We start from the raw sequence: 57,671 nt of genomic DNA on the forward strand, positions 1-57,671 counted from the left end.
TGGAGCTACTACTTCTGGTGTTGCTTCGTCAGCTTTCTTAACTGTCTTATCTGGTGTTAATTTGCCGAGTTCTTTGCCATCTTTGTCTGTTACAGTTACTGTTCCGTCATTGCCTACTGTTACTTTTGAACCTTCTGGTAAGTCTGGGTTTGCTTTTTTAACTGCGTCTTCTACTTTACCTTTTTCTTCATCGGTTAAGTTTGATGGGTCAGCTACTTCTGTTACTGTTGGATTGTTTAATTTTACATCTTGTGCTGCAGCCACTTTTACTTTAGCATTTACATTATCTGTTGAACCATCTGTATAAGTTACTACTACTGGAATATCTACTTCTTGTCCTGATTTATCTGCCGCTGGTGTATATGTGATTTCTCCTGTATCTGGATTAATTGTTGCACCTGCTGGAGCACCTTCGCCTAGTGCAAATTTTGCACCTTCTGGTTTTGTTGTTTCTTTACCATCTTTATCTGTAAAGTTTGGAGCTGTTATTGTTGTTTGTTTTCCAGCTTCTGCATCAGCTTCTGTGTAGGCAGGTTGTACTTTTTCTGCAGTTTTTTCTGTTTCTGCATCTTTCCAAACAGCATAAACAGTCTTATTATCTTCTACATTTTGTAGTATTCCATCTTCTGGTGCTGTTGCATCTTTTGTGCTTGCCCAACCTAAAAATTCTTTTCCTTCTTGTGTTGGAGCTTTTGGTTCAGTTACAGTTTTATCTTCGTTAGTTTTTTGTGCTTTACTTGCAGTATCATCATCAAATTTACCACCATTTGCATCAAATGTTACTAATTTTTCTTCTGACCAGATTGCATAAACTACTTGGTGAGTAGTTATTGGAGTTGTTTCTGTGAATTTTTGATCAGCTGATAATTTATTGAAAGCTTCTGCAGTTGTTATTGTTTTTCCAAGTGCAGTTTTTCCTGCTTCTGTTACCCAACCTAGGAATGTTTTTCCTTCTGCTGTTGGATTTTCAGCAAATTTATCTCCTGTGCCTTCAGCTACATTTGCACCTGTAAATCCGTTTGCTGTATATCCTGTATCTTCAAGATATTTCACGTTATCTGGAGCAATTCTTACTGATTTTGTGCTAGCATCAGCAAACTTTCCATCTGTTGTATCGAATAAGACTCTTGTTCTTACTCTTGATTCAACTAATTCAGTTGGTAGGGATGATCCGTCTGATGCGTTGAAATAGAGCTTCATGTCTTTTTTAAGAACTAGCTTATTATTTCCTTCAGCACTAACATCTCTAGCTGATGTTCCAGCTTTTGAAATTTCTCCTAGTTTATTAAGATCGATATCATATCTATAAACCCTATATTCTTTTTCTCCATCAGCTCCTTTTAATGTAAGTTTAGAACTGTTATCTGTTTTTATTTCACCTTTATCTGTGTATTCATCAGCTAGGGCGTGAGTTTTTCCTAAAAGTGCTATATCATTTAAAAGTTCTGTACGCATTCTGATTGATCCGCCGTCATATTTTGTATAACCTTGAATTTTATCAGTATTTTTCATAAATGCTGTATTATCAGATGGTAAAACCTTAGGGTCTTTGTAGAAATCATCAGTTCCTTCTGCATAGTCATTTGTAAAGATAACTTGGTATGGTTTATATAATGATTTATTTACTGATAGGATTGATGAAGTATCAGAATGGTCAACCCAGGTCATATTAGTATAATTTTCACCTTTTTCTAATGCCCCATATCTGAAAGATGATGTTTGATCTTCTATTTTTTGACCATTTTCATCATATGACTCAACTATGATGTCAGCACCTGGTTTCAATTTTTTAGTGTTTAAATAGAAATTTCCACCTGTATCAAGAGTTGCTGTATTAGGTATTCCTGTTAGAATTCTATCTTTATCTGAATAACTCCAAAATCCTTTAGGTGTAAATTCCATAGAGCTTTCTGTTCCATCAGCTAGAGTATATTTTAATACGAAGTGACCTTTTTTACCTTCTTTGAACATGTGCAATGTAATATTTCTATCGTTGTTTAAAGTTAAGGTCGCTGCACCTTTATTACGTTTGGTTGCATTATTAATCTCTAAGAAGTTGACTGGGTCTTTGTGCTCTTTTGTATAAGGCATATATATCTTTAACTTATCACCAGGTTTAATTGTAGCCCCTTCTCTAAGTTTAAATTGAAATACACCCTTTGAAAACTCTTCTATTTTTTCGATGGCAACTTTACCAGTTACATGATATGTGTAATATCCTTGGCCTTTTCTGATTATTGCTTGATCACCATCACCAATCTTAATCATAATTTGTCCACCAGTAGGGACACTTGTGGTATCTACTAGGTAAGAATCACCCTCTTGAGCAACAAATCCATTTTCATAAGTTTTTTCATAGACAGCCCATCCATCTTTGTTTGGATTTACCCAACCTGATATCATTGAATAATCAAGTTTTCTTGTTTTTGACGAATCAAATGTGTCTTCAAACTTGGTTTTATCTACAATATAATCGATAGATGTGAAGTAGAATCCACTAAGCATTGTATATTGGTCGTGTTTTTCAACTTCAACTTTGTTTACACCATCTTTTTGGAATGCATTTGGACCTATTACGAAATAAGCAAGCTTTCCATCAGCAGAATAATTCAAATCTTTTTTCTTAATTCCAAAATTGTGAGTATATTTAGACAATTTTCTATCATTAGTCAAAACATTTACATAGGCAATGTTTCCAGCATCATCTTCTTTTAGGTATTGTACAAGATTGGCATCGAAGGCTTGAGTAAAGGCTATAGGCTCTCCACCTACAGTAGGACTAGCGGCATTTCCTTTTCTTTGACCATAGTATTGGGTTCTTATAATACCAATTTGCTTGGAGTCACTGTATTGTTTTGGGTTTGCAATAAACTCAGACATGAATGACTCTTGATTTGTAGCATTTTCACTATCTTTTTGGAAACCACCTTTTAAGAATAGGGAATTAACCTTGTCATCTAATGATACTGATGTAGTCTTGGTGTAAGAAGAATAGTCCATGCTTGATTTACCTGGAGCGTAGGCATATATTCTTTTCCCTTTATTATCAGTAAGCCTCATTTGGACAGTATAATTTTTTCCGGCCAAATCTTTTAAGGTTACACCTTCATTAAGGACTAGGTTTATTGGCAGGTTTTTCCTCGCATTAGTAAGGTCTCCTCTTGAACGACCTAGGTCAAACATCCACTCTTTTCTATCATTAAATGGAGTTAAAATTGTTCTGTCAGATTTTTCGTTTCCTAATGTGTCTACACCTACTACATAGGATGAGTCGTGATCAATAAATTGATCAAGTTCACCAAAGTTAAATAAGGCCCTGTACCATACTCCTGTAGCTACTGCACCTTTTTCTTTATATAGTAGTCTAATAACTGTTCTGCCATTAGCATCAACAAAGGTTCCGTCATAGTCAACATCGTTCATTTCGACAGGATCAGATGTTGATACTCTTACTAGCCTTTGATTTTCACCAACAGCCCAACGGCTCTTGTCTTGTGGTTTTTTATCCCAGTTTTCCTTAGCTTTCTCTTCTACAAATTCCTCAGAAACTGCTGCATCATCTGCTGCTCTATTTTGAGCTTTAGCTTTTTTACTTTCTTCAGCTTCCCTTTTTTCATTAGCTTCTTTAGTTTTTATAACATCAGCTATATGAGCGTCAACATCAAAGTCTTTATTTTCTTTTACATATGCTTTGATATTTTCTTCTACTACACTTATTTCTGCATCTGTGAAGTTAGCTGCTTTTAGTCTTTGAATTTGAGCATCTGTTAATTTGAATTCTTCTTTAACTTCTGCTACTTCTTCAGCTTTTGTGTTTGCAACTGTTTCTTTTTCTGTAGTTTCTGCCGCTTGAGCTTTTTCTTCGCTTTCAACAGGTTTTACTTCTTCTGCTGGTGCTTCAGCTGGTTTTGTTTCGTCTACAGCAGGGCGTTCTTGAATGTTTTCTTCAGAAACTGTTTTTGGAGTTTCTGTTCCCTCTGCTGCTTTTGAAGAGCCTGGTGCGATTATTAGTGAAAACCCTAACATACATGATACTAAACCAATTGATAATTTTCTTGTACCATATTTTGGAGTTTTCTCCTCGCTTAATGCTCTTTTCTTTTCGATGACTTCTGCCATCTTCTTCGAATTTTTCATAACTTTCCTTTCATCATATACTCTAATAAAATATTGTTATAAATTTAGTAACATACAACAAGATAGTGCTTACATAAAAATTCTGTATTTTTTATTTTCATAAAAATATAGAAATAATTTATTGCGCACTTATAAATTTTAAATTAAATTTAAAATTTTTACATTAATATTATATCATATATATCTTAAAAATCTATAGGTTTATAGGAAATAGTGTGGCATTAATATTCACAAAATATTCATTACTATAAGATTTTTTTTATCTTTATTTGTAAATAAAATTAATTTTTTTAAAAAACGACTATCTTTGCTATAGTTTTGTATTATTTTTGTATAATTTTACATTTTTCCTAAAAAAGTATTTTCATACTTTTTTTATTTTTTACAAAAAAATTACATATTTCAACAAAAAAAGACCAGTTTTTTTGGTCTTAGAGCCTTGATAAAGATAGTTTAATAATTTAAAAATAAAATTACTATAAAACCCATATCGACTAAACATAAGGAAGTGGAGTGGATGGAGAGATTTCTTTTTTATTTTAGCCAAAGGTTAGGTTTTATTTTTATATCAATTTAATACAGAGATCTCTCGACAAGCTCGAGATGGGTGATAGTTTATTTGATTTATTACTGAAGGACTAATTTTTCTGATATTTGAGTTTGATTAATTTTTGTCTAATCATTTTAATAACAAAACTTTAGCCAGTAAATGAATACCATCTTACTCATCTCGACTAAATGTAACGAAGTGGAGTGCATGGAAAGATCTCATGTATTTGGTAAATTTATAGATAAAGTTAATGAAAGAGATCTCTCGGCTGGGCTCGAGATAGGTTTTGCTTTGTTTACTTTACTTTTAGGCTAAGTTTTTATTTTTTTGGCTATATTTTAATTAAGCTCAGACTTTATCTATAATCTGTGCCCTTTTTATGGTCTTTTTTTCTATATATTTTATATTAATAGGTTTATATATTATAGTAATAAATTTTATAGGATTTTTTTAAGAAATTGTCCTGTGTAGGATTTTTTGCATTTTGCTATTTTCTCTGGAATCCCTGTTACTAAAAGTTCTCCGCCACCATCTCCTCCTTCTGGGCCTAGGTCTATTATATGGTCTGCGACTTTTATTACGTCAAGGTTGTGTTCTATTACTACAACTGTGTTGTTTTGGTCGACTAGTCTGTTTAAAACTTCTATTAGTTTGTGAACGTCTGCCATGTGTAGGCCTGTTGTTGGTTCGTCCAAAATGTATAGGGTTTGGCCTGTGGATCTTTTTGCAAGTTCGCTTGCAAGTTTTACTCTTTGGGCTTCTCCTCCGGAAAGTTCTGTTGATGGTTGGCCGATTTTTATATAGCCAAGTCCTACATCATAAAGGGTTTGTAATTTTCTTACTATGGATGGGTGGTTTTCAAAAAATTTGAGGGCTTCTTCTACTGTCATGTCCAAAACTTCTGAGATGTTTTTTCCCTTGTATTTTACTTCCAGGGTTTCTCTGTTATATCTTTGTCCGTGGCAAACTTCGCAAGGAACGTAGACATCTGGCAAGAACATCATGTCAACTTTTATTGTTCCATCCCCTTTGCAAGCCTCACACCTTCCTCCTTTTACATTGAAGGAAAATCTTCCCTTATCAAAGCCTTTCATTTTTGCTTCTGTTGTCATAGCAAAAACGTCTCTGATATTGTCAAATAATTTGGTGTAGGTTGCAGGATTTGACCTTGGTGTTCTTCCTATCGGGGATTGGTCTATAGAAATTATTTTATCAATTTGTTCTACTCCTTCGATTGAGTCGTGTTTTCCTGGGTGGGTTTTGGATTTGTTTAATTTTTTTGTGATTGATTTATATAAAATTTCATTTACTAAGGAAGATTTTCCTGAACCTGATACTCCCGTTACAGCTGTAAAGGTTGAGAGAGGAAATTTTACATCTATTCCTTTTAAATTATTTTGTCTGGCGTTTTTTACTTCTATATATTTGTCCCATTTTCTTCTTTCTTTTGGTACTGGAATTTTTTCTTTTCCTGAAAGATAGGCACCTGTGATTGATTTTTTACAATTTTTTATATCGGAAAGTGACCCTTTTGCAACAATTTCTCCTCCATGAACTCCTGCTTTTGGTCCAATGTCTACAAGAAAATCTGCAGCTTTCATGGTATCTTCGTCATGTTCTACTATTATTAGGGTATTTCCAATATCGGTTAAATTTCTTAAGGATTTTATTAATTTATCATTATCTCTTTGGTGAAGTCCTATTGATGGCTCATCTAGTACATAGCAAACTCCAACAAGTCCAGATCCGATTTGGGTTGCAAGTCTTATCCTTTGGCTTTCTCCTCCTGAAAGGGTTGAGGCTGACCTTGAAAGGGAAAGATAGCCAAGTCCTACATCTTGTAAAAATTTCACTCTTGCTTTTATTTCTTTTATTATTAATTCTGCAATTTTTTCTTTCATTGGTGAAAGTTTTAAATTATCAAAAAATTCTATGGTTTTGTCTACTGACATATTTGCAATTTCTGAAATTGATTTGCCGTCAACTTTTATGGCAAGAATTTCATCTTTTAATCTGTGACCATGACAAGTTTTACATTCTTCCTCGCTCATAAAGCCTCTCATCCTTTTCTTTTGAGCATCAGAATTTGTTCTTTCATACCTGTCTGATAAATTTTTGATTGCTCCTTCAAAATGACCAGTGTATTTTTTTCTTCCAGAAAAATGACTGTCAAAGGTGAAGGAAACTTCTTTTTTTGTTCCGTACAAAATTTCATCAATCATTTTTTTTGGAGCATTTTTTATAGGCTCATCAAGAGAAAATTTGTGGTTTTTGGCAATGGCCTTAATCATTTCATTATAATAGGTTCCTTTTCCACTTGTGGCATATGGGTCGATGGCTCCCTCATTTATGGAAAGATTTTTGTCGGGAATTACAAGGTCTGGATCAATTTGCAAATGAAATCCAAGCCCGTTACATTCAGGACACATGCCTTGGGGAGCGTTAAAGGAGAACATATTTGGTGTAATTTCTGGAAGGGAAACGTGGCCGTCAGGACAGGCAAGTTTGGATGATAATATAAAGTCCTCTCCATCTATTACATTTATTTGAACAAGTCCATCTGTAAGCTCGAGGGCAGTTTCTAAGGAATCTGCTAGCCTTGAATTTATTCCTTCTTTTATGACAATCCTGTCGACAATTATTGATATGTCGTGTTTTTTTGTCTTTGAAAGTTCAATTTCTTCTTCTATATCGTATCTTTCACCGTCAATCATCACTCTGACGTAGCCCATTTTTTGAATATTTTGTAGTTTCTTTTTGTGTTGACCCTTTTGAGCCCTTACTACTGGGGAAAGTATTTGGATTCTTGTTTTATTTTCAAGTTTTAAAATCCTATCAACCATTTGGTCAATTGATTGGGCCTCGATTTTTTTGCCACAAACGGGACAGTAGGCATCTCCAATTCTTGCAAACAAAAGCCTATAATAATCGTAAATTTCTGTTACTGTTGCAACAGTTGATCTTGGGTTTCTATTGGTTGTTTTTTGGTCGATTGAAATTGATGGGGAAAGTCCTTCTATTGCATCTACATCCGCCTTGTCCAAATTTCCCAAAAATTGTCTGGCATAGGATGATAAACTTTCTACATACCTTCTTTGACCTTCGGCATAAATTGTGTCAAAGGCCAAGGTGGACTTTCCTGATCCGGAAAGTCCAGTAAATACAATCATTTTATCTCGAGGAAGGGTCAGATCAACATTTTTTAAATTATTGGTCCTCGCCCCCTTTATTACTATTTTATTTTCACTCATTTATACCTCCGCAATTGTCTCTGCATTTTTTATTATTATATTAATTTATAGTTAGGATGAAATTTTAAAAAAAGTAAATTAAATGATAAGTTTAATTCTTGAGATCTCTCGACTTCGCTCGAGATGGGTAGGGCTTAGTTTTTCTCTGTGCTTGAGATGCGTTTTAGCTTAATTTTTCCTTTACATGAGATAATTTGTAGCCTATTCTCACTATAAATATATTACTTTATTCTACTTTTTTTAATCTATTTAACTTTTTATACCCCAGCAAATTCTCTTTTCATTTTTGCTATTTGATCTCTCAGTGAGGCTGCTTTTTCAAAGTCTAGTTCTTCTGCAGCAGCATACATTTCTGTTTCTAAGTTTATAAGGATATTGTCAATTTCTTTTGGTGAGAATTCTTCTTTTTCTTCGCCTATATTTTCTGCTTTTTCTGTTACTTGGATAATTTCTGAAATATTTTTCTTGATTGTGGTTGGAGTTATGCCGTGTTTTTTGTTAAATTCTGTTTGGATTTTTCTTCTTCTTTCGGTCTCGTCTATTGCTTTTTTCATTGACCTTGTAATTTTATCAGCATACATTATTACATGACCTTCTGAGTTTCTAGCTGCCCTTCCTATGGTTTGGATAAGGGAAGTTTCACTTCTTAAAAATCCTTCCTTGTCTGCATCCAAAATTGCAATCAAGGAAACTTCTGGCAAGTCGAGTCCCTCACGAAGAAGGTTGATTCCTACCAAAACATCAAATTTTCCAAGTCTTAAATCTCTAATTATTTCACTTCGCTCTATTGTTTTTATATCTGAATGGAGATATTTTACCTTGATTCCATTTTCTGATAAGTAATCGGTCAAGTCTTCTGCCATTCTTTTGGTAAGGGTTGTGACGAGGACCCTTTCTTTTTTCTCAATTGTTTGGTGAATATTTTCTATAAGATCATCAATTTGATTTTCTACTGGTTTCACATCTATTAATGGATCTAATAAACCTGTAGGTCTTATGATTTGTTCTACAACTTCTCCACCAGTTTTTTCCATCTCATATGGGCCTGGAGTTGCTGAAACATACACTGTTTGGTTTATTAATTTTTCAAATTCTTTAAATTTTAAAGGCCTATTGTCAAGGGCTGATGGAAGTCTAAATCCATAGTCAACTAGGTTTTGCTTTCTTGACCTATCCCCCTCATACATTCCTCCTACTTGAGGAATTGAAACGTGGGATTCGTCAACAAAAAGAACAAAGTCATCTGGAAAATAATCTATCAAGGTTGCAGGTCTTGAGCCAGGCTCTCTTTGGGACATGTGCCTTGAATAATTTTCTATTCCTGAACAAAATCCAATTTCTTCTAACATTTCTATATCGTAATTTGTTCTTTGCTCAAGTCTTTGGGCCTCTACTAATTTATTTTCACTTTCTAGCTCAGCCAATCTTTCTTTTAATTCTTCCTTTATTGTTACAATAGCAGCTTCTGCTTTTTCGGCAGTTGTTGCATAGTGGCTGGCAGGATAAATGTAGCCGTGGGAGATGTGACTTATAACTTTTCCTGTTAAGGAATCAAATTCAGAAATCCTATCAATTTCATCTCCAAAAAATTCTATCCTTATGGCCTTCTCGTCATTTCCTGCTGGGAAAATATCTAGGACATCTCCTCTTTTTCTAAATGTTCCACGAGAAAAATCAAAATCATTTCTTACAAATTGCCTTTCAATTAATTCTTTCATAACTTCTTCAGGAGAAATTTCTTGGCCTGGTCTTAATGATAAAACTAATTTTTTGTATTCTTCTGGATCTCCCAAGCCGTAAATACAAGAAACGCTGGCCACAATTATTACATCTCGCCTTTCAAAAAGACTCATTGTTGCTGAGTGTCTTAGTTTATCTATTTCATCATTTATTGATGAATCTTTTGCAATATAGGTATCAGTTGCAGCAACATAGGCTTCTGGTTGGTAATAATCGTAGTAGGAAACAAAATATTCAACAGCATTGTCTGGGAAAAATTCTTTAAATTCTGTAAATAATTGGTAGGCAAGTGTTTTGTTGTGGGCAAGGACAAGGGTTGGCCTTTGAACTTCTTGAATTATATTTGCCATGGTAAAAGTTTTACCAGAACCTGTAACTCCTTGAAGGATTTGGTGGTGTTTTCCTTCTTTTATTCCGTCAGCAAGTTTTTTTATTGCCTGAGGTTGGTCTCCTTTTGGAGTGTAGTCTGATTTTATAACAAATTTATTTTCTTTCATTTTACACTTCCTTTATGTAAGTAATTTTTTAATAATTTATATCTGTTTTCGTCTTTTCCAATATACACTTTCACTTTTTAAATTCAACTTATTTACTCGGGATTCAAAGCCTTAAATCTTGCCACAAATCCCCCTTTCTGCTATAATTTTTTGTGAATATAATTTTGGGAGGGAGTATGGAAAAATCATTTGAAAATGTTTCTAATAATGATTTATTTGATTTGGCAGATTTGTTTAAGGTTTTTTCTGATTCGACTAGAATTAGGATTTTATTTTCCTTGTTTGATCATGAAAAAAATGTAAATACAATTTCAAAAGAATTAAATTTAAGTCAATCTGCAATAAGTCATCAGCTTAGGTATTTGAAAGATTCAAATTTAGTTAAGAGTAAAAGAGACGGCCAGGCAATGATTTATGCTCTTTCTGATAGGCATGTAAAATTTATTATTAAACTTGGTTTGGAACATTTGTATGAGGATAGGTAGGTTTTTATAACTTTAAAAATCTAATGAGAGGATATATTATGGAAATATTTAAAGATATGAAAAAGGATAGGAAAAGAGAACTTTTTAGGCTCGCTTATTTTGCTATATTAATTGGCCTTATGACCTATATTAGAAAAGTTTTTGGCAATAAGTCTTATGTTGTGACTGGCTTTCTTTTTATCTATCTTTTTTTGGGAATGGATGTTTTTTTGGAGGCTATTGAGTCTTTTTCTAAAAGAAATATGATGGATGAAAATTTTCTTTTGACTATAGCAAGTTTTGCAGCCTTTTTTATGGGAAATTTTACAGAGTCTTGTGTGATTATGCTCTTGTTTTCTTTGGGAGAAGTTTTTGAAAATCTTGCTAATGATAGGACAGATAAAAATATTAAGTCCTTTATTGATATTGTTCCAAAAAAACTTGATAGACAAAATCCTGATGGGTCTTTTTCTAAGGTAAGTATAAATGAAATCAATGTTGGCGATATAATCCTTGCTAAGGATGGTGATAGGATTGGACTTGATGGGATAGTTGTTGATGGAGAGGGACTTTTGGATACTTCTTCTTTGACAGGTGAGTCCATGCCAGTTGATGTTAGAGAAAATAGCAAGGTTTTGTCTTCTTCTATTTTAAAAACTGGAATTATAAAATACAGGGTCCAAAAAGTTTTTGATCAGTCTATTGCCTATAAAATTATTAGCTTGATTAAAAATTCTCCTAAGGAAAAATCTGACAGTGAAAAACTTATCAGAAGATTTGCCAAGGTATATACACCTTTTGTTGTTGCCATAGCAGTTTTTCTAGCTGTAGTTCCTCCAATTTTATTTGGAAATTTCACCTCTTATTTAAAAATGGCAGGAAGTTTTTTGATTCTTTCTTGTCCATGTGCCCTAGTGATTGGCCTTCCTTTAACCTATGTTTCAGGTCTTGGTCTTTGTAGCAAAAATAAAATCCTTGTTAAGGGGGCTAGATATTTTGAAAAATTGATAGATGCTGATTATTTTTATACCGACAAGACAGGGACTCTCACTTATGGGGATTTTGATGTAAAAGATATTATTTATTATTCTGAGTATAATAAAAATCTAATTTTGGATTACTTATATAATTTGGAGAAATTATCCAACCATCCAATTGCAAAGGCCATAGTTAAAGATTTAAGAAGAAGGGACAATCCTTCATATTTTATAGCCAGCGAAAGTATAAATGGTCTTGGTATTTGGGCAAAAACATATGAAAATGAAGAAATAAAAATAGGATCAAAAGATTTTGTAAATATTAATGATGACTCAAAAGACAAGGCAATTTATATGACTATAAATGATATTTTAGTTTGTAAAGTTCTTTTGGAAGATAGGATTAAGGATGATGCCAAGGAAACTATAGATTATTTAAGAAGTAAATTTTCTGATATTGCAGTTTTATCTGGCGATAGCGAAATGGCAGTAAAAGATTTGGCAGAGGAACTTTCTATTTCTTATGCAGGCGGGCTTTTGCCAAATGAAAAATTAGATCTTGTAAAAAATGAGCAAAAAAATGGCCACAAAATTGTTTTTGTGGGTGATGGGATTAATGATGGGCCTGTTTTAAAGTATGCTGATGTTGGAATTAGCATGGGCCAAGGAGCATCTGACCTTGCTATTGATGCATCTGATATAATTATTTCCGATAAATCTTATAGTAAATTAAAAGATTTGATGGAAATTGCAAGAATTGTAGATAAGACTGCCAAGAAAAATCTTGTTTTTATTATGCTTACAAAAATAATTATTTTGATTTTAACCCTACTTGGCTATGGCCCAATGTGGCTTGCCATTGTTGGAGATGTAGGCGTTTTGATTCTTTCAATTTTTATTTCAACAAGTATTTTAAATAAAAAAATATAGGAGAATCCTCCTATATTTTTTTTATACATTTCTACTTATAGTAAAGTCATTATTGTTTTCAATTTCTTCATAATTGTTTTCTATATCTCCTGTTAAATCTAAATAATTATCAGCAATCCTTGCCAAAACTATAGGAGATATTACTAAAAAGTATACAGCAAATACTAACATTGCTATAAAAGTAAGGCCCATTATAGCTTCAAATGAATCTGCGTGCATTATAGTTGCTGCAGAAATTCCAATCATAACTATAATTGGTAGGGCAAAATATTTTAAATATGTTAGAATTGTTTTTGCTAATAATTTTTTACCAACTGAAAATACACTTTTGAAGGCCTCTCCTACTGATTGGTCTTTGTTTCTTGGATCTGCAACAATGTGGTTTGCATAGGTTGTAAAAAGTGCAAGTAAAGTTGAAAGAAGAGCTCCCACAATTCCCATTGACATAAAACTTGTTGGATTATCCTTTATTGCTAAAAAGGCTGCCCCTCCACCAAAAACTGCTGTGATTAAAATTGTAATACCAATTAGTATCAAATTAACTAGAATTGCTTTTTTATCTAGTCTGTGGATTTGGTTAAAATAATCTCCAACATTGCCTTTTCTATTATTAATTAAGCCAGAGGCTATCAAAAATGATCCAATCCATGTAATAATTGAGGTTATTAGGTTGTAAATAATACTATCACTGGCTTTTTCTCCAAATGCGAAAAATAATCCAAGTGAGATAATTCCCAAAATTATTTCAAGTAAAATAATTGAACCATAACTAAATTCTCTTTTCATAAAATTCCTTTCTATTTTTATAAATTTTCACCTTCTATAGATATTTATACCCAAATATTTTCCTATAAATAATTAATTATGGGTATAGAAAAAAAGAGGTGATATTATGGAATATAAAATTGATGAAAAAGAAAATCAAATCCAAGTTTTTGATGGTGATAGAAAAATTGGCTTTATAAGTTTGGTAAATAAGGGATATTTGATAGATGCTCCCCACACAGAAGTTGATAAGGAATATGGAGGTCAAGGAATAGCAGGAAAATTGGTGGATAAATTAGTAGAATATGCTAGAGAAAATAATAAAAAAATAATTCCAACCTGCCCTTATATAAGAAATAAATTTGAAAAAGATGATAAATATAAGGATGTTTATTTTAAGTAAGTAAAAATCTCTCGATTATATCGAGAGATTATTTTTTTATTCTCCTATAAAATATTCCTATAAAAATCAAATAAATTATTACAAATCCTATAAAGCCTTTTGAAAGTGAACTTGTCTTTAGGATCTTATCTATATTTTTCATAAATATTGGAGCCATAAATACTCCTATATTACAGCCTACAAAAATTAGATTTGTTGCAATTCTTGAGCTATGCCCCTTAACAAATCTTGGAACTTCTGCAAAAATATAGGGCATACACATGGATTGACCAAAGGTTAAAAGTAAGATACAAAATAAAAATCCTATTAGGTTTTTTTCAAAATTAATTATCAATAAATTTGCCAAAAGATAAAAGCTAAGACCAAAAAATATGGTCTTATTTTTTAATTTAAGATTTATTGGTGTAAATAAAAAGGCTGAAACCATCCCAACTATTGGAACAAAATTTAAATAAAAACTTGTATTTACATCCATTCCTCGGCTTAGACTTGCCACAAAGGGAAATCTCATCGTCATAGAAGTTGCATTTAATAAAACTACCATGGCAAAAATTATAAATAAAAATACATTAGGGTTAAAATTAATTTTTGCCCTTTCTCTTTTTATCTTTACATCGCTAACATTTATTTTAAAAAATATCATTATTAAAAAAGCTGATGTATAAAGTAAAAATGTATAGATATAATTAATTTTTACAAGAATTCCTGCAAGGGTAAAAAGGATTATTTGCCCTGTAAATTCTGCTGCATTTCTAAGTCCATGAAGTTTGGTCCTTTCTTTATTGTCATGGTAAAGTAAATTTATATAGTTTGCCGAATGACCATTAAACATTCCAAGACCTGCTCCAAGGATAATTCTTGACATAATTATTGCAGGATAAGTTTTAAAAATTACAGGAAAAATCCCACTAAGTCCAACAAGAAAAAGTCCTAATAGAACAGTTTTTTTAAGGCCTAGCCAAAGGGCAATGTATTCTGCCAAAAATATAAAAATCATTACAGTAAAACTTGAAAGAGTTATTATAAATTCAGCCTGATTTCTTGTAAGATTAAAGGCTTGTTGGATATAGACTAGGCTTCCTGAAATTATACTGTTGCTAGTTAAAATTAAAGAAATTGATAAAATGGATAATTTTTCTTTTATAGAGTTTTCTTTCATTGTCTTTCCATATATTTTTCAAATAATCTTTCAGAAAAATCTACCAAGTCATGAGAAAAATCATTTCTCAAATATTTTTGGTCTAAATCCCCAAGTCTTACCCTATCGAGGGCATCTGCATCCTTAAAAAGTTTTGACAAGTACCTTGCCCTATCCATATCTTTTACAAAAAATTCTTCTATGGTTTTATCCATATCTTTGTCAGGTCTTGAGTGAGTTGCAAGAACTGCTTGAAGAATATTTTTATCATTTTCATCTATTTTTGCATAATCAATGGAATAAAGGGCAGCCCTATACCCGTGTTCGGTATCATAAGAATCATCCACTCTTTTTGTATCATGAAGAGATGCTGCATATCTTAAAATATCTGTATCATTTTTATTTAATTTATAATAAAAGGACAAAAGAAGAGAAATCAAAATCACCCTTTCGATATGGCCTTGGCCATGAATACGACTTTTATAAAGAATATCCGTATTTAAATTTTGGTATGTGTCAAGCAAAGTTTCATAATAAGATGAATTTTTAAAATCTTTAAAAAATTTATAATCATCAAGCCACTTATCTTCATTTAAAATTTCTAAAATAAGCATAAAAAACTCCTTTTTATTTTCTTAATTATAATTATATCAAAAAGGGTAAGTATTTTATAGAATTTTATAAGTAGGTGATTAAGTATGTTTATGAAAAGAGAAGATATAGAAGTAAAAATTGAAGAGTGTATAGATAAGGCAAAAAGATACAAGGGAGTTGGAGAAGTTGCCTCCTACATTCCAGAGCTAAAAAATGTAGACGAGGATTCCTTTGCCCTATCCATTGTGACAACTAGTGGAGATGTTTATAATTTTGGAGAAAGTGAAAAAATATTTTCAGTTCAATCAATTTCAAAAGTTTTTACCCTAATGATGGCCCTAAAGGATAATACTATTGAAGAAGTTTTTTCAAAAGTTGGAACAGAGCCAACTAGGTATGAGTTTAATTCTTTAATTCCAATAGATCAAAGAGCTGCAAATCCATTTATAAATGCAGGAGCAATCACAACAACTTCAATGATTTTTGGGGAAAATAAGGAAGAAAAATTTAATAGGGTTATGGAGCTTATAAGGCAAATGAGCCAAAATTCTGAATTTACTTTTATGAAAGACATTTATGAGTCAGAAATTTCTACAACAGATAGAAACAGGGCCATTGCCTATTATTTAAAAAGTAAAAATATATTTGACCAAAACGCTGATGAAGTTTTGGATTTATATGTAAGAATTTGCTCAATAGGTGCAAATGTAGAATCCCTTGCAAAATTTGGGGCAATCCTTGCAAATGAAGGATTTGATATTTACTCCTCAAATTTAATTGTCCCACAAAATATAGTCCAAATGACAATAGCCCAAATGGCATCATGTGGGATGTATGAAACAAGTGGTGAGTATTTGATGAAAGTAGGAATCCCATCAAAATCCGGAGTAGGCGGAGGAATTTTGGGAATTGTCCCAAACAAATGTGGAATTTGTGTCTATTCACCAAGACTAGACAAGTCAGGAAACTCAGTTGTTGGAAAAAATTTATTAAAAATATTATCAGCAGACTTAGGGCTTAATATATTTCTGTAGAAATTAATAAAAGACTTTTTAAATTATATATTAAAAAATTTTTTATAATATACTAAATTACAATTTGTTCTTAATACTTCGTAATGTTAGGGGGAGAAAATGGGGGAGTTTCGATTCTCCCCCTTTTTTCTCGCCCCTAACGACCCCCACTTTTTTGCCCCCCTACAAACGACCATTGCATGGAGCTTTTCTTGTAAGAAGCTTCGCTTCTTTCAATTTTTAAAAGTTTGACTGCTATTTAAAAATAACTATAAATTCAAGTGAATTATTAGAGAAAAAATTGTTTGAACGTTAGTGAGTTTATTTTTTCTCTTTTAATGAACTTTGAATTTATTTATTTTGGGTATTTATCTTTGTTAAATTTGGATAAGCAATTTAAAAATCGAAAGAAACTTTAGTTTCTTTCTAAATTTGCTCCCTGCAAGGGCCGGTTAAGGGGTTATAAAGATGGGGGTTCTTAGGGGGAAGGAAAAAGGGGACAATCGGAAGTCCCCTGTTCCTTCCGCCCTAAGGATACGAAGGATTAATTTAATATATTAATTTATTCTAAAATTAAAAACTAAAAATTTAATTTTAAAAATTAAGTTAACATGTAAATCGAAACTCCCCCATTTCCTCCGCCCTAACATTACGAAGAATTGATTTTATATAGAAGTTCATCTTTATGAATAAAGAAAAAGAAGCTTTTTCAAGCTTCTAATTTTTTTAAAAAATTTATAAAGATTTCAACATATCAACATACCTAGGCATAGAGTAGTTTTCTCTTGATATTTCGTTTTCTAGTTTGTCTGCTATTTCTCTTATTTGATCTGTTATTTTCCTTGTTTTTTCTTGGATGAATATTGCTTTTTCTTCTTGACTTTTTATTTCATCTAAGTCTTTTAAAATTTCTTTGATTTTATCCCCATATGCTAATAGTATTTCTACATTTTTATTTATTCTTTCTGCTTTTTCTTTTAATTTTTCATTGTCTAAGAATGAAAGGTAGGATTTTATTTCTTTTATTTCTTTCATTGCTGAAGGAAGAATTTCTTGATAGATCATATTGGATAAAACTTCTAGTTCTTGCTGGCAAAACTTTGTTATCTCTTCAAATTCTACATTTATTATTGAATCTATTTCTTTTTGGCTAAATATTTTTTCGTCTTTGTATAGGTCATATGATGAATTTTTCTTGGCAAAAACTAGGGCATCAAGGAAGGTTTTGTGGTTATCAAGGCCTCTTTTTTCTGCTTCTTTTATCCATTCTTTAGAATAACCATCACCTTGGAAAAGTATTCTTGAATTTTCTTTGTAAGTTTCTTTTACAATTTTATATACTTCATCTTTTAAATCATTATCATTTTTACCTTCAAGTCTTTGGTAAAATTCTTTTAAGACTCTTGCCATTGAAAGATTTATTACTGTATTTAAATCTGCTGCTGATTTTGAAGATCCTAACATCCTAAATTCAAATTTATTTCCTGTAAAGGCAATTGGTGAAGTCCTATTTCTATCTGATGAATCTGTTACTATTTCACCAAGGTGAGGGATTTTTACCTTATTATTTATATCTTTAATTTCTTCATCGTTGGCTATAGATTTTAGGATATTTTCCAAATCCTTACCAATAAATACAGAAATTATTGATGGTGGAGCTTCATTTCCACCAAGTCTGTAGTCATTTGAAACTGAAGATGAGGAAAGTCTTATTAGATTTTGATATTTGTTGCAAACTTTTATCATAGCTGATAAAAATAGCAAAAATAGGTAGTTGTTTTTCGGGTCTTTTCCTGGTGAAAAACAGTTTTTTCCATAGTTTGTTGCAAGTGAATAATTGTTGTGTTTCCCACTTCCTGCCATATTCTTGAAAGGTTTTTCCTTTAATAGGCAATATAAATTATGTTTAATGGCAGTTTTTTCCAAAATATGCATCAACAATTGGTTGTTATCAACTGAAATGTTTGCATTTTCAAACATTATTGCTATTTCAAATTGATTTGGCCCAACTTCATTATGCTCAGCCTCCATATAAATTCCCAAATCATATAGTTGTTCATTTACATCTTCAAAAAAATCATTGACCCTTTGAGGAATTGCCCCAAGGTAGTGGGAAATAATTTCTTTTTCAACCATTGGATCACGACCGACAAGGCTCATTCCACAATATTCAAGGTCAATTCTCTTATCAAAAAATTCCTTATCAATCAAATAAAATTCTTGTTCAAGGCCAACCTTAGATTTTACCCTGTAAGTTTTCTCATCTTTCAAAAATAAGTTACAAATTGGACTTGCGTACTTGCTTACCCTATTCATTGACTCAATTAAGGGTAATTTTTTGTCGAGTTTTTCCCCATAAAAAGAAACAAAAACTGATGGAATATATAAGACCTTATCCTCTATAAAAGAATTTGCTGTCAAATCCCAATATGTATAGCCGCGAGCTTCAAAAGTTGATCTCATTCCTCCTGATGGAAATGAAGATGCATCTGGCTCTCCCTTTATTAATTCTTTTCCAGAAAATCTATTTATTGGATTGTGCTTATCATCCCTATTTAAAAAAGCTGTTTTTTTATTGGCAGTTTTTCCATTTAGGGGTTGAAACCAGTGAGTATAAGAAGTTGCTCCTTTTGATAGAGCCCAAGATTTCATAGCATGAGCAATAGAATCTGCTGTTTCTCTATCAAGAATATCATTATTTCTTGCAGCTTCTTTCCATTTTAAATAAACAGGAAAGGGTACATTTTCCTTCATTGTTTTTTTGTCAAAAGCTAAGTTTCCAAATTCTTTTAAATTCATCCTTCTACCTTTCTTAAACTTTAAAAAATTGTTCAGTTTATTATATCACAATTTAATTAAATTTTTAATAAATGATTTTATATAAAATATTTATATAAATATCTTACAAGTTAAATTTAAATAATTGACACCTTATCAATATAATGATAAATTAATAATAGTTGAAATTTAAATAATTTAAGGATGGGATAATGAGAAAAAACAAAAAAATTATTATATTATTATCGGGAATCTTAGCATTTCAATTTTTTGCTCCAAAAACTACAGCACATGCTAAGGGTCTTATAATAAATTATGACATTACAGAAGGGGTAAATATCAGAGAAAGTGGATCCAGTTCTAATAATTCTAAAATAATAGGAGGGATTGATTATCCTGATGTTTATGAAATAAAAGAAGAAGATAATGATTGGTATAAGATAGACTTTAAAGATAAGGAAGGTTATGTAGGAAAGAGTTGGTTTTATGTTTTAGATGATGTAAAAACCCTAGATAAGGGAAAAATTTACGAAAAAGCTGACGAGAAATCAAAAGAAGTTTCTGATTTTAAAAAAGATGAAAAATTAATTTTAGTAAACTTTGCCGATAAGGATTTTATTAAGGTAAAAAAAGGAGATAAAACAGGATTTATAAAAATTGACAAATCTGATCTTTCCAAAAAAGATTCAAAAAACTTGGATAAGATAAAGGATAAGTACAAAAAAATATATGATTCTATAAAAAGATATATGGATTATCTTGATAGAAACAATCTAAGCTTATATCCTGTTGATGAAAAAAATAAAGAAGTTCAAGGTGAAATAAATAGAATTTATCAAGAAAATGACAGTAATAATCAAGCTTATGATGATTCTGGTGATGAAGTTGAATATGTTTATTATACAGTTGATGGCGATGATATAGGATCTAAGGCCTATAATTTTGCAACAAATTTTATCGGCAATCCTTATGTTTGGGGTGGAACAAGTCTTACAAATGGAGTTGACTGTTCTGGTTTTACCCAACAAGTTTATGGAAAATTTGGAATTGGTCTTCCTCATTTCGCCCAAAGCCAAGCAGATTATGGAAAAACTGTAAATCTTGGAGAGGAAAAAGCAGGAGACTTGGTATTTTTTGGAACAAGCATGTCAAATATTACCCACGTTGCCATAGCTGACGGTCAAGGTGGAATAGTCCATGCTGCAAACCCAAGAGATGGAATAATAACATCAGGAATTGGAAATCCAATAATTATAAAAAGATTAATAGAAGATTAATAAAAATTAAAAACGTCCCTGGGGCGTTTTTTTGTTGTCTGATAAAAAAAATAGTGCTATAATAAATTAAAATATTAAAATTTATGCAAATTAATTTGTAATTATAAGGAGTTAAAAATGACAGACACATTAAATCCGTTACAAGCAGCACAACTACAAATCAAAAAAGCTTGTGAAAAACTAAAGCTAGAACCAGCTGTTTATGAAATTTTAAAAGATCCACAAAGATTTATAGAAATTTCCATTCCAATAAAAATGGATGATGGGTCTTTGAAAGTATTTAAAGGATACAGATCAGCTCACAACCATGCCCTAGGTCCTTCAAAAGGTGGAGTAAGATTTCATCAAAATGTAAATGCTGAAGAAGTTAAGGCTCTTTCAACTTGGATGAGTTTAAAAGCAGGACTTTTGGCTATTCCTTATGGTGGAGGAAAAGGTGGAATTACAGTTGATCCAAAAAAACTATCTGAAAGAGAGCTTGAAAGTTTATCTCGTGGATATATAAGAGGTCTTTATAAATATTTAGGAGAAAGAATTGATATTCCTGCACCAGATGTAAATACAAATGGGAATATAATGTCATATTTTACAGATGAATATATAAAATTAAATGGTGATAAAGAAGACCTTGGAACTTTCACTGGAAAACCATTAATTCTTGGAGGAAGCCTTGGAAGAAGTGAAGCTACAGGTTTCGGGGTAGTAATTACAACAAAATATGTAGCAAAAAAAATGGGACTTGATTTAAAAAATGCTCAAATTGGTCTTCAAGGATTTGGAAATGTTGGTAGCTACACATTAAAATATTTGATAGAAGAAGGAGCAAAGGTTAAATACCTTTCTATAAGAGATGAAAGCGAAGAATGTGGACGTTCTGCTCTTTATTCAGAAGATGGATTTGATTATGAATCTTTGCAAAAATATAGGGAAGAAAATAAAACTCTTGCAGGATATCCTGATGCTGAAAAAATATCTGATGAAACATTCTGGAGTACAAAATTTGATATATTAATTCCAGCAGCTCTTGAAAATATTATTACTGAAGAAATCGCTAAAAATTTAGATGTAAAATTAATAGCAGAAGGTGCTAATGGACCTACAACCCCAGAGGCTGACAAGATTCTTAAAGAAAAAAATGTAGAAGTTATAGCCGATATCTTGGCAAATTCTGGTGGTGTTTTAGTTTCATACTATGAATGGATTCAAAATCAATATGGAAATTATTGGTCAAAAGATGAGGTTCAAGAAAAACAAGTTAAGGATATGAAAAAAGCCCTCGATGGAATTTATCAAATAAAAGAAGAATACAAGACTGACTTAAGAGAAGCCTCATATATGTTTGCAATAAAAAGAATCGCTCAAGCAATGAAACTTAGAGGATGGTATTAAAAAAATCGGGGATTTTTCCCGATTCACCACCCATTGGGGACGCTCAATTTTGGAGCTTTTATTCAAAGCTTTATTTTGTTATTACTTTTACAATTTTCTTCTAGATACTTTTAATTTTTCCCCTACAAATCTTTTGCTAAAGCCTAGATTTACTAATTTTTTTCCATATTCAAGTAATTCTTCTCTTTTTAAATTTTTTGCATTTATGTATTTCATTATATAATTTTGAGCATAAATTATATCCTCTTTTGTATCCATCTCTATAGAAAAAAACCTTTCTTTGTGAAAATCATAAAAGTTTTCTTGATTTTCAAAATTATCTCTAACTTTATCTACAAATTCCTTATCTATTGGATAATTAATATTTCTTATAAAAAAATTTTTATATGAAGTAAATTCATACCTACCAAGTTCATTTTCAATCCCTGCAAAAACTGGATTATTATGAATGTATCTTAAAACTTCAAATAATTGCTTATCAGATTTTATCTCTACGGATTTATATCTATTTTGAAATAAGTGACCATTTCTATCATTTACATAATTATAAAATCTTGAATATTTAACATTTATGCTCTTCATTATTTCTGATAAATCATTTACTCCCTTTACATATACCAAAAAATGGGTGTGATTATCCATTATTGTATAAGCATATATTTTCCAATCATATTTTTCGTCAAAATATAAATCTAAAATCATTTCTTTATAAGATTTTCTTGAAAAAATTTTTTCACGATTTATCCCTTTTGTTATTATATGAAAAATATTTCCGTTTTGGATTTTTCTAGCCAAACGAGCCATCGCCTTCTCCTAAAATTTTAAATATGAATTTTATAATACTATTATTTATATACCCAAAGCTTTTAATTGTTATATTATATTTAAAATAATTTAATAAATAAGTGTTCCAATAATGAACGTCCCTAATGGAGTGGGGATAAAAAAATCGGGAAATATTTCCCGATTTCTTAATTGTTTGAATTGTTATTATCTGAACTTGTAAATGATGAAAATAAATCTTTGAAAAATTGTAGAATCTTATCCCAAAGGCCAGATTCTTTTATATCATTTCCAACCTTATCTATATCTTCTTTATTGTCTTGGTAGAATTGTTTTCCTTTTTCTGTAAGATTTCCTGCGAATTTTTTTAGGTTTTCTTCTACATTTTTGCTATCAATTGCTGGACTTTCTTGATATTTTTCAAAATAGTTTACAAGAATTTGTATATTATTATTTGAAAGTATATCCCCCATATTTACATTTTTTAGGGCATCTTGGATAAAAATTTGAATTTGTTTGCTATCTGCTGGTGAGCCATTTTGATCTTTATATTCTTTTAAGTTTTGTTTTACCTCGGCAACTGCTTGGTCAAGTTTATCCTTATCAAAAGATCCATTATCTTGATTTTCATCACTTATTTTTTTAAGTGTTCCAAGTTCTTCTTGGGCTGTTTGGGTACTTTGTGTGTCAACTTTTTCCCCTGATAATTCTATTGCCTTATAAACCCCAACAAGGGCAGATTCTCCTGTTACAACTTTTGGACTTGCAACTTTTATTTGGGCATCTGTAATTCCTGATGTTATTGCTGCATTTGTGTATTGGCTTTGTGTAATTGATGAAATATTTTCTGGTGTTATAATATCTACTTTGATTCCACTTCCTTTTGGAAGTTTTTTTACTGAAACTGATGAAATCATATCGTAGTCATTTGCCCTATAGCCCAAATATTTTTCACAATCAGCCCCGTTTACACTTGCCATATTTATATCGTCTGTTAGTCCTAATTTATCTTTAACTTGGTCGATTTGATTTTGGTTTAAGCCAGTTCCATACATATAAGATTCTTTTGTTGAATCAAAATTTTCATTGGCTTTTGAAGTTTGTGGAATAGTTAGGATTATTGCAAATAATAAGCCTAAAATCCCCTTATTTTTTAATATTTTTTTCATAAATTCTCCCTACAAATTTATAGATTTTCAATTTTTTCTATTAAATTATCAAGGTCTTTTTCATCTAAATCTTCTATTTTCCCTTGGTCAATTAGGCTTGTTATTTCTGGATTTATTGCAAGTTTTGAAACTGTATCAATTCCAAATTTCTCTGCTGTTTTTTCTGTTGATCCTTCTCCAAAAATTTTGTAGATATTTCCAGTATCTGGGGCTTTGAAATATGACATATTTTCAACAAGACCCAAAGTTGTTTTTCCCATCATTTTTGCCATGTTTAATGATTTTTCTACAACCATTCCTACAAGATCTTGTGGGGTTGTAACTGCAACTACCCCATCTATATTTAGGGATTGGAAAACTGTAAGTGGAATATCACTTGTTCCTGGAGGCATATCTATTAATAAGTAATCAATTTCTCCCCAAGCTACATCTGTATAAAATTGTTTTAAAACATTATTTACAATTGATGATCTCCATACAACTGGTGCTGATTTGTCTTGTAAAACTAAGTTTATAGACATGATTTTGATTCCACCCTTACTTTCTGGTGCAATCAAAGTTCCATCTTCAAGGCTTCTTACACTATCTTCTATGCCAAATGCTTGTGGAATTGATGGGCCTGTAATATCTGCATCTAAGATTGCAACCTTGTTTCCATTTTTTGAAAGTTTAGCTGCAAGCATACTTGTTACAGAAGATTTTCCAACTCCTCCCTTACCTGACATAACTGCTATAGTTTTTTTAATTTTTGAACCTTCTTTTGGTTTTATTATAAATTTATCTAAATTCATTTTATTTTCTGTCATTTCTAACTCCTTTCAAGATTTCTAACAAGTATATTATATTATATTTTCAATATTTTTCTATTTGTTAAATCTTTAATTTTCCTAACCTATCTTATAATTAAATTGTGTGGTAAAAAAGTTTATAAATAAATAGGCAATCCTTATATTTTTTCATATAAAAATATAAATATTTATTTGACAAATGTAATTTAAGGATGTATTATTAGCTTAAGATTAAATATAAAAACTTTGAAAAGAAGAGTAGCTAATAAATTATATGCACAGAGAATCTTTACTTGCTGAAAAAAGATCTTATAATCTTAGTGAATAAAGACTTAGAGTTGTATCGAGGATATTTTTGATTCGATATCGTATTTTGCACGTTATAGCAAAGGGGTATAATTTTGTACTTTCTTAATGGATCCTTTGAAAGTATATTTTGTACTTAATAAGGATATTTTTGTGAAAAAATATTAAATTTGGGTGGTAACACGGTCTTCGTCCCTTAGGGATGAGGACCGTTTTTATATTTATTCTTAAAATATGAAAAGAAAATTTTTGGAGGAGAAAATGAAAAAATTACTAAAGTTTCTTATGGCTTTTGTTCTTGCCTTTGTTTTTACAATGGAAATTTCACATGCTGATGAAGATACATTTAAGGTTGGGATGGAAGTAAATTATGCACCTTTTAACTTTTCTCAAGTTGATGATTCTAATGGTGCTGTTGAGATAAAAAATTCTAAGGGTGAGTATGCAAATGGATACGATGTTCAAATTGCAAAAAAAATTGCCAATAAACTTGGAAAAAAACTAGAAATTTATAAGACTGAATGGGATGGACTTCCACCTGCCCTTACTAGTGGAAAAATTGATGCAATTATTGCAGGTATGAGTCCTACTGCTGAAAGAAAAAAAGAAATTGACTTTACTAATTCTTATTATGTTTCAGATTTGGTTGTTGTTTTGAAAAAGGATTCTCCTTTTGCAAAGGCAAAATCTTTAAAAGATTTTAAGGATGCAAAACTTACTGGTCAATTAAATACTTTCCATTACACAGTTCTAGATCAAATTGACGGACTTAATAAGCAATCTGCTATGGAATCATTCCCTTCAATGATTTCTGCTACAAAATCAGGAAATATTGACGGCTATGTTTCAGAAAAGCCTGGTGCAATGTCAGCAGTTTCTGCAAATAATGACTTAAGATATGTAGAATTTGAAAAGGGCAAGGGCTTTGAAACTTCATCAGAAGATACTTCAATTGCTGTAGGTCTTAGAAAAAATTCTCCTATGAAAGATGAAATTAATAAAATCTTATCTGAAATGAATAGCAAAGATCAAGATAAAATCATGGAAGAGATGGTAAAGCTTTCTGAAAATGATGGAGAAAAACTTTCATTTTTTGGACAAATGAAAGAAATTTGGAATGAATATTCTTCCCTCTTTATAAACGGAATCTTTTCAACACTCTTTATTTCAATTATTTCAACAATAATAGGATTTTTTATAGGCCTTGTAGTTGCAGTTATTAGAAAAACAAATGTTGATAAAAATAAAAATATTGTTGGATATATCTTACAAAAAATAATAAACTTTATTCTTGCTGCCTACATTGAAATATTTAGGGGAACTCCTATGATGGTTCAAGCTATCCTAATTTTTTATGGGGCAAAACAATTTTTGGCAATTGATATGTCAACTATGCTTGCAGCCTTTATAATTGTTTCAATTAATACTGGAGCATATTTAGCAGAAGTTGTAAGAGGTGGAATTAATTCTGTTGATGAGGGACAATTTGAAGCTTGTAAGGCTCTAGGAATGACTCACTCACAAACCATGTTTAATGTGGTAATTCCTCAAACTATAAAATCAATTTTACCTGCTATTGCAAATGAATTTGTAGTAAATATAAAAGATACATCAGTATTAAACGTAATCAGTGTAACAGAATTATTCTTTGTTTCAAAATCTATAGCAGGTTCAACTTATCAAATTTTCCAAACATATTTGATAACAGCTATAATTTATTTTATCCTAACCTTTGTAACAACAAGAATTATCTTGTTACTTGAAAGAAGACTAAATAACAAAGAATTTGTACTTGAATCTGCAACAGGAGGACTCAATGCCTAGTATAATTAAAGTAAATAATTTAGAGAAAAAATTTGGACAAAATTTAGTTTTAAAAGATATAAATATTGAAGTTCAAAAAGGAGAAGTAGTTACAATAATAGGATCATCAGGATCAGGAAAATCTACCCTTTTAAGATGTTTAAACCTATTAGAAGAGCCAACAAGTGGAAAAATTTTATACAAAGATGAAAATATTTTAGAAAAAAAATTCGACCTTAGGGCTTATAGGACAAAAGTTGGTATGGTTTTTCAAAATTTTAATTTATTTGAAAACAAAACAGTTTTGGAAAATTGTACCCTAAGCCAAGAAAAAGTTTTGAAAATTTCAAAGGACAAGGCCCAAGAAAAGGCCAAAAAATTTCTTAAACTTGTTGGAATGGACCAATATGTAAACGCAAAACCATCACAAATTTCTGGTGGACAAAAACAAAGAGTTGCCATAGCAAGAGCCCTTTGCATGGATCCAGAAGTTTTATTATTCGATGAGCCAACAAGTGCCCTTGATCCAGAAATGGTTGGAGAAGTTTTGGAAGTTATGACAAAACTTGCCAAAGAGGGAATTACAATGATTGTTGTAACTCACGAGATGGACTTTGCAAGGGAAGTTTCAACTAGGGTTTTGTTTATGAATGAAGGAATAATTTTAGAAGATGGATCTCCAGAAGAGATTTTTACAAATCCAAAAAATCAAAGGACCAAAGATTTCTTAAAAAGATATATGGGATAAAAGCAGGATTTTTCTGCTTTTTATTTTGCCTAAATTTAGTATAATAAAATAAAAAAAGGGGAAATTATGGAAAATAAATTAGTAGAATTATTAGATAAAGAATCATCCTTTGCCTATGGATTTTTATTATATGAAGATTATGAAAAAATTTTGATAAATAACCTAGATGACCAAGGAAGGTTTGATGGTTATACTTTGATTTCAAAAGACTTGGTCCAAATAAATGAAAAATCAGATTTTTTAAAAAAATTAAAGATTTACAATGAATACTGGAAGTCAATAAGTATAGGAAAATCTGATAGCGAGGTTTTTAAAAATGAGCCTGATTTCTATAATATTATAAAATACGCTAAAGATAATAAAAAAATAATAAATATAGGAAAAAATTTAGATTACTATGAATTAATTTGTGGATATGTAAGAGAATCAGATGAAAATTATGCCATAATTGATGCAGTTGATCAAAATTCGGGAGAAATTTACGATGAATTTGAAATTGATATTAAGAAAATAAAATATATAGAAGTTGAATCGATAGATAACATTTTGCTTAATTTTGTTAATAAACAATAAGCTTGGAAATATTATTTTGTAAATATTTATTCGAATAATTTTAGATTTTTGACTTAATAAATAAAGAGATCTCTCCACTCTCTATGGTCAATCGAGATGGGTTATTTATAGATATTTTTTATTGCTAAAGTTTAAATTTAATTATGCTTTTTTATTTATTTTTAGATTTACACTTATTTCGCCTAGTTGAGATGGTTATTAGCAGATATTTTTAATTTTATAAAGTTTTTTTATTATTTTCATAAAAAATTCACCCATCTAGAGCTATGTCGAGAGATCTCTTTGGTTCAACTTATCTTTAAATTTAACTCTTTTTTTGAGATTTATTCGCAAGTTCAAGATGGGAAATTTTTTATATCCTATAATTCTTGAATTTTTTCTTTTAAATCAAGGCTTGTTTGGTAAACATCATTTGCATCCATTATTGCCCTGACCACACAAATTCCATCAGTATTTGAACCTTTTAAAATTTCAACATTTTCAATATTTAATCCACCTATTGCATATACATCAATATCAACTGCCTCTTTTATTTTCTTGAAAGTTTCAACTGAGGTTCTTTTAGTTTTTACGTGAGTTTTTGTTTCAAAAATCGCCCCAACACCCAAATAATTAGCCCCATCTTCTTGGGCTTTTTTTGCAGCTTCTACTGATTTTGCAGTAGCTCCAATTAGGGCTTTTTCTCCCAAAAGTTTTCTACAAAGTGAAATTGGCATATCATCTGCCCCCACATGGAGACCACATCCAAGAGTCCAGGCAAGGTGGGGCTTGTCATCAATTAGCATAGGAATATTATATTCATCGCAGATTTTTTTAACTTTTTTTCCCAAATTTAAAATCTCAAGGTCTGTTTTTTCTTTCTCCCTTAATTGAAGGATATCAACTCCACCTTTTATAGCATCTTCTATTCTTTTTAAAAATTCTTCTTCAGTATATTTATCTGAATTTGTTACCAAATATAATTTTTTCAAAATTTTCCCTCTCTTATTTTTGCTCTTTTACAAATTTCATCATCACTAATAATAGAAATATTATCCATCAAATTTACAAAAAAGCTATAAAGCTCTTTCCTATCAGAAATTTCCCCAGAAATTTCCAAAATCAAAAGTCCCAAAATCGAAGCTTCTATAGGGTTTGTAACTGATAAAAAAGTTGAAATTAAACTTGTTAGCATACAACCTGTAGCTGTGATTTTTGATAGATTTTCACAACCATTTTCTATCAAGAAATATTCTTTTTCACCTACTAAAATATCAGTTTTTCCAGTAATTAAAACACTAGTTTGATATTTTTGACAAAGATCTTTTGAAATTTCAATAAATTTTTCAATATTTTCTCCATTTGTTTTGTCTTTTTCTCCAACATCAATTCCTTTGGCATTTGAATCATTTCCACTAATAGCTAAAATTTCTGACCCATTTCCCTTTATTAGGGAAAATTTATAATTTTCTAAAAGTTTTTTAGCAAAGTCATACCTTAGCTTGCTAGCTCCAACTCCAACCAAATCAATAATTACAGGAATATTTTTTTTATTTGCAAATTTTACAGCAAGCTCAATTGATTTTATCCTTGAATCTGTAATATTTCCAAGATTTACCGATAGAGAGTCAGAAATTTTTACTATATCTTCCATTTCATCAGGATGTTCGGCACAAATTGCCTTGGCTCCTTGAAATAAAATAGCATTTGCTACCATATTTATGGCTATTGGATTTGTAATGGCATGGATTAAGGGAGATTTTTCCCTTACTAAATCTCTATTTGATAGAATTTTTCTTAGATTTATCATATACATTTACTCCTAGTTTTTTTTGTATGGTATACAAAACTTTTGATTTTTGTAAAGTTTTTAAAAAAATTAGGGCAACAGATCCTCCCAAAATTGTTGCAATTATAAATGATGGAAGGTAAAAATACCAAGTTATATCCCCTGTTCCATAAAATAATTTCATTACAGGATAAGAAACAAGAGCACCTATTACTCCAGTTCCAATAATTTCTCCAATAACAGCTGCTAGCAAGGATCCCTTGGATTTTCTGTAAAAAATTCCAGATAAGACTGCCCCAAAGACTTGCCCTGTTATGGCAAGAGGAGGAATCCCAAGAAAACTCATTCTCAAAAAGGCAGTTATTAATCCATTTAAAAGTGAATACCAAGGGCCCAAGAAAACTGAACAAACAATATTTACAAAATGAGCTGTAGGTGCAAAGCCTTCGAATCTTAAAATTGGTGAAATAACAACTCCAATTGTAACAAACATTGAAAGAGTAAGCATAATAAGAAGTGAATTGTTTTTTTTCATAAATCCTCCTAAACATTTATATAATCAGTAAAAACTGGGCTCATACCTATTGATTTTAAATCTTTTATAGCATCCTCACAAGACCTATTATCTGCAATTTCAAATTGTTCGTCCCCTTCGTCTTGGGATTTTTTGGACCTGTGACCTATTGATGTATCTACTGATGCAGAAATTTTTGTTGCTGCATATTTTACTGCCAAATTTCTAAAATCACGGTCTTCTCTTGTTGAAAGAGTTATTGAGGCAAATGGTAAAAATATTCTTAGGGCAAGCATAATTTGGAAAAATTTCTTATCATTTACTTCAAAAAATTTAAGTTCATCTGCCCCGTGAGTTGGTCTAATCCTTGGAAGAGAAATAGCTATTTCTGCGTGAGGATATTTTTTTTGAATTTTTTGGGCGTGAAGACCTAGTTTGAAGGCTTCTTCTATTGGATCATTTAATCCAAATAAAGTTCCAAATCCAACTCCCCTAAATCCTGCCATCATTGCTCTTTCTTGAGTGTCAATCCTATAAACCCAAGATCTTTTGTAGCCGTATGGATGATAAAAATCATATGTTTTTGGATTGTAAGATTCTTGAAAAACTGTAACAAAATCTGCCCCTGCCTCTTTTAATTTTTTATAATCAGAAACATTTGCAGGATAAACTTCAATTCCTATTGTTTTAAAATATTTTTTGGCAATTTGGCAAGCTTTAGCAATATAGTCTACTGATGAAAATTTTTGACTTTCTCCTGTTAAAATCAAAACATCTTCAATTCCAGTATCTGAAAGAGCCTTCATTTCTTCTTCAATTTCTTCAAAATTTAATTTTGCCCTTTTTATATCGGATTTTGCCCTAAATCCACAATACCTACAAGAATTTTCGCAATAATTTGCTATATAAATCGGTGAGAAAAGACAAACATTATTTCCAAAATATCTGACCCTCTTATCTTTTGCAAGCTCTCCCATTTTTTCTAAATGATTTAAGGCCTTATCAGATAAAAGATTATAAAAATCTTCTTCATCAAGTCTTTCTTTTTCTAAACTTGAAAGGATATCAGCGTCGCTTACATTTTTATTTTTAATTTTTTCGTAATTATCTAAAACTTCGGTTTTTATATTTGAATCGATTATATCCATTTCTGGAAAATAATCTGTAACTTTTTTTATATTCATCTTAATCAAAAAAATCCCTTAATGGTGATGATGGATCAGCACCAGATTCTAAAACCCTGCCTGGTTTTGAAAGTCTTGCAAGACGTCCTGCTTCAATTCCAAGTTTAAAAGCTCTTGCCATCATTGTAATATCAGATGCGCTAGCAATTCCTGTATTTGCCATAATTGCAGCAGCTCCCATTTCCATTGCCTCTGCAGCTTGACTTGGAAGGCCAATTCCTGCATCAACAATTACTGGAAGGTCAACTTCATCAATAATTATTTTTATAAATTCTTTTGTAACAAGTCCCTTGTTAGATCCAATTGGAGCTGCAAGTGGCATTATAGCAGCAGCTCCAGCCTCTTTTAAATCTCTTGCATAATTTAAATCTGGATACATATAAGGAAGAACAATAAATCCTTCATCAGCCAAAACTTTTGTAGCCTTCAAAGTCTGATCATTATCTGGCAAAAGATATTTGCTGTCTCTCATAATTTCAATTTTTACAAAATTTCCGCAGCCCATTTCTCTTGCAAGTCTTGCAATTCTAATTGCCTCATCAGCATTTCTTGCCCCAGAAGTATTTGGAATAATTGTAACGTGTTTTGGTATATAATTTAAAATATTTGCCACATCTTTTGTGTTTGCTCGTCTTAGAGCAACTGTAATCATTTCACATTCTGCGTTTTTTACAGCAGCATCAATTAAATCCACAGAATATTTTCCACTACCAAGAATAAATCTTGATTTAAATTCTTTTCCACCTAGTATAAATTTATCTTCCATAATAATCCTTCCTTATTTTTTTCAAACACTCAAGAGCCTCAAGACTTGCCATGATTGATACATAGGCAAGATAAAGCCCATCATTTTTTGCGTCCGATTTGAAATCACCAACCATAGTGATATTATTTATTTTTTTTACCTTAATATCTGAAATATCCCCAAGTCCTGCCATGCCCGATGCAGTAAAAAGAAATTTATTTTCTTTTTTTGAAAAATAATCAAAGGCCATGACCTTGGACTCTTTCTTATCAAAAGCTTCTATAAAATAATCTGTTTTTCCAACAATTTCATCCATATTTTTTTCGTCCAAATACATATTTTTTGCATGAACTTTTGTATATGGAATAGTTTCTTCGATTATTTTTTTTGTTGCTAAGACTTTTTCTTTGCCTATATCAGAAATTTTATAATTTTGCCTGTTTAAATTTGAATATTCAACCTTGTCAAAATCATACAAATAAATTTCTCCAATGCCTGCCCTTGCCAAAATCATGGCAACATTTGAGCCAAGTCCCCCACAACCTAAAATTGAAACTTTAGAATTTTTAAATATTTGGTTATCATCATTTTTTTGTCTTTTTAAAATTTTATCCCTTAAATCCAAATCAACCTCCTCCAACAAAGGAAAAAACTTCCACCTTGTAGCCATCTTTTACAAGAAAATTTTTAAAATTTTCTCTTTTTACAAGCTCTTGGTTGACTTCAACAGCCACAAAATGAGGATCAAATTTATTTTCTTTTAAAAATTCATACAAGGAAATTTCATTTTTTATTTTTACTTCCTTGCCATTTATTAAAACCATATTCACCTCCTAAAAAAAAGAACACAAATAGAAACCATACCCGAGGTGGTATGCCCCATTTGTGTTCGACACATAGATAAATAGACATTTGTAAGGATCAAAAAAAAGACCCTTCACTAGGGTCTTTAAACTTCTTTTAATAATCATCGCTTTCTTACGCAGGTTTTAACCTAATCAAGTTTAAAGGGTTAATGGAAATTCCATCTCTCAGCTAAAAGCACCCCTAGCTATTTTTATTATAGGACAAATTTATTTAATTTGCAAAATTTTTTAATTCTCCTTGTTTTTTTGAAGGACCTTACAGTATTTGAACAAATAAATAGGCGAAATTAAAGTTGCAAGACTATTATAAAATCCAAAATTTGGAATCCATGAACTTAGCTTATTTTCATCTTCTCTCATTTGAATAGTTTTACAAGGTAGGGTTGTAAAAAATGCAAGACTTGCATAAATTAAGATTAGGTATTTTACAAAAATATTAAGATTGTACCTATCTAATAAATAATAAAGTCCCCAAGTAAAAAATCCTGCAATTAAAAAAGATAATATTCTAACAAGGATAAAAGCCTTGGAAGAATTCTTAGAATCTACATCTTGTTTTAATATAAATTTAAAATAATTTTTTAAAATATTCATCTTCCCTCCCCTTTTAGAATATCATCTTTCAAGATTTGGGACAAATTACCTTTCATCCATTGATAAATATTTTTTTGCTTGACTTAAAGACTTGTAGGCAGGTCTTATTATTTTTGAATCTTCAATTTGTTCAAGTCTGTGGGCTGACCAACCAACTGTTCTTGCTATGGCAAAAATTGGAATATATAAATCTTTTGGAATATCTAGCATTTCATAGCAAAATCCTGAATATAAATCTACATTTGCACAAATTGGATAGGATTTATTTAATCTTTCCATCAAAATTTCTCCCCCATTTTTTTCAATTTTTTCTATAAATTCATAATCTTTTTGCCTATTTTTAATTTTTGAAAGCTCTCTTGCCTTCTCTTTTAATAAAACTGCCCTTGGATCTGAAAGGGTATAGACTGCATGGCCCAAACCATAAATCAACCCCTTTTGGTCAAAGGCCTTTTTGTCCAAAATTTTCTCCAAATAATTTCTTATTTCTTTTTCATCTTCTAAATTTTTTAAATTTCCCCTAATATTATCAAGCATTTGACTTACTTTTAAATTTGCTCCCCCATGTCTTGGTCCTTTGAGAGAACCAAGACCTGTGGAAATTGCAGAATATGTATCAGTTCCTGATGATGAAACAACGTGGGTTGCAAAGGCAGAATTATTTCCTCCTCCGTGTTCTGCATGGATTATTAATAATAAATCCAAAATTTCTGCCTCTTCTTTTTTATATTTTTGGTCTGCCCTTAACATAGAAAGAATATTTTCAGCAATAGACTTATTTTTATCCTCCTTATGAATTATTAGGGATTTTCCTTCAAATTTATGAATTTTTGCTTGGTAGGAATAAATTGCTATAAGAGGCATTTTTGAAATTAAAGAAAGTGATTGAGACAAAACATTTAAAGTATTTGTATCATCAGGATTTTCATCGTATGAATAAAGAGAAAGGACTGACCTCATCATTATATTTACAATATTATTTCCTGGAAGATTTAGGATTGTATCTTCAAAAAATTTATCTGGAAGCTTTCTTTCTTCAACAAGGATATTTTTAAAATCCTCGAGTTCTTTTTTATTTGCAAGTTTATTAAATAATAAAAGGTAGATCACTTCTTCAAAGCCAAGTCTTTTTTTCTTATTAAAATCAGCCACCATAGAAGTTAAAGGATAGCCCCTATAATAAAGCTCACCATGACATGGAATTTTTTCTTTATTTTTAATTTTATAGCCTGATACATCACCAACCTTGGTCACTCCAACCAAGACTCCAGTACCATTTTTATTTCTAAGCCCTCTTTTTATAGAATATTTATCGTAAATCTCCTTTTCAATTGTATTTTCTTTTTTAATTTGCCAAGAAAGTTCTATTAATTTTTCCTTATTCATAATCATCTCCCAAGTTTTTAATTATAGCTTGTGTTATCTCATCTAAGCTAGCCTCTCCTTTCAAATCTCTTGTGTGGTTTTTCTTATTCTCCATGGTTTTTTCAATGGATAATCTTAATTTTTTAGATAAATTTTCCTCTCCTATGTCATCAAGCATAAGGGATGCTGTAAGTAAAATTGCTATAGGATTTGCCATATTTTTCCCAGCAATATCAGGAGCAGATCCATGTACAGACTCATAAATTGATATATCCTCTCCTTTATTTACTCCAGGAACTAAACCGAGTCCACCGACAAGGCCAGCTGCTAAATCTGACAAAATATCCCCATACAAATTTTCAGTAACAATGACGTCAAATTTATTTGGATTTTGTACCATTTGCATGGCAGTATTATCAACCAAAAGCTCTTCAAATTCTATATTTGGGAAAGATTTTGCAATTTCTCGTCCCACATTTAAAAACAAACCATCAGTAAATTTCATTATATTTGCCTTGGTAACTATGGTAACTTTTTTCCTATTAAATTTTCGGGCATATTCAAATGCTGCCCTTATAATTCTTTCAGATTTTTTCCTTGTAATTACCTTTATTGAATGAAATTCGTCATCAGATATTTTTTCTTCAAGTCCCATATATAAGTCTTCAGTATTTTCCCTGAAAATCACCATATCGACATTTTCATATTTTGTATTTATATTTTTTATTGATTTAATTGGCCTAATATTTGCAAAAAGATCATATTTTTTCCTAAGTTCAACATTAATTGACCTAAAACCATGACCAATTGGAGTTGTAATTGGACCTTTGATGGCAATTTTATTTTTTTCAATTGATTTAAAAACTTCATCTGGTATAAAGGTCTTCTCTTTTTCAAAAACGCTGGCTCCAGCATTTACTTCTTCAAATTCAACCTTTGAGCCCAAGGCCTTTAAAATTTTTTTCATAGAATCGCAAATTTCAGGACCGATTCCATCTCCCTTTATCAAAGTTACTTTCATAATCACTCCAATTCTAAATTTTTGGCATAATTTAAATAGCCACCCATTTTTAATATTTCAATTTCCCTTTTAGAAAATTCTCCCTTAAGGTTAATTTTTATGCCCTTGTCCAAATCTTCTAAAATAAATTTTCCACTTTCTAAAGACTTATCTATATTTTTTATTTGAATATTATCAAATTCAGATAATTTATCATAATCTTTTTCATTTTCAAATTCTAATGATAAAATTGCATTATTTATCAAATTTGACCTGTGGATTCTTGCAAAAGATTTGGCAATAACTGCTTTTATATTTAAATAAAGAGGAATGAGGGCTGCGTGCTCTCTTGATGAGCCTTGGCCATAATTTATGCCTGCAACAATTACTCCTCCAGAATTTTCCTCTGCTCTTTTTTTGAAATCATCGATTTTTGTTGTAAAGGCAAATTCTGATAAATATTCTATATTTGACCTAAATGGTAAAAGTCTAGCATTTGATGGGCAAATATCATCAGTCGTAATTCCGTCGCCCGCCTTATAAATTATTTTTGTATTTATTTCAGAAACAGGCCTTGCCTTTGGAAATGGCTTGATATTTTTTCCCTTTACAGTTTCTTTAACTCTTTTTGATAAATCTTCTTCTCTTTTTATATAATAGGCGTCAGTATGATCAAAAATAATATTATCGTCAAAATCTTTTTTAAAATGAGCGTCTTTTGGATTTGATATGTAGCCATTTATGGCAGAAATCGCACAAGTTTCTGGACTTGCAAGATAAATTTTGGCATCTCTTGTGCCAGATCTTCCCTTAAAATTTCTATTAAAAGATCTTAGAGAAACTCCACCAGCTTTTGGAGCTTGGCCCATGCCTATACATGGCCCACAACCTGATTCCAAAATCCTCGCTCCTGCCTTAATCATTTTTGCAAGGGCCCCGTTTTCTGATAATTTTTCCAAAATTGTGGCAGAGCCAGGAGAAATTACAAGGGAAACATCAGGATGAACTTTTTTTCCATCAAGAATTGATGCAACCTTCATCATGTCCATGTAGGATGAATTTGTACAAGATCCGATTGCAACTTGGTCGATTTTTATTTTCTCCATTTCAGAAATTTTTTGATACCTGTCTGGAAAATGAGGCTTTGCCACAGCAGGTTCGATTTTTTCCAAGTCAATTTCCATGACTTCATCATAAAAAGCATCCTCATCTGCCTCTAATTTTTTATAATGATCTTTTCTGTTTTGGCTTGTTAAATATTTTAAAGTATTTTCATCTGACGGGAAAATTGAAGTCGTTGCCCCAAGTTCTGCTCCCATATTACAAATTGTCGCCCTATCAGTTACAGACAAAGATTTTACACCTTCCCCTGAATATTCCATTATGTATCCTGTTCCACCTTTGACAGATAATTTTCCCAAAATATATAAAATCAAATCCTTGGCGTTTACATAATCTTTCAAAGAATTTTTAAGTTTTATATTATAAATTTTTGGAACCTTTACAAAATAAAATCCCTTTGCCATAGCAACAGCAACATCAAGACCCCCTGCCCCAATTGCAATTTGACCAAGGGCTCCGCCCATTGGGGTGTGAGAATCTGAACCCAATAAAGTTTTTCCAGGCTTTCCAAATTGTTCCAGATGAACTTGGTGGCAAATTCCACAACCTGCTTTTGAAAAAGTTATACCAAATTTATTGGCAGCTGATTTTATAAATTCATGGTCATCAGCATTTTCAAATCCTTCTTGCAAAATATTGTGGTCTATGTAGGCAAGAGATTTTTCAGTATTTACATCTTCAATATCCATAGCTTCAAGTTGCAAATAAGCCATGGTTCCCGTAGAATCTTGGGTTAAAGTTTGATCAATTTTAAGAGCAATTTCATTTCCACTTTTAAGCTCACCTTGTAGGAGGTGATCTTGTAAAATTTTCATAGCTAACGATTTTTTCATTAATAACTCCTTCACTTTAATATATTATTGTAATAATTATACACTGAAGTAAAATAATTTCCAAAAAAAATATCCCACAAATTGTGAGATAAAATTAGAATTTCAAATAGTAAAAGTTAAAAATCAAAATATCTATTAATGATGATTCGAAGAAAAAATAAACAAAAATTAAAGTCAATAAAAGAGATCTCTCCACAAGGTCGAGATGGTAATGGTTTTATATTCTTCATTACTAAAGAAAATTTTAAATTCAAGATTTTTAAATCATTAAAATTTATTTATTCGTAAAATCAAACAAAAAACAATCCATCTCGAGCAGATAAATGTACCTTGATTTGGTACATTTATCCCTGAAATTAGTGCAGATTTATAACCGTTGATTTCGGTCATAAATCCTGAAAACTAGTGCGAAAGCACGGAGGAATTTGCGAAGCAAATGAGTTTTCATAAGCACGGTAAAGTTTGCAAAACAAACGAATTTCAGTAGTCGAGAGATCTCTTAATTAATTTTGCTAATAAAAAAATTCATGGGAAATTTCATTCTAAAAAATCCCATGAATTTAACCTACATATTCTTCGTCTTATTAAATGAAGCCTCAACAGCCTTTATTAATCCTGCCCTAAAATTATTTTCTTCCAAGGCCTTGACTCCTTCTATTGTTGTTCCTTTTGGACTTGTTACCTTATCTTTTAAAAGTCCTGGATGGTCTTTTGATTCTTGCATTAATTTTGCAGAGCCTATTATAGTTTGGGCAATTAATTTATAAGAAATATCCCTTTTTAAGCCACAAAAAACAGCCCCATCAGATATGGCTTCCATAAATAAATCTACAAAAGCAGGAAGACAACCATTTATAATACTTGCCGCATCAAATTGATTTTCGTCAATTTTTATGGCCTTACCAAAGGATGAAAAAATTGCTAAAACATTTGAAAATTCTTCTTCACTTACTTTTGAATTTGGGCAAAGAATTGACATACCTTCACCAACAGATGCAGGAGTATTTGGCATGGTCATAACAATTTTTTTATCAGATCCCAATAAATTTTCAAGTTTTTCAAGAGTAAAACCTGCTGCAATTGAAATAAATACTTTATTATCCAATAAATCTTTAATCTCATCTATTACATCCTCATAATAATTTGGTTTAACTGCCAAGATTATATAGTCAGAATTTTCTATAACTTCCCTATTTTCCATAATAGAGACATCTTTGTCCTTAAAAAATTCTAAATTAGATCCCCTATTAGACAAAAAAAGTTCATTTTTACCCAAAAGACCTTTAGCAATAGCAAAACCCATATTGCCAATGCCGATAACACCAATTTTCATATTTCCTCCTTATAGAAAAATATATTATTTATCTTAAAATTTATTAATGTATTAAAATTATTCTTCGTTATGTTAGGGCGGAGGAAATGGGGGAGTTTCGATTCTCCCCCTTTTTCCTCCCCCTAACGACCCCCACTTTTTGCCCCCCCTGCAAACGACCATTGCATGGAGCTAGTTAGGTAAGAAGCTGACGCTTCTTTCAAGTTTTTATATGCTGATAGCTATTTAAAAATAATTATAAATTCTAGTGAATTATTAGAGAAAAAATTGTTTGAACTTTAGTGAGTTATTTTTTCTCTTTTAATGAACTTTGAATTTATTTATTTTGGGTATTTATTTTCATTATATTTGAATTATCAATTTAAAAACTGAAAGAAACTTTAGTTTCTTTCTAATTTTTGCTCCCTGCAAGGGCCGGTTAAGGGGTTATAAAGATGGGGGTTCTTAGGGGGAAGGAAAAAGGGGACAATCGGAAGTCCCCTGTTCCTTCCGCCCTAAGAAATCGAAGTATTAACTAAATATAACAATTTATTACAAGAAAAAACCTAAATTTCTAAAATAATCTTTAAAAAGATTATTCCCTAATTTGCCCTTCTCCCAAAATTACATATTTATAAGTTGTAAGTTCATTTAATCCAACTGGTCCTCTTGCATGAAGTCTTTGAGTTGAAATTCCTATTTCTGCTCCAAAGCCAAATTCTGAACCGTCTGTAAATCTTGTTGAGGCATTTACATAAACGCAAGCTGAGTCAACTTGGTTTACAAATTTATTTGCCTTATCTATTTTTTCTGTGATTATTGCATCAGAATGTCCTGTGGAATATTTATAAATGTGGTCTATTGCTTCATCTATATTTTGAACTTCTTTTACTGAAAATTCGTAGTCTAAATATTCTTTTCCATAATCTTCATCGCTTGCAGGCATTGCTCCTTTTATTTTTTCTATCGAATTTTTGCAAGCATGGACTTTTAATTTGTATTTTTCTACTATTTTATTTAGTCCATCATAAAAACTTTGGTCTATATCCTTATGAACGACCAAGCTTTCAAGGGCATTGCACACTCCTATTCTTTGGGTTTTGCCGTTTTCAAATATTTTTAAGGCTTTTTCAATGTCAGCATATTTATCAACATATAAGTGGCAATTTCCCACTCCTGTTTCAAGAGTTGGTACACTTGCATTTTTTACAACTGCATTTATCAAAGATGCAGACCCTCTTGGAATTAATAAATCTACATAGCCATTTAATTGCATAAGTCCTGTTGATGAGTCCCTACTTGTATCATCAATTATTTGGACAATATTTTCATCAAAGCCTGTATTTTTTATTCCTTCTCTGATAGCTTTTGCTATTGCAAGAGAAGAATTTATAGCTTCTTTTCCACTTCTTAAAATTATGGTATTTGATGATTTTATAGCAAGAATTGATGCATCCAAGGTTACATTTGGTCTAGCCTCATAAATCATTGCCAAAGATCCTATTGCAACTGATTTTTTTCCAAGCAAAAGTCCATTTTCAAGAGTTCTCACATCTGTCATTTTTCCAATTGGATCTGGAAGTTTTATCATTTGATCAATCGATAAAATCATTGAATCAATTCTATCATCATCAAGTTTTAGCCTATCAAGAAGGCCTTCTGCCATATTATTTGAAAGGCCCTTATCATAATCTTTTTTATTAGCAGCAAGTATATTTTGTCTATTTTCTTCTAGAGAAATTTTTATATTTTCTAAAATTTTATTTTTATCTTTTGTTGAAAGCTTTACAAAATCTTTTTTTGCCTTTTTGGAAAGCTCTCCCATTTTAATTAGTTTTTCTTTTAAAGATTGTTCCAATTTCTTCACCTTTCACAATTTTTCTTATATTTTTCAAATCATTCGAATTTGCAATTATAGTATCAATTCCTTTTTCCATACAAAGGTTGGCCGCATTTATTTTTGTAGCCATTCCACCAGTACCTATATTTGAATAAGAATCTTTTCCCATTGCCCTTAATTTTTCATCAATTATATTAACTTCCTTAACTAATTTTGCATCCTTGTTTATCCTTGGATCATCAGTATAAAGCCCATCAATATCTGATAAAAGCATTAATAAATCTGCATCTACTAATCTTGCTACAACTGATGATAGGGTATCATTATCCCCAAAATCTATTTCGTAAGTTGAAATCGTATCATTTTCATTTACAATTGGAATAACTCCCATTTCCAACAAGTCGTTTATGGTATTTTTTGCATTAACATTCATAACCTTGTCGGTTTCTACCATTCTTGTAAGAAGAATTTGCCCAATAGAATAACCATATTCTGCAAAGGCTTTTAGGAAAGTATTCATCAAAGTTACTTGACCAACAGCAGCTGTAGCTTGTTTCTTACTTATATCATTTCTCGGTCTTTTAACATTAAGTCTATTAGATCCTGTTGCTATAGCTCCTGATGAAACCAAGATAACTTTGATTCCTTTATTTTCTAAATTTACAATTTCCTTGGCCAAATCTTCTATTCTTTCGATATTTACTCCACCGTTTTCGTGGCTTACGGAAGAAGATCCAACTTTTATAACTATTTTTTTTAATTCATTACTAAATTCTCTCATATTTTTTCACCATCTTATATTTTATAAGAAAAAATAAAATTTAGCAATTTAAAACACCCTTTTGGGGTGTTTTCGATAATAAAGCATTTTTTTAGGATATCTTAAAATAAAATGACTCCATTTATCTACAAATTTATTTTAAATTTTATACTTTTTGTACGGTTTTACCTCGATTATCCTATGGTCATTGCTAGCTTTCTATTGTACATATTCATTATCTTATCAAAAAATAATCCTACAAAAATATTTACACCTGCTGTTGGTATAACTAAGCTTACAAACATTAATCCTAATCCCATACCTTCAGGAAGGGCTCCTGCTAGGTTCATCAATGATAAAAATACAAGACCAGAAATTGATGTTCCTAAAAAATATAAAGATCCAATTGTAAAAATATTTTCCATATTTATTTTTTCCAAAAATTTAACAGCTACATATACAAACAAGGATGAAATAATCTTATCTACAAAATTTGGTAAAAATCCTCCCGGTGCATTTGTGGTAATTCCTGCCAAAATTCCCCCAGCTACCCCAACTAGAAGGGCAGTTTTCAAATCCTTATTTAAAATTATAATTGTAAATACGCACACTAGCATAAAATCTGGCTTTACCATTCCTACAAAGCCTGGTATCAAGTGAAGTATTGTTCCTATAGCAAGTAAAAATGACGCTTGTGTTATTGTTCTTGTTTTCATTATTTTCTCCTTATTAAAATTTTCAATTAAAAAAACCATCTGCTCCATGAAGGAGCAAATGGTTAAATTCGCGGTGCCATCCTTTTTATATAAAAATAAATATTTATGTAAAAATAAATAAAATATTACACATCTTAATTCTGATACTAATTTAAAATAATTTCATATCATATCCCTATAACGTGGGAAGACGGCCTAGACTACTATTTTTCACCCGAGCACTCTCAGATCCATTCGGTTTTAGATCTTTACTTGCTTCCACCACACACAAGCTCTCTATAAAAGATTTATAAAACTTACTTACCTCTGATCAAAGTTTTATTTTTATTTTCTAACTTATAAGTTGTTTTTATTATATATCGCTTTATTATCTTTGTCAAATGCCTTATTAAAGTCAATATAAGAGCCCATAAATTCAAAATCCTTAGCATTTTCCTTTAAAAAATCTAATAGAATTCTTATTTTTTTTTCCCTAATAGAGCCCTCAAAATCAAAATAAAAGATAAATTCAAAGTCAGATCCTGGAATTGGTGATGATTCTAGTTTTGTCATATTTACATCCAAAATTTTAAATTTTTCCACTATATCAAACAAGGACCCTGGCCTATCAAGAGCCTTTAATCTTACAGAAATTTGATCTGCCTTATCATAAATTTTTAAATCTTTTCCTACAATTATAAATCTGGTGTAATTATTTGAAACATTTTGTATGTTTTCATCTAGAATTTTAAGTCCATAAAGATTTGCACAAAATTTTGAACCAATAGCAGCAAGTTTTTTATCATTTTTTTCCTTGACATATTTTGCAGCAAGGGCCGTATTATAATATTCATTTTGGATAAATCCGTGCTCAAGTGTATACTTTCTACATTGACCCAAGGCTTGGGGATGGGAGTAAACTTCTTTTATATCAGAAATTTTTGAAAAAGAATTTCCTAGTAAATAATGCCTTATATCGAGCTTATAATTTCCTAAAATATAAAAATTTCTCTCAAGCATCAAATTATAAACTTCCTTAACAGATCCATAAGAAGAATTTTCCAAGGGAAGGATTCCAAATTGACAAAAATTTTCATCAATCGCATCTAAAATTTGGTCAAATCTCTTAAAATATTTTATATCTCCTTTTGGAAAAACAATATGGCCAACCTGGTCAGCATAAGAGCCCTTGGCTCCTCCAAGTGCAATTTTCCCAAAATTCGGAAAATTTTCACTTATAACTTTTTTCTCCAAATATTTAGAAAAATCTCCTGGATATTTTTTTAATAGGAAGTCCCTGTATTTTTCTTTTAAGATTAAATCTAGTTTTCTTAAATCCTCAACTTCTATATCTTCTTCTAATTCTTTTAACAAATAATCTTTATTCATATAAGTAATCCAATACTGTAAGGGCGAGTATTGCCTCTCCAATCGGCGGAGTTCTTAGGGCAAGGCAAGGATCGTGGCGGCCTTTTATCAAAAGGTCTTTTTCTTTTTTCTCCCTTATAGAAAATGATTTTTGATTTTTAGAAATTGATGGAGTTGGCTTAAAAATCAAATCAAAAACTACAGGCATGCCATTTGTAATTCCTCCTACAATACCTCCTGCATTATTGGTTCTAGTTTTTACCTTACCATTTTCAAGCTCGAATTGGTCGTTGTGGGCTGAACCTCTCATATTTATAGAATTTAGGCCCTCGCCAAAAGAAATTGCCCTAAGGGCAGGAATTCCAAAAGAAAGATAGGAAATTTTTGCCTCAAAAGAATCAAATAAGGGATCTCCCAAGCCTTGGGGAATATTTTCTCCAAAAACTTGGCAAATTCCACCAATAGAATCCCCCTCACTACTTACATCTTCCAATAATTTTCTAATTTCCTCTTCCTTTTTTTCATCCAAAACAGGAATTTCTTTTTGAGAAATTTTTTCCAGTTCATCCATAGGAGGATTTGCTAAATCAAGGTTTTTATCATAAATTCCACCAATATTTTTAATTCTTGATGCAATTTTTATATTTTTTTCTTCTAAAATTTGTTTTGCAATCCCTCCTGCCAGGCAAAATGGGGCAGTTAGCCTTCCAGAAAATGGACCTCCCCCATTCATATCCATATCTTTTCCGTATTTTATAAAACTTGTATAGTCAGCGTGAGATGGCCTTGGAATATCGTTTAAATTGTTATAATCCTTAGATTTAAAATTATTATTTTTTATAAGGGCTGTTATAGTCTTTGAAATTATTTTATTTTCTCTAAGACCCGAAATGAAAATTGCCCTGTCAGCCTCTTTTCTTTTTGTAGTAAATCTTGATTTTCCAGGAGCCCTTCTTTGCATAAAGTCATCAAGCTTTACCATATCAATTTCAAAACCTGGTTTTACATTATCAATTACCACCCCCATATATTCTTGGTGGCTTGATCCAAAAATAGTAACTTTTAAATTTTTTCCAAAGCTTTGACCCATTTTAGATTTCCTTTCTCAAGTCGTGGATTTTTTGGCTTGCCTTTAAAATTTTATCAAAATCATCTGGCACTACGCATTGGGCCCCATCAGAAAATGCTTTTGCAGGATTTTCATGAACTTCAATCATTAGTCCATCTGCCCCAACAGCTGCTGCAGAAAGGGATAAATCTTTTACATATCTTGAAATTCCTGCTGCGTGAGATGGATCGAGTATTACAGGAAGGTGAGTTTTTTCGTGTAAGAAAGGAACTGCTGTAACATCTAAAGTATTTCTTGTTGCTGTTTCAAAAGTTCTAATTCCTCTTTCGCAAAGTATAACTTTTGTATTTCCCCTACTCATAATATATTCTGCCGCCATCAATAATTCTTCATAGGTAGCAGAAAGTCCTCTTTTTAATAAAATTGGTTTATCAGTTTCACCAAGGGCTTTTAATAAATCAAAATTTTGCATATTTCTTGCCCCAACTTGTAAAATATCTATATCATCAAAATATTTTAATTGGTTAATTTCCATAATTTCTGAAACAAGGGCAAGGCCTGTCTCTTCTTTTGCCTTTACAAGGTAATCAATAGCTTTTTTTCCGTAACCTTGGAAAGAGTATGGGCTAGTTCTTGGTTTAAAAGCCCCTCCCCTTAAAATTGTAGCCCCAGATTTTTTAATTTTTTTGGCAATCGATACAACTTGGTCTTCGCTTTCAACAGAACATGGGCCTGCCATATAAACAAAAGATCCTCCCCCAATTTGTGTTCCATTATCAAGAGTGATTATTGTATCTTCTGGATGAAATTTTCTATTTGCTTTTTTGTAAGGTTCTTGGATTCTTATAACATCATCAACGATTTTTTTTGACTTCATATCTTCTTTTGAAACCTTGGAAGTATCTCCCAATAATCCCAAAATGGTTGTGTTTGATCCAACAGCCTTACTTACCTTAAGATCCATTTCTTCAATTTCTTTTATAAGATCTTGAATTTCATTTTCCTTTGCGCCATTTTTTAATTTAATAATCATAATTTTCTCCTATTCTTTTCTAAACAACAAAAAAGCTTCTTGGCTATTACCAAGAAGCTCGATTCTAAAAAAACTTAAAGTGTTTTAGGATTTTGCACATGATAAATAGCCTTACTTTTTGAAAAAGTAAAGTTAAAAAAGTAAAAGCTAATTTGTGCAAGACTTAAGTTTTTCATTTTTTTCTCCTAATGTTTTAAATTTTTTTATATTATAGCACAGAATTTTTCTATAGTAAAGTTTAATTATTATGTGAATTCATAATTGCTTCTGTTAATTTTGGTATAACTTGTTTTTTTCTTGATAAGACACCTGGTGCTGAAATTGTTCCATTTTTTACCTTATTTCCAAAAACATTTTCTATATCACTTAAATAATTTCCCACAACCAAAAGTTCAGATTTTTGGTTAAAAATATCTGTAAGTACAAGAACGAAGGTATTTTCTCCTTTAGAATTTATTTTTTCTCTCATTAAAGATGTTAATTTATCCTTTATTGGATCGAGCTCTTCTGGATTCATGGTCATAACTTGGCCAACCCTGATCTTGTCATCCCCAATTGTAAAGGCCTTTACATCCCCATCAATCAAATCTTCAGGAGACCTATTTTTTAAACTTGTTCCAGCCTTAAACATCTTTAGGGCAAATTCTTCTGGATTTATATCTGCAATTTTTGTAAGCCTATTTAAAACTCTCTTGTCAGTTTCTGTTGTTGTTGGTGACCTAAATAAAAGAGTATCAGAAATTATGGCAGCTGAAAGAAGGCCTGCTATTTCTTTTGTAGGTCTTATTCCTGATTCAAAAAACATTTTAGCAACAATTGTTGCAGTAGAACCTACAGGTTCTGCCCTAAAAAATAGGGGTTGGTTTGTAACAACATTGGCAACTCTGTGGTGGTCAATTATTTCAATAATATCTGCATAGTCAATATCATCAACAGATTGGTTTCTTTCGTTGTGGTCAACCAAAATTAATTTTTTCTTTTCATCAGAAATCAAATGGTATCTTGAAATAGCTCCTAAAACTTTTCCCCTAGCATCTATTATCGGATAAGACCTAAATCTTGTTTTTCCCATAACTTCACGAACAGTATCAACTGTATCTTCTGGTGAAAAATAAACCAAGTTTTCTGTACTCATTACATTTGCAATTGGCACTGCCATTGGCAAAAGCCTTGCTGTCATAAAGGTATCATACTCGGTAGAAATAATTGTAATATTATTTTCCTCTGCCTCTTTTATTAATTCTTCTTTCATGGTTGAACCATTGGTTAAAATTATTAAAGAAATATTTTTCTTTATCAAATATTCTTGGGCTTCAAGCCTATTTCCAGTAATTACAAGATCTCCATCCCCAACTAAGGAATTTTTTGGTGAATCTTTTTCATTCATGGCATAAACCATCATTTTTCCTGTAAAGGCCATTGGATTTTTAGGACTTACTATTAATTTTGCAGATAAGATATCTACAATATTTTCAATCGGTGTGTGGGTTCTTCCAATAATCCTATCATCCCAAACTTCCATATAGGAATGGGTCAAATTTGAAAGAGATGCAACCCCAATTAATTTTTCATCATCATCCACTACAAAAAGAGAATTTAATTTGTTTTCTTGGATAATTGACCAGGAATTTCTAATTGGCAAGGATTCATCAACGTTATAAGAATTATCATAGTCTATATCTTTTATTTGAAGTTTCATTGAATCCTTATGTAAAGGTGCCTTAACTCCAAAATAATCAAGAACAAATTGAGTTTCTTGGTTGACATGTCCAAGCCTAATTGGGATGGCATTTGTGTGACCTAGTCTGTTTTTTAAATTTGCATAAGCAAGGGCTGAGCAAATAGAGTCAGTATCTGGATTTTTGTGACCTGTAACATAAACTGTTTGTTTCATAATACCTCTAACTTTCACTATTAAATTTAACTCTAAGTAAATTTATCTTATATCTTTCAACTTTCTCACATATCAAGGTAACATCATCAACCTTAACAACATCTCCACTTTTTGGCAGGCGATTAAGATAGTCAATTACCAAACCTCCAATAGAATCATTTTTAACTTCTTGTAAATTTCTATTAAAATAATCATTGAAGTCGTTGATATGCATACTTGCATCAACTATAAATTCATTATCAGAAACCTTATAGACTTTTTCATCATCAGGGTCATATTCATCATAAATATCTCCCACAAGCTCCTCAATTATATCTTCAATTGAAACAAGTCCTTCTGTTCCCCCATACTCGTCTACAACAATGGCTAGAGAAACATTCATTTTTTTCATAGATTTAAAAAGATCAATAATATTCATATTCTCATAAGCATAAAAAGTTTGCCTAAGCATATCCTTTAATATTACTTCTCTTCCCTCAGCTACAAAAGTTACTATATCTTTCATATGTAATACACCAACAATATTATCTATACTTTCCCCATAAACTGGAATTCTTGAGTGCTTACATTCAATTAAAAATTCATCAAATTCTTTTTTGCTAGAATCAATTGCTATAGCTTCCATATTGGTTCTTGGAGTCATAATATCTGATGCAAAAGATCCACCAAAATCAAAAACATTATTAATAATTTCACTTTCTTCGTTATTAATAACTCCTTGTTCCTCACCAACATCAACTATAGTTTTCAAATCTTCTTCTGTTACTATATCACTATTAACAGAGCCTGCTGACATTTTCTTTGTAAGATATTTTGTAAATAAACCCAGTAAAAATACCAGGGGTTTTAAAAATAAAGAAATTATATAAATTGGCTTGGCAAATCTAAGCCCCATTTTTTCGCTATTAATTTGGGCTGCAAGTTTTGGAGTAATCTCTCCAAAAATTAATACAGTAATGGTTACAACAACAGTAGAAATAGCTGCTCCAGCTCCTCCAAAAATATCAGTAAAAAAAAGGGTTGCAATAGTTGTTGTAAGAATATTTACAATATTATTTCCAACAAGAATTGTAGTTATAGTATTTTGGCTATCTTCAACTAGTTTTCTAAGCAATTTTGCATTTTTAATTTCCTTTTCTTCAAGCTGCCTTAATTTAAATTTATTTATAGAAGTAATGGCAGTTTCTGATGATGAAAAAAATCCAGATAATAAAATGCCAAAAAACATTACAATTAACTCAATTATATTTTTTGTCGTCAAAACTTCCTCCTTGAATATATTATATGAGAAATTTATAAAAAAATAAAGTGATTAAATAAAGTATTTATGATATAATAAGCCCGAAAAAAACATAGGAGGAAATATGGAAAAAAATTCTAATCAATCTCTTGCCAACAAGATTTTCAGATTAAAAGATCACAAAACTGATGTTAAAACTGAAATCATGGCAGGAATCACAACCTTTATGACTATGTCATATATCTTAGCTGTAAATCCCCAAATTTTAGGAGATGCTGGTATGGATAAGGGGGCAGTTTTTACTGCAACAATTATTTCATCAATTATCGCAATTTTAATTATGGCTTTTTATGCCAACCTTCCATTTGCACTTGCTCCTGGAATGGGACTAAACGCATTTTTCACCTATACAGTTGTAATGACTATGGGAAAAAGTTGGGAATTTGCTCTTGCAGCTGTATTTATAGAAGGAATTGTTTTTATTATTTTATCAATATTTAATGTTCGTGAAGCAATTTTTAATGCTATACCAAGAAGTTTAAAAACAGCAGTATCTGTAGGAATTGGATTATTTATTGCTCTAATAGGTTTATTAAATTCTACAGTAATTGTAAAAAATGATGTAGGACTTGGACTTGGTAATTTAGTTAGCAAAGAAAGTTTTATATTTTTTATAGGACTTTTGATTATGGCAGTTTTAACTGCAAGAAAAACAAAGGGAGCTTTATTAATAGGTATTATAATTTCTACAATTATTGCAATCTTTACAGGAGTAAGCAAGCTTCCAGAAGGCGGAATTATTCAACTACCACCATCACTTAGCCCAATATTTTTAAAACTTGATTTTTCATCAATGCTTTCATTTGAAATGTTTTCTGTTGTATTTGCATTTTTATTTGTAGACTTATTTGATACTGTAGGAACACTTACAGGAGTTGCAACAAAAGCAAAAATGTTAGATGAAAATGGAGAATTGCCTAATGCTGGACGTGCACTTTTTGCAGATAGTATTGGTACAACTCTTGGAGCACTTTTGGGAACATCAACAGTAACTACATTTGTAGAAAGTGCAACTGGAGTTGCAGAAGGAGGAAGAACAGGATTAACTGCTTTATCAGCAGGATTTTGCTTTTTCTTATCAATATTTTTCTATCCACTTATTACAATAATTCCACCACAAGCAACTGCAGCAGCTCTTGTAATGGTAGGACTATTTATGATAGATTCAATTGTTGATATAAACTTTGGAGATTTTACAGAATCATTCCCTGCATTTATGACAATAATAATGATGCCATTTGCTTATTCAATTGCAGAAGGAATCGCATTTGGAATGATTTCATACGCAAGCGTAAAATTATTAACAGGAAAAGGAAAAGAAGTTTCACCACTTGTTTATGTACTTGCCTTAGTATTTTTACTAAGATATATATTCCCACTATTTGGATAAAAATAGGCACAAAAAATCCCATCGTAAAGATGGGATTATTTTTTTACATTTTTTCTTCTACAGATTTTATTTTTTGATCAAGACTTGCTTTCTTGTCACGTCTGTCATCTATTTTTATTACTGAGTATACTCTATCAGCTCCGTTTTTAAAAACTGATTCTTGGCAGGCTCTTATTGCTTCAAAGGCTCTGTCTATATCTCCGTGAATTACTGTTCCCATTGGATTTAATCTTACTTCCAAATCTTCATATTCTTTCAAAACTTTTTCGCATCCTGCTACATATTTTGAAACTGAAGTTTCTTTTGTTCCTATTGGTACTACTGTTAATTCTAAAACTGCCATAATTCCTCCTAATATTTATTATTGTAAAAATCTTCAAATATTTTTATAGCTTCTATATGATCTTTAACTCCCCCAAGCTCCCTTATTGAATGCATGGAAAGAATTGGTGTTCCTACATCAATTGATTTTATTCCAGATTTTGATGAAACTATTGGACCAATTGTAGATCCACCGACCTTATCAGATCTGTTGTGAAAAGTTTGAACTTTAGCCCCAACATTTTTTGCATGTCTTAAAAATCTTTTTCTAGTTTCTATATTTGTTGTGTAGGCTCCATTAGAAGCTACCTTTATTCCTATACCCATATTTATTCTTGTATTATTAGTAGAATCAAATAAATTACTATAATTTGGATGAATAGAATGAGAAAGATCTGCTGAAATTAAATACGAATTTGAAAGGGCAATAAAATAATCCTCCCTATCATATCCTAAATTCATTACAATTCTTTCCAAAACTTGGTCTAAAAATGGAGATTTGGCTCCAGCTCTTGTCCCTGATCCAATTTCTTCATTGTCATTTAATACGCATATATTAAATTTTTCATTTTTGCTATTTATTAAAGCAGTAAGAGATTGGTGGACGCTTGCAAGATTATCAAGCCTTCCAATATGGATAAATTCATCATCACTTCCCATGATAGATCCTTTTTGCCTATCAAAAAGTGCCAGGTCAAAATCTATTATATCTTTATAATCAATACCAATTTCTTTTGCCAATAATTTTTGCAAATAACCATCTTTTTTAAAATCATCTTCTATTGTTTTTATTATAGGAGAAAGCTCATCTTGCATATTGTATTTATAGCCTTGATTTAAGTCCCTATTTATATGAATTGCACAATTTGCAATTGTCAAAAGGTCCTTATCAATTTTTATAAGTTTTGATTTAAATTCACCACTATCTTCATAAACAAGCTTTCCTGCAAGGGATAGGTCCCTATCAAACCAAGAAGAAACAATCATTCCCCCATATCCTTCAATATTAAATTTCAAAAATCCGTTTGAAGTCATTTCTGGATTTGATTTTATTTTGAAAGTTGGAGAATCAGTATGAGATCCAATTATATCAAACCCCCTTCTTGGATCATCTCCCACACTAAAGGCAATAAGGGCCGTATCATCACGACTTACAAAATATTTTCCACACTTTTCAAGTTTCCATTTCTCATTTTCTTCTAATTTTTTAAAATCATTTTTTTCTAAAATTTCAATAGAATTTTTGACTGCAAAATAATTTATAGGACTATTGTCAATAAATTCTATTAAATCATTGATAATTTCTTTTGTATTCATATAATATATATTACCCTTAAAGGTTTTTTATAAAAGTGAATTTTGACTTTTAAGAGAAATTTGTCTTATAATAATAAAAAGAGCACGGAGGTAAATATTTATAATGAAGAAATTACAAGAAGTAATATTAAACCAAGGTACAGTCCTTGGTAAAGATATTTTAAAGGTGGATTCATTTCTAAACCATCAAATAAAACCAAAATTAATCAAGGAGATGGGCGAAGAATTTGCTGAACATTTTAAAGATAAAAATATAAATAAAATTCTAACAGTAGAATCATCAGGAATTGCCCCAGCAGTAATAACAGGCCTTGTACTTGATTGTGATGTAGTTTTTGCAAGAAAACAAAAATCTCTAACAACTGACGATAATACATATTCTTCAACTTGTTATTCTTACACAAAAGAAGAAATGAAAAGACTTATAGTAAGTAAGGACTTTTTAAATGAAGATGATAATGTCTTATTGATAGATGACTTTTTGGCAAATGGTCAAGCTGCCAAGGCTATGGTTGCAATTTGTAAGCAAGCAGGAGCAAAGGTTGCAGGAGTTGGTATAGTTATAGAAAAATCATACCAAGACGGAAGAAAACTTCTAGATGACATGGGATTAGATGTTTACTCTCTAGCAAGAATTTCCCACATGGATGGAAAAGATATAGAATTTATTGATTAATTTAAGATGGCTTTGGCCATCTTTTATTTTTTTATATATTTTCACAAAAAAAGATTTCACCTTATTTAGTGAAATCTTTTTATTTTATGAATTTATAATTACATCTACTTGTTCAAGTAGGACATTTTTATTGTGAGAGGTTGTTGATGAATAAGCAAATATCAAACCTTCATCGTCAATATTTAATGTCTTCATTATTTCTTTTATATGTTTTTTTAAGTGTGTTTTAGGTATTTTATCGTATTTGGTTGCTATAACAAATCCTGTAAATCCAGAATCTATTATCCACTCATACATTTCTTTATCTTGTTTAGTTGGGGCATGTCTTATATCAACTAAGAGAAAAACTTCCTTTAAATTTTCCCTCTTATATAAATATTCGTGGATCAAATTATTCCATTTTTCTTTTTCTTTTTTTGAAACTTTGGCATAGCCATAACCTGGAAGGTCCACTAGCCTAAATTTATCATTTATTTTGTAAAAATTTATGGTTTTAGTTTTTCCTGGTTTTGATGAAGTTTTGGCTAGATTTTTTTTACCCAAAAAAGAATTTATGAAGGAAGATTTTCCTACATTAGACCTTCCTGCAAAGGCAATTTCATCAAAATTATCATTTGGAAATTGGGAGGCAAATCCTGCAACTTGATCTAAATTTACTGTATTTATTTTCATATCAAGGCTTCCTTTAAAACTTGACCGACATTAGAAACTTTAATAAAATTAATTTTATCTCTTATTTCCTTGTCTATATCTTCAATGTCTCTTTCATTTTCTTTTGGAATAATTACATTTTTTATATCATAAGAATAGGCTGCTAGGGCTTTTTCTTTAAGTCCACCAATTGGTAAAACTTCTCCTGTAATTGTAACTTCTCCAGTCATGGCAAGGTCTGACCTTACTTTTTTTCCTGTAAGGGCTGATGCAATTGCTGTTGTCATGGTAATTCCTGCTGATGGGCCATCTTTTGGTGTAGCTCCTTCTGGAACGTGGACATGGATATCTTTATTTTTGTAAAAATCTGGATCAATTTTTAAATCTTTGGAATTTTTCCTTAAATATGAAATTGCAGCTTGGGCTGATTCTTTCATTACATCTCCAAGACTTCCTGTAAATAAATTTGCCCCTTTTCCATCCATGGCATTTACTTCTATTGTTAAAATTGTTCCCCCAACTTGGGTCCAAGCAAGTCCGTTTGCAATTCCTACCTTATCTTCCTTAATTCTTTGGTCATCAAAAAATCTTTCCTTACCAAGATATTTTTCATAATTTCTCATGGAAACATTGACTTTTTTCTTTCCTTCAAGGATTTCTTTTACAGCACGTCTACATATTTTTGCTATATTTCTTTCAAGAGACCTTACTCCTGCCTCTCTTGTGTAAGATTTTATAATTTTTTCAATTAATGGATCTGAAATATTTAAATCTTCTTTTTCAAGGCCGTTATTTTCCATCTCTTTTTTTATCAAATATCTTTTAGCAATTTCTTCCTTTTCTCTTTGGGTGTAGCCAGAAATTTGAATAATTTCAAGCCTATCAAAAAGAGCGGGAGGGATGTTTGAAATATCATTTGCAGTTGTTATAAAAAATACTTCTGATAAATCAAAGCCTATATCAAGGTAACGGTCAATAAATTTATCATTTTGTTCTGGATCTAGGACTTCTAGAAGGGCTGATGAAGGATCTCCCCTAAAATCTGACCCTAATTTATCAATTTCATCTAACAAGAATACTGGGTTTTTTACCTTTATCCTTGATAAATTTGACATAATTCTACCAGCCATAGCCCCAACATAGGTTCTTCTATGACCTCTTATTTCTGATTCGTCAGTTACTCCACCAAGACGCATTGAAATAAATTTACGGTTTAAGGCACGGGCAATTGATTTGGCAATTGAAGTTTTACCAACTCCTGGAGGGCCAGCAAGACAAATTACTGCTGCTTGGTTGTCGCCTTTTTTCTTTCTAACAGCAATTGATTCTAAAATTCTCTCCTTAACTTCCATAAGACCATAATGGTCTTCGTCCAAAACTTTTTTTGCATGGATTATATCAAGATTATCCTTTGATTTTTTGGACCAAGGAAGGCCTAAAACAAAATCAAGATAGGAAGTTATAACCCCATAGTCAGGGCTCATTTCAGGAATCATTTCAAGCCTATCAATACTTTTTAGTAAAGTTTCCTTATCTTCCTTATTTATTTTTAATTTTTTGATTTTTTTCCTAAAGGCATCTGCCTCATTTAAATCTTTTCCTGTAAGGTCATTTAGCTCATCTTTTACAGCATTTAATTTTTCCCTTAGGTAGTATTCTTTTTGTCCCTTATTTATATTTTCTTGAACCTTGGCGTCAATTTTTTTAGATATATCCTTTAATTCAATTTCTTTTTGGATAAGCTTGTGAAGATTTAGCAATTTTTCTTCTATATCAAGCTCCTTTAATATAGAATAATTTTCCTTTGGACTTAAGGGAAGATAATAGGTTATAAGGTTTGCAAGTTTATCAATATTATCAATTTCAACTAGTGAGAAGGCAATTTCTGGTGGAATTGTGTTGTCAATAGAAACATATGACCTAAAGTCTTCTATCAACATTTTTTTCAAGGCTTCAATATTTTCATTACTTTCAAAATTTTCTTCATCAAAAATATATTCCTTTACATTAGCCTTAAAAAATCCATCTTCAATTTTTACATCCAAAACTTCCCCAAGGCATTTCGCCTCAATCAAGACCCTGAGTTCTCCGTTTTGAAGGTTAAAGGTTTGTTTTATTTTTGCAACTGTTCCATAATCATAAATATCTTCTTTTTTTGGATTATCTTCTAGGATATCTTTTTGATTTACCAAAAAAATTTCAGATTCATTTAAAAGGGCATCTTCTACAGCCTTTTTGGAAACTGACCTTTGGCAATCAAAATGGACTACAGTATCAGGAAAAGCCCACAAGCCCCTTACAGGAACCATCGGGTATTCTTTTGTATCTGTTTTATAGATAAAGTTCATTTTATCTCCTTGTGTTATAAAAAGGGAGCCCTAAGTCTCCCTTTCTTATTTGTATATTAATTTTTTCTTATCTTCAATAGCGCCTTTTGATACAATAACTTCTTTTATGTGATCTTTTGAAGGAATTTCATACATTACATCTAAAAGTAGGTCTTCAAGAATTGTCCTAAGTCCTCTAGCACCTGTTTCTTGCTTGAAGGCTTTTTTGGCAATTTCTCTGACAGCCTCATCTTCAAAAGTTAATTTTACTCCATCAAGTTCAAATAGTTTTTGATATTGCTTTAATAGAGAATTTTTAGGCTCTTTTAAAATTTTTACAAGACTGTCTACATCCAAATCTTCGAGTGAAACAACTATTGGAACCCTTCCTATAAATTCTGGAATTAAACCATATTTCAAAAGATCTTCTGTTCTTACATCAGCCAAAGAAATTTCTTTATTTTCACTATCATCTGATCCAAAACCAATTGATTTTTTGTTGGTTCTTTGCTTTATGATATCTTTTATTCCATCAAAAGCCCCACCAACAATAAATAAGATATTAGTAGTGTCAACTTGTATATATTCTTGGCTTGGATGCTTTCTTCCACCTTGTGGAGGAACATTTGCAACTGTTCCTTCAATAAGTTTTAAAAGCGCTTGTTGGACTCCTTCTCCACTTACATCACGAGTTATAGAAGGATTTTCACTTTTTCTAGTTATTTTATCAATTTCATCTATATAGATTATTCCTGTTTGGGCAAGTTCTATATCATAATCTGCAGCTTGAACTAATTTCAAAATAATATTTTCAACATCTTCCCCAACATAACCTGCCTCAGTTAAACTTGTAGCATCTGCAATTGCAAATGGCACATTTAATTTTCTGGCTAGGGTTTGGGCAAGAAGAGTCTTACCAGATCCAGTTGGTCCTAGCATCAAAATATTTGATTTTTGAAGCTCAACCCCATCATCCTTGTCATAGTTTGAATTTATTCTTTTGTAATGGTTATAAACTGAAACTGATAGGGTCTTTTTTGCCATTTCTTGTTGGATAACATATTGGTCTAAATATTCTTTTATCTCTCTTGGTTTTGCAAGTTCTATATCCATATTCTTACTTTGCCCAAAATTTTCTCTTTCAATTATTGATGAGCAAAGTTCAATACATTCATTACAAATAAAGGCATCAGGACCTGCAATTAACCTATCAACTTCATCTGCACTTTTGCCACAAAAGGAACATCTATTTTCTTCAAATTCCATCTTACTCATATTTTACTCAATTACCTTATCTATTAGGCCATATTCTTTTGCTTCATAAGCATCCATTGAAAAATCTCTGTCAGTATCTTTTTGAATTTTTTCAATAGTTTGACCAGTATTATCTGACAAAATTTTATTTAATCTTTTTTTGATTTTTAAAATTTGTTCAGCTTGGATTTGAATATCACTTGCTTGACCTTGGGCCCCACCTGATGGTTGGTGGATTAGGATATTTGAATTTGGAAGAGAAAATCTCTTTCCCTTTGCTCCAGATGAAAGTAAGACTGCTCCCATTGATGCAGCTTGACCTATACAAATTGTAGATACATCTGGTTTTATATAATTCATTGTGTCATAGATAGCAAGTCCTGCTGTAACTACTCCACCT

Annotated in this window: 47 protein-coding genes, 1 riboswitch and 1 other annotated feature (1 of these 49 running past the window's edge); of the genes, 11 read left to right on the top strand and 36 right to left on the bottom strand. The window is 31.0% G+C overall.

What is annotated here, in order from left to right; all coding sequences use genetic code 11:
- The 3 genes from CJ192_RS08310 to uvrB all read right to left on the bottom strand — a co-directional run.
- On the bottom strand, positions 1 to 4,137 hold a 4,137-nt coding region (locus CJ192_RS08310; protein ID WP_180960900.1), incomplete at its 3' end, for a YPDG domain-containing protein.
- Positions 4,138 to 5,124: 987 nt separating this feature from the next.
- Positions 5,125 to 7,938 carry an excinuclease ABC subunit UvrA gene (uvrA, locus tag CJ192_RS08315; protein WP_102198450.1) on the bottom strand — a complete coding sequence of 938 codons (2,814 nt, stop codon included), beginning with the start codon at positions 7,936 to 7,938 and terminating at the stop codon, positions 5,125 to 5,127.
- 257 nt (positions 7,939 to 8,195) lie between these two features.
- Positions 8,196 to 10,175: an excinuclease ABC subunit UvrB gene (gene uvrB, locus CJ192_RS08320; RefSeq protein ID WP_102198451.1), complete on the bottom strand. Its 1,980-nt coding sequence runs from the start codon at positions 10,173 to 10,175 to the stop codon at positions 8,196 to 8,198.
- A 176-nt stretch (positions 10,176 to 10,351) separates the two neighbouring features.
- Between uvrB and CJ192_RS08325 the strand changes: the two genes are divergently transcribed.
- Both CJ192_RS08325 and CJ192_RS08330 read left to right on the top strand, forming a co-directional pair.
- Complete coding sequence (locus CJ192_RS08325; RefSeq protein ID WP_102198452.1) at positions 10,352 to 10,660, top strand: ArsR/SmtB family transcription factor; 309 nt, start codon at positions 10,352 to 10,354, stop codon at positions 10,658 to 10,660.
- A 38-nt stretch (positions 10,661 to 10,698) separates the two neighbouring features.
- Positions 10,699 to 12,546 (top strand): heavy metal translocating P-type ATPase, encoded by a 1,848-nt coding sequence (locus tag CJ192_RS08330; protein ID WP_102198453.1) that lies wholly within the window; start codon positions 10,699 to 10,701, stop codon positions 12,544 to 12,546.
- 21 nt (positions 12,547 to 12,567) lie between these two features.
- Here the strand turns inward: CJ192_RS08330 and CJ192_RS08335 are convergent, their stop codons facing one another.
- Positions 12,568 to 13,332, bottom strand: a complete 765-nt coding sequence (locus CJ192_RS08335) for a hypothetical protein (RefSeq protein WP_004817220.1) — start codon at positions 13,330 to 13,332, stop codon at positions 12,568 to 12,570.
- 106 nt (positions 13,333 to 13,438) lie between these two features.
- On the opposite strand from CJ192_RS08335, the gene CJ192_RS08340 reads away from it, so the two are divergent.
- A complete protein-coding gene (locus tag CJ192_RS08340) occupies positions 13,439 to 13,714 on the top strand; it encodes a GNAT family N-acetyltransferase (RefSeq protein WP_004817219.1) in 276 nt (91 codons plus the stop codon).
- 28 nt (positions 13,715 to 13,742) lie between these two features.
- Here the strand turns inward: CJ192_RS08340 and CJ192_RS08345 are convergent, their stop codons facing one another.
- Together CJ192_RS08345 and CJ192_RS08350 are read right to left on the bottom strand one after the other, a co-directional pair.
- Positions 13,743 to 14,873: an MFS transporter gene (locus CJ192_RS08345; protein WP_004817222.1), complete on the bottom strand. Its 1,131-nt coding sequence runs from the start codon at positions 14,871 to 14,873 to the stop codon at positions 13,743 to 13,745.
- Positions 14,870 to 15,466, bottom strand: coding sequence for an HD domain-containing protein (locus CJ192_RS08350; protein WP_004817214.1), 597 nt, complete (start codon positions 15,464 to 15,466; stop codon positions 14,870 to 14,872). Before CJ192_RS08350 ends, CJ192_RS08345 begins: the two co-directional genes overlap by 4 nt.
- An 84-nt stretch (positions 15,467 to 15,550) precedes the next feature.
- Here CJ192_RS08350 and glsA point away from each other — a divergent pair, with 84 nt between their 5' ends.
- Entirely contained in the window at positions 15,551 to 16,480 is a 930-nt protein-coding gene (gene glsA, locus CJ192_RS08355) for a glutaminase A (protein ID WP_102198454.1), read from the top strand.
- A gap of 714 nt (positions 16,481 to 17,194) precedes the next feature.
- Here the strand turns inward: glsA and CJ192_RS08360 are convergent.
- Positions 17,195 to 19,258: a glutamine synthetase III domain-containing protein gene (locus CJ192_RS08360; RefSeq protein ID WP_102198455.1), complete on the bottom strand. Its 2,064-nt coding sequence runs from the start codon at positions 19,256 to 19,258 to the stop codon at positions 17,195 to 17,197.
- A 191-nt stretch (positions 19,259 to 19,449) separates the two neighbouring features.
- Here CJ192_RS08360 and CJ192_RS08365 point away from each other — a divergent pair, with 191 nt between their 5' ends.
- Both CJ192_RS08365 and CJ192_RS08370 read left to right on the top strand, forming a co-directional pair.
- Entirely contained in the window at positions 19,450 to 20,514 is a 1,065-nt protein-coding gene (locus CJ192_RS08365) for a C40 family peptidase (RefSeq protein WP_102198456.1), read from the top strand.
- Between the two features lie 117 nt (positions 20,515 to 20,631).
- Complete coding sequence (locus CJ192_RS08370; RefSeq protein ID WP_102198457.1) at positions 20,632 to 21,903, top strand: Glu/Leu/Phe/Val family dehydrogenase; 1,272 nt, start codon at positions 20,632 to 20,634, stop codon at positions 21,901 to 21,903.
- 87 nt (positions 21,904 to 21,990) lie between these two features.
- On the opposite strand, the gene CJ192_RS08375 is transcribed toward CJ192_RS08370, so the two are convergent.
- From CJ192_RS08375 to CJ192_RS08385, 3 genes are all read right to left on the bottom strand, one after another.
- Positions 21,991 to 22,707 carry a transposase gene (locus tag CJ192_RS08375; protein ID WP_102198458.1) on the bottom strand — a complete coding sequence of 239 codons (717 nt, stop codon included), beginning with the start codon at positions 22,705 to 22,707 and terminating at the stop codon, positions 21,991 to 21,993.
- Between the two features lie 167 nt (positions 22,708 to 22,874).
- Positions 22,875 to 23,855: a DUF1002 domain-containing protein gene (locus CJ192_RS08380; protein WP_102198459.1), complete on the bottom strand. Its 981-nt coding sequence runs from the start codon at positions 23,853 to 23,855 to the stop codon at positions 22,875 to 22,877.
- 17 nt (positions 23,856 to 23,872) lie between these two features.
- Entirely contained in the window at positions 23,873 to 24,661 is a 789-nt protein-coding gene (locus CJ192_RS08385) for an Mrp/NBP35 family ATP-binding protein (RefSeq protein ID WP_102198460.1), read from the bottom strand.
- Positions 24,662 to 25,210: 549 nt separating this feature from the next.
- On the opposite strand from CJ192_RS08385, the gene CJ192_RS08390 reads away from it, so the two are divergent.
- From CJ192_RS08390 to CJ192_RS08400, 3 genes are all read left to right on the top strand, one after another.
- Positions 25,211 to 26,773 carry an ABC transporter substrate-binding protein/permease gene (locus CJ192_RS08390; protein ID WP_102198461.1) on the top strand — a complete coding sequence of 521 codons (1,563 nt, stop codon included), beginning with the start codon at positions 25,211 to 25,213 and terminating at the stop codon, positions 26,771 to 26,773.
- Entirely contained in the window at positions 26,766 to 27,500 is a 735-nt protein-coding gene (locus CJ192_RS08395) for an amino acid ABC transporter ATP-binding protein (RefSeq protein WP_102198462.1), read from the top strand. Before CJ192_RS08390 ends, CJ192_RS08395 begins: the two co-directional genes overlap by 8 nt.
- A 66-nt stretch (positions 27,501 to 27,566) precedes the next feature.
- On the top strand, positions 27,567 to 28,073 hold the full coding sequence (locus CJ192_RS08400) for a hypothetical protein (RefSeq protein WP_102198463.1): 507 nt from the start codon (positions 27,567 to 27,569) through the stop codon (positions 28,071 to 28,073).
- A gap of 359 nt (positions 28,074 to 28,432) precedes the next feature.
- Here the strand turns inward: CJ192_RS08400 and thiE are convergent, their stop codons facing one another.
- The 20 genes from thiE to CJ192_RS08500 all read right to left on the bottom strand — a co-directional run bounded on the left by thiE (position 28,433) and on the right by CJ192_RS08500 (position 49,296).
- Complete coding sequence (gene thiE, locus CJ192_RS08405) at positions 28,433 to 29,044, bottom strand: thiamine phosphate synthase (RefSeq protein WP_004817702.1); 612 nt, start codon at positions 29,042 to 29,044, stop codon at positions 28,433 to 28,435.
- The gene (gene thiM / locus CJ192_RS08410) at positions 29,041 to 29,862 is read right to left on the bottom strand and encodes a hydroxyethylthiazole kinase (RefSeq protein ID WP_004817725.1); all 822 of its coding nucleotides are present in this window, start codon (positions 29,860 to 29,862) and stop codon (positions 29,041 to 29,043) included. Before thiM ends, thiE begins: the two co-directional genes overlap by 4 nt.
- The gene (gene thiW, locus CJ192_RS08415; RefSeq protein ID WP_004817727.1) at positions 29,831 to 30,376 is read right to left on the bottom strand and encodes an energy coupling factor transporter S component ThiW; all 546 of its coding nucleotides are present in this window, start codon (positions 30,374 to 30,376) and stop codon (positions 29,831 to 29,833) included. The genes thiM and thiW overlap by 32 nt, the downstream gene beginning before the upstream one ends.
- A gap of 8 nt (positions 30,377 to 30,384) precedes the next feature.
- Complete coding sequence (gene thiH, locus CJ192_RS08420; RefSeq protein WP_180960901.1) at positions 30,385 to 31,539, bottom strand: 2-iminoacetate synthase ThiH; 1,155 nt, start codon at positions 31,537 to 31,539, stop codon at positions 30,385 to 30,387.
- Between the two features lies 1 nt (position 31,540).
- Positions 31,541 to 32,305 (bottom strand): thiazole synthase, encoded by a 765-nt coding sequence (locus tag CJ192_RS08425; RefSeq protein WP_102198465.1) that lies wholly within the window; start codon positions 32,303 to 32,305, stop codon positions 31,541 to 31,543.
- On the bottom strand, positions 32,295 to 32,909 hold the full coding sequence (gene thiF / locus CJ192_RS08430) for a sulfur carrier protein ThiS adenylyltransferase ThiF (protein WP_102198466.1): 615 nt from the start codon (positions 32,907 to 32,909) through the stop codon (positions 32,295 to 32,297). Before thiF ends, CJ192_RS08425 begins: the two co-directional genes overlap by 11 nt.
- A gap of 1 nt (position 32,910) precedes the next feature.
- Positions 32,911 to 33,108 carry a sulfur carrier protein ThiS gene (gene thiS, locus CJ192_RS08435; protein WP_004812827.1) on the bottom strand — a complete coding sequence of 66 codons (198 nt, stop codon included), beginning with the start codon at positions 33,106 to 33,108 and terminating at the stop codon, positions 32,911 to 32,913.
- Between the two features lie 134 nt (positions 33,109 to 33,242).
- A riboswitch (TPP riboswitch) is annotated at positions 33,243 to 33,343 on the bottom strand.
- A gap of 35 nt (positions 33,344 to 33,378) precedes the next feature.
- The gene (locus CJ192_RS08440) at positions 33,379 to 33,744 is read right to left on the bottom strand and encodes a hypothetical protein (RefSeq protein ID WP_004812828.1); all 366 of its coding nucleotides are present in this window, start codon (positions 33,742 to 33,744) and stop codon (positions 33,379 to 33,381) included.
- 45 nt (positions 33,745 to 33,789) lie between these two features.
- Positions 33,790 to 35,130 carry a citrate synthase gene (locus CJ192_RS08445; protein ID WP_004817698.1) on the bottom strand — a complete coding sequence of 447 codons (1,341 nt, stop codon included), beginning with the start codon at positions 35,128 to 35,130 and terminating at the stop codon, positions 33,790 to 33,792.
- Positions 35,123 to 36,130: an isocitrate/isopropylmalate dehydrogenase family protein gene (locus CJ192_RS08450; protein WP_004812830.1), complete on the bottom strand. Its 1,008-nt coding sequence runs from the start codon at positions 36,128 to 36,130 to the stop codon at positions 35,123 to 35,125. Before CJ192_RS08450 ends, CJ192_RS08445 begins: the two co-directional genes overlap by 8 nt.
- A 2-nt stretch (positions 36,131 to 36,132) precedes the next feature.
- Complete coding sequence (locus tag CJ192_RS08455) at positions 36,133 to 38,064, bottom strand: aconitate hydratase (RefSeq protein WP_102198467.1); 1,932 nt, start codon at positions 38,062 to 38,064, stop codon at positions 36,133 to 36,135.
- A gap of 565 nt (positions 38,065 to 38,629) precedes the next feature.
- Positions 38,630 to 39,397 (bottom strand): pyrroline-5-carboxylate reductase, encoded by a 768-nt coding sequence (gene proC, locus CJ192_RS08460; protein WP_004817707.1) that lies wholly within the window; start codon positions 39,395 to 39,397, stop codon positions 38,630 to 38,632.
- Positions 39,398 to 39,971: 574 nt separating this feature from the next.
- Entirely contained in the window at positions 39,972 to 41,234 is a 1,263-nt protein-coding gene (locus CJ192_RS08465) for a glutamate-5-semialdehyde dehydrogenase (RefSeq protein WP_004817200.1), read from the bottom strand.
- Positions 41,203 to 41,997 (bottom strand): glutamate 5-kinase, encoded by a 795-nt coding sequence (gene proB / locus CJ192_RS08470; RefSeq protein ID WP_004812834.1) that lies wholly within the window; start codon positions 41,995 to 41,997, stop codon positions 41,203 to 41,205. Before proB ends, CJ192_RS08465 begins: the two co-directional genes overlap by 32 nt.
- A 173-nt stretch (positions 41,998 to 42,170) precedes the next feature.
- Positions 42,171 to 42,692, bottom strand: a complete 522-nt coding sequence (locus CJ192_RS08475; protein WP_004812835.1) for a tryptophan transporter — start codon at positions 42,690 to 42,692, stop codon at positions 42,171 to 42,173.
- A 47-nt stretch (positions 42,693 to 42,739) separates the two neighbouring features.
- Positions 42,740 to 43,015: a binding site (T-box leader), on the bottom strand.
- Positions 43,016 to 43,028: 13 nt separating this feature from the next.
- Positions 43,029 to 44,060, bottom strand: a complete 1,032-nt coding sequence (locus tag CJ192_RS08480) for a prephenate dehydratase (protein WP_004814253.1) — start codon at positions 44,058 to 44,060, stop codon at positions 43,029 to 43,031.
- Entirely contained in the window at positions 44,053 to 45,129 is a 1,077-nt protein-coding gene (aroC, locus tag CJ192_RS08485; RefSeq protein ID WP_102198468.1) for a chorismate synthase, read from the bottom strand. The genes CJ192_RS08480 and aroC overlap by 8 nt, the downstream gene beginning before the upstream one ends.
- A gap of 1 nt (position 45,130) precedes the next feature.
- The gene (gene aroF, locus CJ192_RS08490) at positions 45,131 to 46,141 is read right to left on the bottom strand and encodes a 3-deoxy-7-phosphoheptulonate synthase (protein WP_004814258.1); all 1,011 of its coding nucleotides are present in this window, start codon (positions 46,139 to 46,141) and stop codon (positions 45,131 to 45,133) included.
- A gap of 238 nt (positions 46,142 to 46,379) precedes the next feature.
- Positions 46,380 to 48,035, bottom strand: a complete 1,656-nt coding sequence (locus tag CJ192_RS08495; RefSeq protein ID WP_102198469.1) for a putative manganese-dependent inorganic diphosphatase — start codon at positions 48,033 to 48,035, stop codon at positions 46,380 to 46,382.
- Between the two features lie 7 nt (positions 48,036 to 48,042).
- Positions 48,043 to 49,296 (bottom strand): hemolysin family protein, encoded by a 1,254-nt coding sequence (locus CJ192_RS08500; RefSeq protein ID WP_039914129.1) that lies wholly within the window; start codon positions 49,294 to 49,296, stop codon positions 48,043 to 48,045.
- A 103-nt stretch (positions 49,297 to 49,399) separates the two neighbouring features.
- Here CJ192_RS08500 and CJ192_RS08505 point away from each other — a divergent pair, with 103 nt between their 5' ends.
- On the top strand, positions 49,400 to 50,725 hold the full coding sequence (locus tag CJ192_RS08505) for an NCS2 family permease (protein WP_004814263.1): 1,326 nt from the start codon (positions 49,400 to 49,402) through the stop codon (positions 50,723 to 50,725).
- A 43-nt stretch (positions 50,726 to 50,768) separates the two neighbouring features.
- On the opposite strand, the gene CJ192_RS08510 is transcribed toward CJ192_RS08505, so the two are convergent.
- Both CJ192_RS08510 and CJ192_RS08515 read right to left on the bottom strand, forming a co-directional pair.
- On the bottom strand, positions 50,769 to 51,068 hold the full coding sequence (locus tag CJ192_RS08510) for an MTH1187 family thiamine-binding protein (RefSeq protein WP_004814266.1): 300 nt from the start codon (positions 51,066 to 51,068) through the stop codon (positions 50,769 to 50,771).
- Between the two features lie 8 nt (positions 51,069 to 51,076).
- A complete protein-coding gene (locus tag CJ192_RS08515; RefSeq protein WP_004814268.1) occupies positions 51,077 to 52,363 on the bottom strand; it encodes a M18 family aminopeptidase in 1,287 nt (428 codons plus the stop codon).
- Positions 52,364 to 52,466: 103 nt separating this feature from the next.
- Here CJ192_RS08515 and CJ192_RS08520 point away from each other — a divergent pair, with 103 nt between their 5' ends.
- The gene (locus CJ192_RS08520; RefSeq protein WP_004814270.1) at positions 52,467 to 53,039 is read left to right on the top strand and encodes a xanthine phosphoribosyltransferase; all 573 of its coding nucleotides are present in this window, start codon (positions 52,467 to 52,469) and stop codon (positions 53,037 to 53,039) included.
- Positions 53,040 to 53,123: 84 nt separating this feature from the next.
- Here the strand turns inward: CJ192_RS08520 and yihA are convergent, their stop codons facing one another.
- The 4 genes in view from yihA to clpP are tightly spaced (at most 45 nt apart) and all read right to left on the bottom strand, a layout consistent with a single transcriptional unit that may run on beyond the window.
- Positions 53,124 to 53,711 carry a ribosome biogenesis GTP-binding protein YihA/YsxC gene (gene yihA, locus CJ192_RS08525; RefSeq protein ID WP_004814271.1) on the bottom strand — a complete coding sequence of 196 codons (588 nt, stop codon included), beginning with the start codon at positions 53,709 to 53,711 and terminating at the stop codon, positions 53,124 to 53,126.
- Positions 53,708 to 56,038, bottom strand: a complete 2,331-nt coding sequence (gene lon / locus CJ192_RS08530) for an endopeptidase La (protein ID WP_102198470.1) — start codon at positions 56,036 to 56,038, stop codon at positions 53,708 to 53,710. Before lon ends, yihA begins: the two co-directional genes overlap by 4 nt.
- Before the next feature lie 45 nt (positions 56,039 to 56,083).
- On the bottom strand, positions 56,084 to 57,292 hold the full coding sequence (gene clpX, locus CJ192_RS08535) for an ATP-dependent Clp protease ATP-binding subunit ClpX (protein WP_102198471.1): 1,209 nt from the start codon (positions 57,290 to 57,292) through the stop codon (positions 56,084 to 56,086).
- Positions 57,293 to 57,295: 3 nt separating this feature from the next.
- Positions 57,296 to 57,671, bottom strand: partial view of an ATP-dependent Clp endopeptidase proteolytic subunit ClpP gene (clpP, locus tag CJ192_RS08540; RefSeq protein WP_004814277.1) — the 3' portion only. Its footprint extends 212 nt past the window's final position; the window shows 376 of its 588 coding nt (coding positions 213-588); its start codon lies beyond the right edge, outside the window — the gene reads right to left on this strand; the stop codon is at positions 57,296 to 57,298.

This window comes from Anaerococcus hydrogenalis, from assembly GCF_002871895.1.
Classification (GTDB): Bacteria; Bacillota; Clostridia; order Tissierellales; family Peptoniphilaceae; genus Anaerococcus; species Anaerococcus hydrogenalis.

What these genes read in the sequence shown, in the direction of transcription:
- thiS (WP_004812827.1), bottom strand. Translation starts at nt 33,108, where the DNA reads ATGGTTTTAATAAATGGCAAGGAAGTAAAAATAAAAAATGAAATTTCC.
- CJ192_RS08385 (WP_102198460.1), bottom strand. Translation starts at nt 24,661, where the DNA reads ATGACAGAAAATAAAATGAATTTAGATAAATTTATAATAAAACCAAAA.
- CJ192_RS08440 (WP_004812828.1), bottom strand. Translation starts at nt 33,744, where the DNA reads ATGAATATTTTAAAAAATTATTTTAAATTTATATTAAAACAAGATGTA.
- CJ192_RS08515 (WP_004814268.1), bottom strand. Translation starts at nt 52,363, where the DNA reads ATGAATACAAAAGAAATTATCAATGATTTAATAGAATTTATTGACAAT.
- thiH (WP_180960901.1), bottom strand. Translation starts at nt 31,539, where the DNA reads ATGAATATAAAAAAAGTTACAGATTATTTTCCAGAAATGGATATAATC.
- CJ192_RS08520 (WP_004814270.1), top strand. Translation starts at nt 52,467, where the DNA reads ATGAAGAAATTACAAGAAGTAATATTAAACCAAGGTACAGTCCTTGGT.
- clpX (WP_102198471.1), bottom strand. Translation starts at nt 57,292, where the DNA reads ATGAGTAAGATGGAATTTGAAGAAAATAGATGTTCCTTTTGTGGCAAA.
- CJ192_RS08365 (WP_102198456.1), top strand. Translation starts at nt 19,450, where the DNA reads ATGAGAAAAAACAAAAAAATTATTATATTATTATCGGGAATCTTAGCA.
- CJ192_RS08335 (WP_004817220.1), bottom strand. Translation starts at nt 13,332, where the DNA reads ATGAAAAGAGAATTTAGTTATGGTTCAATTATTTTACTTGAAATAATT.
- thiW (WP_004817727.1), bottom strand. Translation starts at nt 30,376, where the DNA reads ATGAAAAAAAACAATTCACTTCTTATTATGCTTACTCTTTCAATGTTT.
- CJ192_RS08505 (WP_004814263.1), top strand. Translation starts at nt 49,400, where the DNA reads ATGGAAAAAAATTCTAATCAATCTCTTGCCAACAAGATTTTCAGATTA.
- proB (WP_004812834.1), bottom strand. Translation starts at nt 41,997, where the DNA reads ATGAGAGAATTTAGTAATGAATTAAAAAAAATAGTTATAAAAGTTGGA.
- lon (WP_102198470.1), bottom strand. Translation starts at nt 56,038, where the DNA reads ATGAACTTTATCTATAAAACAGATACAAAAGAATACCCGATGGTTCCT.
- CJ192_RS08445 (WP_004817698.1), bottom strand. Translation starts at nt 35,130, where the DNA reads ATGAATAAGGAAAAATTAATAGAACTTTCTTGGCAAATTAAAAAAGAA.
- CJ192_RS08360 (WP_102198455.1), bottom strand. Translation starts at nt 19,258, where the DNA reads ATGAATTTAAAAGAATTTGGAAACTTAGCTTTTGACAAAAAAACAATG.
- CJ192_RS08495 (WP_102198469.1), bottom strand. Translation starts at nt 48,035, where the DNA reads ATGAAACAAACAGTTTATGTTACAGGTCACAAAAATCCAGATACTGAC.
- CJ192_RS08340 (WP_004817219.1), top strand. Translation starts at nt 13,439, where the DNA reads ATGGAATATAAAATTGATGAAAAAGAAAATCAAATCCAAGTTTTTGAT.
- aroC (WP_102198468.1), bottom strand. Translation starts at nt 45,129, where the DNA reads ATGGGTCAAAGCTTTGGAAAAAATTTAAAAGTTACTATTTTTGGATCA.
- proC (WP_004817707.1), bottom strand. Translation starts at nt 39,397, where the DNA reads ATGAAAATTGGTGTTATCGGCATTGGCAATATGGGTTTTGCTATTGCT.
- CJ192_RS08400 (WP_102198463.1), top strand. Translation starts at nt 27,567, where the DNA reads ATGGAAAATAAATTAGTAGAATTATTAGATAAAGAATCATCCTTTGCC.
- CJ192_RS08450 (WP_004812830.1), bottom strand. Translation starts at nt 36,130, where the DNA reads ATGAAAGTAACTTTGATAAAGGGAGATGGAATCGGTCCTGAAATTTGC.
- CJ192_RS08425 (WP_102198465.1), bottom strand. Translation starts at nt 32,305, where the DNA reads ATGGAAGATAAATTTATACTAGGTGGAAAAGAATTTAAATCAAGATTT.
- CJ192_RS08375 (WP_102198458.1), bottom strand. Translation starts at nt 22,707, where the DNA reads ATGGCTCGTTTGGCTAGAAAAATCCAAAACGGAAATATTTTTCATATA.
- CJ192_RS08330 (WP_102198453.1), top strand. Translation starts at nt 10,699, where the DNA reads ATGGAAATATTTAAAGATATGAAAAAGGATAGGAAAAGAGAACTTTTT.
- uvrB (WP_102198451.1), bottom strand. Translation starts at nt 10,175, where the DNA reads ATGAAAGAAAATAAATTTGTTATAAAATCAGACTACACTCCAAAAGGA.
- yihA (WP_004814271.1), bottom strand. Translation starts at nt 53,711, where the DNA reads ATGAAAATAAATACAGTAAATTTAGATCAAGTTGCAGGATTTGCCTCC.
- CJ192_RS08325 (WP_102198452.1), top strand. Translation starts at nt 10,352, where the DNA reads ATGGAAAAATCATTTGAAAATGTTTCTAATAATGATTTATTTGATTTG.
- aroF (WP_004814258.1), bottom strand. Translation starts at nt 46,141, where the DNA reads ATGATTATTAAATTAAAAAATGGCGCAAAGGAAAATGAAATTCAAGAT.
- uvrA (WP_102198450.1), bottom strand. Translation starts at nt 7,938, where the DNA reads ATGAGTGAAAATAAAATAGTAATAAAGGGGGCGAGGACCAATAATTTA.
- CJ192_RS08345 (WP_004817222.1), bottom strand. Translation starts at nt 14,873, where the DNA reads ATGAAAGAAAACTCTATAAAAGAAAAATTATCCATTTTATCAATTTCT.
- glsA (WP_102198454.1), top strand. Translation starts at nt 15,551, where the DNA reads ATGTTTATGAAAAGAGAAGATATAGAAGTAAAAATTGAAGAGTGTATA.
- CJ192_RS08380 (WP_102198459.1), bottom strand. Translation starts at nt 23,855, where the DNA reads ATGAAAAAAATATTAAAAAATAAGGGGATTTTAGGCTTATTATTTGCA.
- CJ192_RS08480 (WP_004814253.1), bottom strand. Translation starts at nt 44,060, where the DNA reads ATGAATAAAGATTATTTGTTAAAAGAATTAGAAGAAGATATAGAAGTT.
- CJ192_RS08350 (WP_004817214.1), bottom strand. Translation starts at nt 15,466, where the DNA reads ATGCTTATTTTAGAAATTTTAAATGAAGATAAGTGGCTTGATGATTAT.
- CJ192_RS08370 (WP_102198457.1), top strand. Translation starts at nt 20,632, where the DNA reads ATGACAGACACATTAAATCCGTTACAAGCAGCACAACTACAAATCAAA.
- CJ192_RS08455 (WP_102198467.1), bottom strand. Translation starts at nt 38,064, where the DNA reads ATGAAAAAATCGTTAGCTATGAAAATTTTACAAGATCACCTCCTACAA.
- CJ192_RS08510 (WP_004814266.1), bottom strand. Translation starts at nt 51,068, where the DNA reads ATGGCAGTTTTAGAATTAACAGTAGTACCAATAGGAACAAAAGAAACT.
- CJ192_RS08475 (WP_004812835.1), bottom strand. Translation starts at nt 42,692, where the DNA reads ATGAAAACAAGAACAATAACACAAGCGTCATTTTTACTTGCTATAGGA.
- CJ192_RS08395 (WP_102198462.1), top strand. Translation starts at nt 26,766, where the DNA reads ATGCCTAGTATAATTAAAGTAAATAATTTAGAGAAAAAATTTGGACAA.
- CJ192_RS08390 (WP_102198461.1), top strand. Translation starts at nt 25,211, where the DNA reads ATGAAAAAATTACTAAAGTTTCTTATGGCTTTTGTTCTTGCCTTTGTT.
- thiM (WP_004817725.1), bottom strand. Translation starts at nt 29,862, where the DNA reads ATGATAAATCTAAGAAAAATTCTATCAAATAGAGATTTAGTAAGGGAA.